Genomic DNA, 57,671 nt, shown 5'->3' with positions numbered 1-57,671 from the left:
GCTCTTCGACATCTGGATAGCCAGGCCAAGCTGGCAGCGCCCGCTGTGCGACCGTGAAATCGGAGCCTTCCGGCCCGGCATCAAAGATCGGCTTGTCCCAACGAAACGGATTGTAGTTACCGTTCTCATCTAGCTTTCCGTTGGTGTAGACACGAATCGCCTGGTGGTCATACGTGAAAGCCAGCATGAACCACTGATCCTTTGTCAGGGTGGTTTTCCCCGTGCCATACGAGAAGCAAAACGGACGCTCGGGCGTTGCACCACCTACATCCGAGACGTAGCCGTGAGGCTGGTTCTTGGCATCAATCCGTAGCAGAGTTGTGTGATCGGTTTGCTTGTGACCGCAGGAAAACAGTGCGTACTGGCGAATCGCGTCGCGTTCGTTCCACATGCCAGCGATGTATTGCCAATTGTTTTCCGATTGACGCTTAATCCAAGCAATCATGGTGACCTCATCTTCACCTCGCAGGTTTAATGCCGGACAGTCTTCTCGCTTGATCCTCAACCATTGCCCCCGCCTGATCCGCAGGGCCGACGGCCCAAAAACGCCCTCGTCGGCACGCTCGATCGGCCCGTTCATTTCAGACAATCCGTATTGATAGGCACCTTTGCTGACGTAGGTTGCTGGATCCGATTCTTGAAAGTCCCAAAACGTGAGCAGATCAGGAATGGACTCCGGCGTAACGCGTGCAACTTTGACCGAAGTCAAATGCTCGGCTCCCGAACGATCCTGCACACCGCCTTCGTTGCGGACAAATCCGTCCGAGGTCATTCCAACGAGACGCCTCGTCGGCGAAACACGCACTACCGTTTCCCCCACCAGCGCGGCCTGCGCCGAAGCCAGCACTCCGTTGGATGTCCCGCCATAAACAACCCCATCAGCATGTTGGTTGCGATCGTCCGCAGAGGCAACCATGGAACAAACAGCCACGAGGGCAACTAGGCAAATTCGCAAGGACATATCTCGGCTCTCTTTTTTTGGCGTACGATGCAGTCGGCAGCAGATGAAGGAAACAACGTCAGTCGGATATCAAAGTCGATTGCAAGCCAATCTTGTCGAACGGAATTGACGCGATGGACGGCAATTCCTTCCGCCACTCGGACTCCGATTCAAAGATGTGTTCGGGCGTCGTTTCGGCAGTAAATCCAGCTGAAAGATAGTCGTCCTGGTCGGCAACCAGACTTTCGAAACCTTCTATGTCATCAGCATGGACAGAGTCCGTGTTTTCCGCCGTTGGGGTGATGACGACGTTGTGCCCGATCTCCATTTTCCCTAGCAGTTTCTTAACGTTGGAGTCAAAGTGGCACACCTCTTTGTTAACGTTGACAAACACATTGCCGCGGATGGGGTTATGCAGCGGCTCCCGCGGCGAGTCCGACATGATCTTCGCGAGCCACGGATACCGGTCGCTCCAAGGTGCAAACCGGTAGTTCACGGCCTCTGCTTTTCGCTCCAACTGCCAACTTGGGTAATCTGGATTATTCCATTGTTTCCAACTCATCCCGCGTGAATCCATATGCAAACCGATGGGGCAGTCGACAACTAAGTTATTGAGAACGGGATTGTCACGACCTCCGCCGATCATGATCGCACGGCCCGCTCGATAGAACACGTTTCCTTCGATCGTGTCACCGCTGTCGCAATCATCCAAATACACCCCCATCGTGTTGTTATGTTCCGAATCACCGTCGCCCAAATGATGAATGTAGTTGTGCCGGATTACATTGCCCTGGCTCGTCCAGTCGCGGCCCGTGTAGAACGCGCCCGAATCGCCGGTTTCCATCACCACATGGTGGATCTCGTTAAGCTCAATCAAATGATCGTTGCCGGCGTATTGGATTGCATTGTGAGGAGCATCATGAATCAAATTATGCCGAGCCACTTGCCCGCAACCTTGAACGCTAATCCCCGGAGCATAGGTCCGCTGGAACTTTCCATAGTGATGAATGTGATTGTTCTCGACCAAGTTGTTCGCTGCCGTTAGCGTGGACCGATCGCCTCCGCTGACTGAGATTCCGGTCGTGCCCAGGTTAAAGACATGACACGACCGAACGACGTTGTCGTTACCGTTTAAGGAAATTGCCGACCGAGCGTGATTCGCGATCGTGCACTCCTTAATCTCAACGTGCTGTACTTTACGAGCGACGATGGCATCGGAGTGGCTGTACTGAAACGTCAAACCTTCCAACGTAACGTGTTGTGTGTCTGTCATCTTGACCAATGGTTCAGCCAAGGTCGCCAACACGATCGATGCTTCGGAAAAGTCGGACGCCGGAATCAGATAAAGCTGCTTCGCTTCACGGTCCAGATACCACTCGCCCGGAGAATCAAGTTCTTCGAAAACGTTGACGGCATAGAATCGGCGTTCCGAACGTCCCCAAGTCCCGCTATTGATTCCATACGAGTGCGGTTTGGCTAGTCCGATCGCTTTTGTTTGCTGGTTGTAGGTGGCGATACGAATGACCTCGTCGGCCCAGTCATGCGTCCAATACCCACGCAGCCAGACGCCCTGGTCAAGATTCCACTTTGCCGGCCGTGGATCGTCGAACTCAAACGCCCCTGGATGCAGCTTCCTAAGTTTTTCATCAGCGGCATCCGGTTGCGGCATGCCGGAGTCAATTGTTTTCGAAAAGCTTGCCCACCCTGCATTGTCGTCGACCGCGTTGGGCCAGCGTGCGAGCTCTTGCGGTTGCCCATCGATGAACAACCATGGTCCCTCCGGAACGCCACGGAACGAAGAAGCAAGTTGGGCAAACTCACCCTTCAACTGCTGCAAGTCACAAACTCGCACCTGATCTCGCACCTCACCCGAAAGCCGGTCCAACACTTTCGAGTCACTCACGCTCGTAAATGCCGATGGATCCAGATTGACGCCACCTTGGATTTGCACCGCCCCTCGATCAGTTGCCCGATAGATCACCGGAGCGTCCGCAGTACCACTGTCGGCAGACGTTAATTCAAAGGCCTGCTCTTGTCGGTAGACTCCCGGAGCGACGTGCACCACAACCGACTGGTCGTCATTCCAGTCAGGCGTTTTTCGAGCATCTCGAATTTTGTTTCGGGCTTCAACAAGAGTCCGCACCGGATTCTGTTCACTGCCATCACCGTTACCGGTCGCCCCAGCATCGACGTAAACATTCCAGTCGGCAGTCGCCACTTGCATCAATGCCAAAGTGGCAACCAGTATCAAACCGTATCGTTTCATTATCACAGGTAAGTTTAGAGTATGAGTTGGGTTGTTGATCGCGGCGTTCACATCTTGAAAGAATGCGATTCTCTCAACACCGACTTTTCGTACGTTTGGGTAGGGAATGCAGTTGCAAGTCCGTTTAACTTACAAATCGCGGAAGGATTTATTGCCTCGTCCAATCCGGTCAAACCCCAAAACAAAGGGAGCTGAAACGCTACCCTAGTGCTTCAGCCAACCATTCGGCAGCGGTTGACGATTCAAGCTCGGCCCCGAGATCTCGACCTGCGGTGCATCACCGGTCCATACGGTTTCGGCCCAAGGATAGTGTCTCCACAAATCGATGCGTTGATTTTGCAGGTCCTTAGCTCGTGCATCGGCGAAGGTGACCTTGAAATCGTGAAGCCCCTTTTCCAAGGGAACCGACCACGTACCGACGCCGTGCCAAGTCTGGCCGAGGTCCCATTCTTGGCCGTCAATGTAGATCCGCAAATCATAGCCGGGCTCGCACGTATTGTTCACGTACTCATCGGGTCCATAGAACGTGTAGGTACCACTTTTGGGAACGTCAATATAACCGCGGTAGCGAACTGCAAAAGGATCATCGGTCTCACGCATACTGACGTCCATCAACGACTGGGTCGTCCCAGACTTCTTGGCCGTTAGCACATCGGCGTAACTCCACAAAGCAAACCAACGTCCTTCCAAATAGTCGTAATTCAATCCCGGTGACAACGAACCGGCAGTGGATTGGATCGCTGGATAAGGCGACACCTTGTTGAAGAACCCGTAGCTGATTGCACTCGCCTCGGTTTCATCGGATGTGAACGGGGCCTCCGCGACACCTTTTCGAAACGCACGAGCCCGAACAAACGTGTCATCGCTAATCTCAAATGGTCCAGTGTATCGCTGCCAATTGTCAGCACGGCTACTGAGTCGGTTCATTCCTGAAACCTTCTTCCCACCACCAATCCAGGGAACCTCTTCAGCGATATAGAAGATATCTGTTCCTGGTGTTTGCGTGGTAATCGTCACTTCAGTCGAACCGGCGAACGTGGGTTCCGGACCAATCGTTGGCGGATCGATCGGACGCAAGATCGCGGTCTGTTGCAACCCGCTATCCAATACGAACCGAAAGTCTTCATTGGCAATCGACTGTTCGGATTGATCCATGCTGACCGACTTAGCTCCCAGCACCAAACCGCTGGGTGCTTGACCGGGTTGTTCTAACAACAGAACCGCTTCCCCATGCACCTCCATTGGACCGACGGTCAAGTTGGAAGCCGCACCCCGGGACACTCGTAGCGTCACCTTCACACCGTTGGTCATCGTAGCACAAACACCCACCGAGTCATCATCTGAAAGATCCTCGATATTTTCGATGGGTGATTCATCCGGATGATGAGCACGTAGCAAAGTCAGCATTACTGTCTCGCCTTGCCCCTCCCAAGTGATGAACACTTCCTTGCCTTTCGTATTGCGAAGCCCATCCAGCGTAATCGTCGGTGTACGTCGGAAACTGCCGTGGCCGATTTCATTCGGGTTCACTTCCAGTTTTGCATCCGGCTGGCCAAACAAGCGAACCAAGACACCCGCATTGTTAGGATTCTTCGTTTCGATTTGTTGTTTATCGGCATCGACGGAAAGCTGATCATCGGAGGCGACGGTTTCGTCATCCGGATCGGTCAAGATCATGATGTCGTTCAGTTTGTTGGTGTGCTTTTCATCGGCATTTGCATATTTCAGCCGATCAAGTTGTAGGAACAATCGAGCAGGCCGTGCTTGAAAGATCTGCCGTGTAGCGGTAACGCCGTTCACTGGGTTAGGGCTAATCTTGTAAACCGGCCGTCGCAACTTGTGATCGAACTCAGCCCCCTCTTTGAGATAGTTGCCTTGGTAAATCGCTTCACCGAAGTCGAGGTCATCGTCGGAGTACCAGCGTGCGGGCTGCGGCTTCTCGGACGCTTGGCTGAAGACATCCTGCTTACTGCCACTCGGTGTCAGGCCTTGCTCTGGACAAGGTGGCAGACCATCGATCGTGACTCCCAGACCGGTCATCAATGGGCTGGCGTAGTCGTGGAATCGGTAACTTGTCACGTTTAGATAACCAGCAGCGTACCGATTGGTGACGGGGTAAAGTGCCGATCCACCGTTGCTGTTGGGACTGGTCGGACTGACCATGTGCAGCAGCGAGTCTTCGTGATCCCAACCACCACGGAAGTACCATAGCCCAGCGTAAGGCATCCAATCCGACACGAAGTTCGGCTTGCCTTGATAGTCGCCATAGAACTCCGATAGCCGCTTTTGGCTTTCGTCACGTTGCTTGATCCCCATCGGTTCACGCCCATTGCCATACACAGTATCGACAATCGCGCGAGGCTGCGTCTCGCTTAGAAACGGTGTGCATAATGTTGGGAAATAGTCGGGATGATCGCTGTTTGTCTTTTTCCAAGACGGGCTTTTCAGTCCTAACTCAAGCTCTACAGTTCCGGCACTGATATCGCTGGTGCTCCAACGCACGTGTGCTCCACTAGGTGAGATATTCTTAGCGTGCGACAACACGTTGGTTCGCAAGTGGTCCAGGAAGTAGGTTTCCATGGCGGGCGTGAACCAATCCGGCCGTCCATACTTTTCAAACAAGCCGTAAAGCCTTGTCGGGGAATGTACCGTCGCCATGAAGTGTCCCTCATCGCCGACCTCCACCATCGATCCATCGCGGTACATGTTGTAGGTATACAGCCGCGCGAACGCTTGCCGCATTTCCCTTTCGAGTCGCTGACCGGCGTGGAAATCCAGAATGGCACGCGACAACAACCATGCACCGGGTACGGCGTTGTAAGTGTGGTTAAATGAAACCGTTCGGCAAACCCGCCAAATTGAAACCGGAAACTCCTCTAGAACCGGCAACAGATAACGTGCCAACGTGGCACCAGATAACTCGTCGACGAACTCTGGTCGATCGTTCGCCGCGTTGACCAAATCCAACAAATTGTCCATCACAGCGCCGCCGGCCAGCACGAAATGGTCACGCAGCTTCTTGGGATCCTTGTCGGCAGCATCTTGGAACCCGATCGCCCAATCGTCGGTCATCGATTCCCACATCCGCAATGCATCCAAGTCGCCGGTGCCAACGTAATTCAGCAATAGCGGACGCATTTGAAATGGGTATTCGAACTTGGCCGGCGGTAGCAGCCCGGGTGTGAACTTCTTTACCGCCAGATCCGCTTTGTCGCCATAAACCTGGTTCTTCAAATCACGAGCTCGCATGCCGGTCCGCGAATTCGGATTAGTTACCCACGAGTATTCAAAATCACCGTGTACAAGTTTCAATACACCAAGCGTTTTGAAGAACGGTGCTTTGAAAGCATCGAGTGCTTCAGCGTAACGTTTGGCCTCCACCAGACGCTTTACTTCACTAAGACCTGGTCGCTCCAGATCCACAACACGGAAAAACTTTTCGCCCAGTTTCTCAATCTCGGCGGGATCATCCCGACGTTGAAAATGCTTCAAACGTTCTCGATCTTCGTCGGTCAAATCAGCATTCAGATCGATCGTGGGCTTACCCAAGAAGTCGCGAATGAACTCAGCCTCACTGAGCCAGGTCAAGCTGCCTTCGGGAACCACTCGGCCAGCTGGTCCGCCGGTCGCAGGTTGTGGTACGAACGTCCAATGCCCAGCGACCTCCTTCCAGTCCTTTGGATAGATATTGAAAACATTCCAAGCGACGATCTGACGGTTTTCATCTAGCACCAGTAGATAACGCCAACCAAGATCTTGAAACAACTTGAAGGGTTTTTCGTCTTGGATATAGCGACTGCGATAGAACTCGATCTTATCGATCGGCATCGATTCGTGCAGATCAACTTCGAACGCACAAAGACTTAGCGCGGCGTCCTTGTAGCCCATCCCTTCGGCGGAACGTTCGAAGGTATGCGGCCAGCGTTGAAGAGTGTTCTTATTGCCGTCGACCAAGTTGCGAAGATGCGGCGGATCCGACTCAGGATCCCGCCCAGTGATGCAGTGCAATGTGAAGTCTTCTCCCTTCTTGAAGACAACGTTTTCGCCCCCTGAATAAACCTCGATTTCCGCCACACCTAAGATGGACGAAAGCCCATTGCCAAAATAGATGTAGCGTCCTTCGACGGCTTTCGACGAAGACGATGCCGAAGTGGCAGAGGTCGCGGCTTGAACCGAGGATGCGCAGAGCAAGAAGGCCAGCGAAAGCAGGCCGAACCTTAGGTGGGACATAGCGAGGACAATCAACGGGGTGGGAAAGGGCAGGAGGCAGGAGAACTCTTGTGAGATCAAATTGAAGTACAAAGGGCGGGGCGTCAATGAAAGACGGTTGGGTGAATCGGAGTCGGCTGACGTCAAAGCAAGACCGATCGCTTCAAACAGCGAAGCAGATCGGCTAATGCAAAGAGCCAGCGCAGGACAGTCAAAGTATTTTCGTGGGCCGCTAGACTCCGTCCCCGCGGATGACTTCAATCGAGGACAACGCCTTTAGCTCATTGGCTTCTAAAGCGCGATCGAAAACAGCAACGCCGCCAATCCAGCCGGTGAACCCGACCGTTCGCGCACTATGAATCACGCGGCCAATCGTGAAGGGGCCACCGCTTTTCGCGTCGGCGGGAGTGTAAATCGGGTGAGGGAACCACCATGGGTTTTTACGAACAGCTTCAAGATCGCGATCGACAACCTTCCATTCACCGCTAGTCTGTTTCTCGAATCGAACCTTCACACGGGTGTATGGGAACTGGTGAAGTTCTTCGCGAATCTCATCCGACTCGCTTAGCACCTTCCGAGACAGCAGTTCATCTTCGGGCGGATTGTAATATTGATCTGCTGGATAGCTAACGTCCTCGCCGGGCTGAACGCCATCGATCCGGCTCAATTCGCCTTGACGCCACGCATTGTAAACCTGCGGAATTCGTTTCTTAATGTTTTCTTGCCAATGATCCGCAGCCTTGCCATCGAGCCAACTCTTCAGCTCGCTACGTTGAGGACTGAACGTCATCGCGAAACAATGCCACGAACGATCAAGTTGGTCATCCGGTGCGTCCGCGGGTACCTGCGGTGCCGTTTCCAGAGAATAGGTTTTGTGCATCGCATATTTAAACTGAAACGACCCAGCCCCATTTTCGGAAACATGGCCACACGACGATCCAGCCCGTTCTAGCCCAGCAAAAATTGCGTACTGTCGCTGACCACGCTCTGTACGCTGAATATTCTGTGTCGCCTTTTCTTTCAGATCGGTGCCCTCATGCCAGATTCCTGCCAATGCGTGATTCCCACTTTCGCGGATTGCCCAAGCGACGATCGAAACCGGACGGTTCGCCCCCTTGATGTCGATCGAAGAATCGTGAAAGCGTTCTCGCGGAACCATCAACAAAGGACGGAATGATGCATCCTTCTCCTTTCGAATCTGAATCGCCTGACCGAACGGACCTCGACCAAGCAATGGAAAATCCTGATAGTTCGCCTGACGACCCTCCCCCCAGTAATCCTTGACGTAGTTATTGGCATCAAGCGGGAAGTCGTTACTTGCTCCATCCGGCACGTGTGCAATGAAGCGTCCCTGTTCCCCCGGTTCTCGCTTCACAAAGTCCCAGAAAGCAACGCAACCAGGAATATTACGCACGCGTTCAACTCGGCGTTGATAATCCCCCTCGTCCGCGACCGCAAAACTGAGACAGGAGAGTAAAACAACAAAAGCAGGAAAGGTTCGAGTCATCAAATTCTGTTTTCTGGGATAGTGATTTGTTTAGATAGTTTTGTCACATTGGGTGCCCGATGGCTGGCAAACGATCGGCCATCGAGTCGCAACGAATAGACAACGACTGCTTCCCCGAAAAAGACTCAACATTTCCGCATAAGTTTTCGAGAGCAGGTATTGGTAAACGCTTTCAACAGTTTTAATTGGTGTTCACCATTCAAGGCGAGATGGCAACACGCCCACCAACGCATAAGCCCATGGTATTTCACGGACCAATCGAAGTGCGAAACAGACACGCTTTCTTCTGCCGGCAGCGATTGATTGTTAGCCCGATCTCATTCCCATGAGGCCTTGGTCATTGCCCTTATTAGGCACAGCGACCAAGGCCGATTATCGCAATGAACTTTCAACCCTAGCGAACGAGAGAAACGGCATTTCCTAGGGCGTCATTGGGTTCCAACCGTACGGTGGTTTCTATTGGCCTGCGACAGAGACGTCTTCATGCAGTCCTTCAGGATGCTCCACTAGAAACGCATCCAGCTCTTCGCGGCTGGAATTCAATTCAGGTTCATTGCCAGCCCCACATCCAATAGAAAAAACGGGAACCAACAAAACCAAAAGCAAAAATACGTATTGCATTAGAAACTCACACGAGCGATCGGAAAAAAGAGAAACGCCAGAACACAAAGCCTTAAAACTCGGCATCGAGGACCTCTTTCGAAGCACGTGTCCCCAGTGCACCCCATAGCCCGTATGGACTTGGCGATCCCGACGGCGACACATCTCCCCCCTTGCCAATCGAACGAGCGTTTTCGTTGCCCGCGTCAATTGAATCGGTCACGAATTTAACTGCTCCATCGGCCATCAAAACGTGGCAACCACCTTGGTGACGGCTTCCCGGAGGAAGAATCCCCTCATCGGTGTATCGCCAATGCAGACAAATTTCGCGGTTGGGTCCGGTGACCGTTGTCATGCTGGTGTGCCAAGGACGTCCCAATGCCCATTTGTAACCGCGACGGTTCTCGGCCGCACCGGTTTCTTCCAAGGTACTTGGGAAGTCGGCGACCGGTCGCCAAAACTGAGGCCGCTCTGGATCCACGGCCGGCTTACAAACCGATGCACCATTGGTGTAAGCAATCGAAGGCGAGTAACTATTCTTCTGGCCAATCCCATGAGTCCGCTTGTCCCGATCACCTAGATCCGTGACGATTTCGCCAGCACAGATGGTATTCGCCAGCCCATCAAGAATGTCACGAAACGCCATTTTGTGGCGAGCCTTAAAGACACCTCGGCAGGCGGCGCGAGCTTGTTCCGTGTGAGTTCCGTTGGTCGAAATCGTACCGTCGGAATTAACTGCACCGGCGACTTGCTGCTGCGTCGAGTCGCCAACACAGCACGCATAGTTGGTCCGCCCTTGGCTGGGCAACCCACGACCTGGATCACTCGGGCAACGGAAGGTAGGAACGTTCGTCATCCATGGCGGGTAACTAGCGCGACCTTCGTCCGTCAAGCTACGCCGAGGCTCGGGCCCCATCGGCGGGAACCTCTTGGCGCCACCAATCGGCTCAAGCAATGGATTGCTGAGCTGCTCCCACAATGCCTGTTGCTCGATAAATGGGGTGAGCCCCACCAACCAACTTAAGGTAAAGGAGTTATGGCAAGTCTCCACCTCATTTTGGTTTGACGCCATCGGATTCGGAGCCCAAGTACTGTCGGCGTCCTTGGTTCCACCACTTTGCATTGGAAGTTGCTTGTACGCAGAGTGGTAATTGTGCAGACCTAAACCGATCTGTTTGAAATTGTTTCCACAACTCATTCGCCTCGCCGCCTCGCGAGCCGCCTGGACCGCCGGCAACAACAAACCTACTAACACGCCGATAATTGCGATGACGACCAACAGCTCTACGAGCGTGAAGGCCAGCCGATCCATTCTTTCCTTACCCATAAAATTTCTCGCTTTACATTTCGAGGCACCCACGACCAGGTAATGACTGGTCACTGACAAATCCATCAAAAACTGAAACGTGACCACTTCCACACGGAGGCACCAAGACACCCTAGAAACCGTTAGCGGCGACTGTGATCACACTGATAAAAGTGCCACCCAGCCAGCAATTGGACGCAAAAAATGAGCGTTTCCAAAAATCAAACCACTTTTCCACGTATTTCCGCAATTTGTTGGGTACAAATGGGATCATCGTGCAGAAGACGCTTTAGAATTGTGCCCCACAAAGAAGCTCTCAAAGGCCGAACTGCAACGAAAACGGGCTCCGCAACTCAGGGTCAGAATCCGGCAGACCTGACCGAGATTACGGCCGGTGAGCCAACTTGATGCATCCAAATGTTTTGCTGCATTGTCTATTCACAGCAGAAATTTCCGGTTAACCAAAGTTTACTCCGTCCAATCCGTACGCTTTTGGCACTTTCTAATTAACAATGCCCAACCACAGCACAAACGCAGACTGGGATTTAACTAGCTCATCAACAGACAACTCATCAACCAACGATTCGACGGAAAGCTTTATTCGTTTGATTGGTCAACACGAACGCATGTTGTCAGCATTCGTGATGACCATGCTTCCGAATCTCAATGATTCCGATGACATCCTCCAAGAGACCAAAATCGCTCTTTGGCAATCGTTCGGTTCCTTCAAACCCGGAACCGATTTTGGTGCTTGGGCACGCCAAGCCGCGATGTACCGCATTCTCGATTTCCGTAAACGGATGGCACGTGAAAAATTGCGATTTGGTGTTTCCGAAGAGTGTTACATCGCCTTGGCCAAACAGTACGACGAGACTTCGGCATCACGAACTGACTCGCTTTCCAAACTAGCCGGTTGCTTAGCCCGACTGCCTGATGAACAGAAAGAAGTTATTCAGATGCGATACATGGAAAAGCTGGAAATTCAAAAGATCGCTGACAAGTGCAAACGCACCCACTCGGCTACTTATCGATTGCTAAGCCGGATCCGTTTGTCGCTGCGGAAATGCATGAGTTACGAAATCAATAGCCCAACGGCTACCTAAGGAACACACACCTGTCCAAATTGACCGCGAACCAATGAAAGCTTCCGACCAAACCAAACTCGCCGAAACGATCGATCGGATGATCGATGGCGATTTGTCAGCAGACGACGCCGACTGGCTTAACCAGTTACTGCTTAACGATGACGAAGCCAAGAACTTATATTTGGACTTAGCAGGTGCGAATGCGCACATGTACCTGCATTGGCCACAACTGGAACAACAGCAACTCGAACCCGCGCCCGTAGCCGTTCGCAAACCCGTTCGTCAATTTTCACGCAGCGCTGTTATGGTGTTGGCAACCTGTGCAAGCGTTTTAGTCGCGACCAGTTTATACACCCTGATGTCCGATCGCCGGGAAAGTGCACTAGCGGAGCAATCCGCTGCGACGGTCACTCAGGTCTCCAACCCGATTGCGACGATTACCAAATGCACTAACGCGCAGTGGGGCGAGTCAACTTTACCGACCATCCTGAACAGCCCTCTAGAACCTGGACGTTTGCGTCTAAAGCAAGGGCAATGCACGATCTACTTTGAATCCGGGGCAGTTGTCTCCTTAAGTGGCGATGTTGATTTTGAACTGACCAATGAAATGACCGCAAAACTGCATTCAGGTGCAGCACTTGTCAAAGTTCCACCGTCCGCCCGCGGCTTTGAAGTTAGCACGCCCAATGCGAGAGCGGTCGATTTTGGCACGGAATTCCTGATCTCATTCAGCCTGCTCGACAACACATCCCAAGTTCAAGTCATCAGCGGCGAAGTGCAGATTTGGCATCCGGCTTCTGGCACAGGGCACAGCATGTCGCGTGGGGAAGCAGTGCGAATCACCCCGGAAAATCCTTTCGAAAGGATGGAATTCACCGGTGCCGAGGAGTACTTCAAACGAGTCGAACAAGAACTCGTTCCCAGCAACACAATGCGGATGACTACCGCAATGGGCCGCGGACGCGACGCCTCGATTGTGCAAAGCAATCTGGAAAGCTTGCTCGATCCCGCGTTAGTTTTGGTCAAGAATTGCCGAACCGATTACCGCCGAAAAGGTTATCTCGCTTTCGATCTGGAACCGCTTACGGGACAACAATTTGAAAACGCGAGATTGATCCTCACACTGCAAGATGCCTATCTGAGCACGATTCGCCTGCCTTACGATGCGGTCTTCAGTGTGTTTGGTATCACCGACGAATCGCTTGACGATTGGTCCGCCGAAGACATTGATTGGGGAAACGCCCCTGCCAACATCGATGACGCGACTGAATTTGCAGCCGACAAGTCGATCAAACTTGGGTCTGTACGCGTGCTGGGCGGTCGATCCGAAGGGCAGGTGATTCTGGACGATCCGCGGCTGACCGAATTCTTAAAAACCGACACCAATGGAGTTGTCACATTGGGACTGGTTCGAGACCTTCCCGAATCAACGCCCTCGTACAACACGGTAAACGGGTTTGCCAGTCGCCGCCATGATTCGCAATTACCACCAACGCTAGAAGTCGAACTGATGCCGACAACGGAACCGGCCGATCTCGAGGATGCCGTTGCAGACCAACCGACGAAATCGGTGATACAAGGCCCAGCAATTTAAAGCGTGGGCAATCTAGGGCCGAGCAATCTAGGGCCGGGAGCTAAGCCTCAAGATTTCGACATCACGCTTGAGATCGAGAACGGGCCAGTTTCCTAGCACCAGATAGCTCTGCAATTCCGCGTTCCATCAACTGGACCAGCGACGCGTCAAGGCTTTGCCTAGGGCCGAAATTGGGCGTTGGCGACTTCTTCGTCGTAGGCGATGACTTGGTTACGCCCTTTCCGCTTAGCCATGTACAGACATCGGTCAGCTTGGGCAATCATTTCTTCCCAAGACTCCGCTTCATGATCGCGATCGGTCGCCCCTACACTGACGGTGACGTGCAACACATCTTCGTCAGGCATCGACGTAATCTCAATCTCCTCAATCGTCCGGCGAACTCGATCGGCAATCCATCGAGCCTCGGCTAAGTTGTGCCCAGGAAGCATGACACAAAATTCTTCGCCGCCGTACCGGTACGCTTGCCCCACACCCGCGAAGGTCGATCGCAGAGCTTGGCCAACCCGACGAAGCACTTCATCGCCGGTTGCGTGACCATGGTCATCGTTGAACTTCTTGAAATGATCAACGTCGAACATCAAACAGGCGAGAGCCTCTCCCGACTCGGCGTGCTTATCCCATAAGGCTTCGGCTTGATGTCCCATCGCTCGACGGTTGCGACAACCGGTTAAGGCATCTTCCACAATCAGCTGCTGCATCTCGGCGTGACTCGCCTGCAGCTCTTCGCGGCTGGCTCGAGCTCGGCCGACCAAGTGCTCAAGCTCGTTCAGATCGAGAACCATAAAACCTTCGCTATAACGATTGCTAGTCTCTGATAGCGAGCGGCGATCATCCAACGGTGATGCCCGGTATGTCAATCGACATAGCAAGAAACCACTGATCAACCAACCGAGCGACGTGATTGCGAATAGTGAAACGTCAGGCAAGTGAATGCATCCCTAAGAACCGGCGTCATCAAACTAATTCAGCATTGGACGCCGTAATTTCGAAACGGGATCCCCGTTCGGGCGTCACCTTAAACATGGGGAACGATGCCTCGGGCGGCAGACAACGCGCAAGAATCTACCAAAAGTTTCCTGGACGCCCCCCGTAAAAAAATCCGGTTATGACGGATGTAACGATCAGTTTGATTAGTCGCCAGACGTATTGGCGTGAGGGTGAATGGGCGATCACTTCGTTTTCGCCTGTCACCAAAGCATGGCCTAGCTTTCGATACGTTCGATTCCGCTTTCGTGGAATGCCACGTTGTCCGCTAAGCCATCCAAGCCATCTGTCCTAACGCCATGCCTCAAACACAACAGCTCCGCATATTGCTTGTCGAACCTGAGTCCGTGTTGGCCGACCTTACGTCGTTTCGACTCGAATTGCTTGGCTATGACATCAACATCGTCAGCGAAGGGGCACAAGCCAAAGACTGGCTCCGGCACGAAAGCATCGACCTACTGATCGTTGACACGAAGCTCCCGGAAGGCGACGGGATCGAATGGCTATCGGAATTAAGACTGGAGTTTAAAGCGGCTGATTCGTTCCCAGTCCTGATGCTGTCACTCGACCCCAGCTTGGAGTCCGTGCGACGAGCTTATTTGGCCGGTGCCCAAGACTACTTAATCACACCATTCGATCCGACGGTGCTTGAAGAAAAGATCCAACATCTAGTAGGCGGAACACTCGTTTCGTAATTAAGACCAACAGCGGCATCACTAGCAACTGACCTTTCCTGCATCTGCAGCCTTCCCACCACTCCCCTTCCCCAGCAATTCCATGCGACGACTCGGCGACATCTTAATCGACCAAAACGTCCTCACGCCCGAGCAAATCGATGCGGCGTTCACGTCCAAGCCTCGCGGCGTGATGTTGGGCGACTGGCTCGTCAACCAATCGCTATTGAGCAACCAACAACTTGGCGAAGCGTTAGCCGAGCAGTTCGGTGTGGCCTACGTCGACATTGACTTTTCCGCGGTCAACCCGCAGGTCGCACGACTAATGCCGGAGGACTTCGCTCGCTCGCGTGAGTGCGGTGCCATTGCCGTTAGCCACCGCACGCTGACCCTGGCGATGGTTGCGCCCGACGATATTGAAACGATCGCGGAAGTGGAACTAATGACGGGCTATCATATTCGTCCCGTCGTTGCACTCAAAGACGATGTGCTTGCGCTGCTAAATCGGGTCTACGACGATCGTGCTTTCGCGCGTCAAACCATTGTCGACATGAAGATGGCGGAAATGGCCGAGGTCGGCGAAACGGAAGAAGAAGACGAATTCGCAGCAGCCAATGTCGGCCAAGAAGACGCGCCCGTGGTCAAACTGGTTCAAGCGATCTTGTCCGGGGCCGTGACCGCCGGCGCGAGCGACATTCACTTGGAACCACACAAACCGGAAATGCGAGTTCGATATCGCGTTGACGGTGAGCTTCAGGTCGCGATGACGATCCCCAATCACATTGAAGATCCCGTGATCAGCCGTATCAAGGTGATGGGCGATATGGACACGACGGAAAACCGACGCCCCCAAGACGGGCATCTAACTGTCTATGAAAACGGTAAGCGAGTCGGTTTTCGGGTCAGTGGGATTCCGACCGTCGATGGCCAAAAGCTTGTGCTACGACTGCTCGATGAAGGCGGCCAAACATTCAACTTGGCCGGCATCGGAATGCCGATACGCGACTACGAAACCATCCGAACCATCCTGGATAAGCCGCACGGCATGTTCGTCGTCACCGGTCCTACCGGTAGTGGAAAAAGCACGACGCTATACGCAGCTTTGGAACATCTTAATGACGACGATCGCAACATCGTGACCGTCGAGGACCCCGTCGAGTACCGCTTGCCTGGGATCAACCAAGTACAAAGCGACAACGAATTCGGAATGGGCTTCGCCAACGCACTGAAGTACATCATGCGGCAAGACCCTGACGTCATCATGCTCGGCGAAATCCGTGATTGCGAAACGGCAACCACTGCTGTCCAAGCGGCATTGACTGGCCACATGGTGATCAGCACTCTGCACACCAACGACGCCGTCGGTGCGGTGCAACGGATGGCTGACCTAGGCGTGGACCACTTTAAGATCGCCGGATCGTTGCTAGGTAGCGTTGCCCAGCGATTGTTGCGGTGCGTTTGCGATAGCTGCAAAAAGGAAGCACCGGCAAACCTTAATCTATTGGAAGCGTTGGACCCCGAAGGCCTGGTACCACGGGACACTCGTTTCTACCGCGGCGAAGGCTGCAAACGATGCCTGGGAAGCGGTTTCGCTGGTCGGATGCCCATCTTTGAGATCATGCCGATCAACTCACAAATCACCGCGGCGATCGAAGCCGGTGTGCCTCACTCGCAACTGGAAGACATGGCACTTGACGCCGGAATGATCCCGCTACGACGCGCCGGACTGGAAGCCGCGATGGCTGGCCGCACTTCGCTGGAAGAAGTTTACTTCAAGACCAGCGGAGACCGACGCAGCACGGTCACGGACAACAAACTCGGCGGTCGCCGTGACTCGGATCCCACCGTGGTCGTTGAATCCGCGGCCGGATAGTTACCGCACGTTATTGCGAAACCTTCTTGCTGTATGAGTGCAATCTAGTACTGCCTGAGCACGAAAGTCAGACAACACATTATTCCCAATCTACGATCTTGATGTACTTGCTAACCCGCTCGCTTTCATGAACATGTCATCCCACGCTCGTCAACGTTCCGCCACGGTATCCACCACCGGTGGGTTCATGTCGTTCTTGCAAAAGCTCAATTCGATCGAAGTGGGCGGACCGTCACGCAAGCTCGGCAAGGGATGCGAATCCAATAAGATCCCAGCGGTTCCGCTCTCGCAATTGTTGCGGATGCTGTTGATGTTGCTGCAAAACGGATTGAGCTTGCCTAAGGCACTCGGATCGTTGGCGATGGACCGATCCAATCGCAAATACCAAACCGTGTTGCTGAAGATGCGAAGCACCATCGTATCGGGCGGCACGATTAGCGACGCGATGGCTCGCTACCCACGCACGTTCTCGTCCATGCAAGTACAACAAATTCGCTTAGGCGAACGCAGTGGTTCACTCGAAACCGCGATGGCGCGAGTGTGTGAACAAATGGAGCGAAAGGTTGCTTTGCGAAAACGGATTATCAAGAAGATCAGCTATCCGATTTTGATTTCAGTCGCTGGATTTGGACTGATGATCTTCATGTGTGTCGTCGTTGTCCCTGAATTCGAAACCGTCTACAGCAGCAGCGGTGTCGACCTGCCACCGGTCACTCGCTTTGTAACGGGAACCAGCCGAACGCTGTTGCAATACGGATGGACCGCGTTCCCCATTCTCGGAGCTCTTGCCACACTTTGGATCGTGGGTCGCAGCAAACCCAAAATAGCGATTCAAATGGACGCCGTCCTACTGAAGTTGCCCATCGTCGGGCCATGGCTTCGCGATGCAGCCGTGTTGCAGTTCGTTGAAGCGACCTCCGCGATGGTCCAATGCGGTTACAAACCAGTCGATGCAATCGAAGTTTCGGCGGCATGCGTCCGCAACCGCTGCGTCCGTCGTGCGATCAACGAAATCAATCAAGGCGTTCGCCGAGGTGAAAAACTCAGCGTCGAACTGGCCCGACATGAAGAATTCTTCCCCGCAACGCTGTGCCAGTTGATTGGCGTGGGCGAGCAATCGGGTGAGTTTTCGCGATCGCTGACCGGAACCTGCGACCACTTGCGGGAACGTCTCGAATATCGCATCGATGCAACCGTCGGGATGCTCGAACCCATTTTGACAATTGGCATGGCGATCATGATCGGCGGCATGGTGCTATCGATCTACACGCCCATGTTCCACATGTTTGAGGTACTGGAATAATGAATCTGACAAAACGAACGCGAGCCGGATTCAGCTTGCTAGAAATTGTCGCAGCCGTTGTCATCACGTCGATGCTGGCCGTCGCGGGCTTCTCGCTTATGGGCGACCGCAGTGAACTTGCCCACACGCGAACATGCGAGGGACACCGGGTTTCGCTGCAATTGCAGGCGGAGCTCTATCGGCAGGAAACCGGTCGCTGGCCCAACACTTCACTTAGCGATATCGCAACATCCAACTACGCAGGCACCAAGCTGCCACACTGCCCAATGGCCCCCGGGGCTAACGGGACCAACTACGTCTTACGCAGCGGCAAGGTGACCTGCCAGTACCATCCTGAAAAGTAGCAGCGATCGCCAATCGCTCGGAAGGACTCGTTACCTCGTCCACTACGACCAGCCTTGTTGCTAGAGCGTTTTAAAAAAGGATGTAGGCGGTGTCACCAGACTCCGGTGCTCTGAATTCTGTCGAATCCAGCTACAAAAACCAGTCCCGTAATGACCCGAAGTAGGCCGGATGAAGGAGGCTTTGCGACGCCCATCCGGCAGTCGCGTGAATGCCGGAACGTCGCTGCGCTTGGTCCGGCCTACGAACCACAAACTGAATTCTGGCGAACCCAACTACCGGGATCGGGCACGTCAAATCTCAAAATGCTCTAGGGCTGGCCCAAAGAAGAGTTTGCGTCTCGCAACTTTAAAGCTAACGGAACGGCACGGGCCGTCCTGCATGGGAACTCGACCAGACGCTAGTACGCCTTCGCGAAGACACCTTTTTGCTCGGTCGGCTTTCCGGTGAAGAAACAGGTCCCCTGTTTACCGTCGTTATCGCACGGCACGCAGCGAATCGTCACCTTCAGTTCTTTCAGAAGTGGTTGCAGCGAAGCTTCATCGGCGAAGTAGCAATGGGCAAAGCCGCCGGCGATTTGCTTTTCATCACTGGATGCAAAGTAGGCTCGGAAGTCAGCCTCGTTGTCGATTTCAACCGTATTGGATTCACGCAACTGAAGTGCTGCTTCGAACAACTCTTGCTGTAGCGTTTCGAGCTTCTCACCGATCGTGGCCACGATTTCTTCGCGGGGAACGCCAACGCTTTTAGGTTTGTTTCGAATGCCGCAGAAGACACTGCCAGCGGCCATGTCCTTGGGGCCCACTTCCAAACGAATCGGCACACCACGTTTGACGTGGTACCACTTCTTTTCGCCACCGCGGATGTCACGGTCGTCGATCACAACACGTACCGGAGCACCTGCATAAGTTTGAGCGGCGAGCTCGTCACGCAAGCTATTCACATAGGCCATCACATCGGCCCGTGAATCTTCTTTGTAAATCGGTTGGATGACGACTTGCGAAGGCGCCAAGCGAGGCGGCAAGACCAGCCCATCATCGTCGCTGTGCGTCATGATGAGTGCACCGACAAGTCGCGTGCTAACGCCCCACGACGTGGTCCAGGCGTGCTCGATCCCACCATGCTCGGTTTGGAATTTGATCTCTTGAGCCTTGGAAAAGTTCTGGCCCAGGAAGTGACTCGTGCCAGCTTGCAACGCCTTGCGGTCTTGCATCATCGCTTCGATCGAGAGCGTTTGGACGGCACCGGGAAAACGCTCCAGCGGAGTCTTGCTACCGACAATGACCGGCATCGCCATCCAATTTTCGGCGAAGTCACGATAGACCTCCACCATTCGTTCCGTTTCTTCGACAGCCTCTTCCGACGTGGCGTGAACGGTGTGACCTTCTTGCCACAAGAACTCCGCCGTTCGCAAGAACATCCGAGTTCGCATTTCCCAGCGAACGACATTGGCCCATTGATTAATCAAAATCGGCAGATCGCGGTAGCTCTGCACCCACTTAGCGTAGGTCGCACCGATGATGGTCTCGCTGGTTGGGCGAACGATCAGCGGTTCTTCGAGCTTGCCGGCGGGACGCAAGCCACCGTCAGGATCTGGTTCCAGTCGGTGGTGCGTGACGACCGCACATTCCTTCGCGAACCCTTCAACATGCTCGGCTTCTTTTTCCAAGAAGCTCATCGGAATGAACAGCGGGAAGTAAGCGTTTTGGTGACCAGTCGCCTTGAACATGTCGTCCAAAGCACGCTGGATGTTTTCCCAAAGCTGGTAACCCCAAGGCTTGATCACCATGCAACCGCGAACCGGTGAGTTCTCGGCAAGATCAGCGGCGCGGATAACCTGTTGATACCACTCCGGATAGTCATCGGCTCGGGTCGGGGTGATAGCGGTCTTGGCAGCCATTGAGGGATTTCGAGTGATAGATTGGGAGGGGATGAGGATGTCCGATTGCGGATCGGATTAACCGGCCGTAGCGGAAGCCATGACGGCGAGTACAACTTTTATCGAACGAATTTATCCAACGAAGCTGCCTGACGCCTTCGGCTGCCAAACACCATCGCTGAACCGAAACGATGCAACGATTGGTTTATTAAGCTTGAATCTTTGGGTTGTCACCGAGGCAACCAGTCCGATTGACTTGAGTTGCTTGCAGGACTTGTTACCTCGCCCCTACGGTCAAACCCAAGATCAGATGAACTGAAAGCACTAAGCCTTCTTGAGCATCGCTTGGAAGCGATCGAACAAGTAGTGACTGTCGTGCGGCCCGGCGGCGGCTTCAGGGTGGTACTGGACCGCAAACGCGTCAGCATCACGGTGACGCACGCCAGCGATCGTATCATCATTAAGGTGGCGGTGAGTCACTTCCAAACAATCCGGCAAGTCCTTGTCATCGACGGCGAACCCATGGTTTTGGGTCGTGATCTCAACACGCTCGGTTTTCAGGTTGATTACCGGTTGGTTGGCACCACGGTGGCCGAACTTCAGCTTGAAGGTCTTTGCGCCGCAAGCAATCGACAACAGTTGATGGCCCAAGCAAATTCCCAGAATCGGCACTTCGCCAATCAACTCCGAAATCGTTTTTTGGGCGTAGGTCAACGGTTCTGGGTCCCCAGGTCCGTTGGACAAGAAGATGCCATCAGGTTGCAGGCCACGGATCTCGTCAGCCGAAGTGTTTCCTGGAACGATCGTGACGCGGTTGCCGCGGGATCGCAAATGGCGTGGGATGTTCCACTTCATACCGAAATCCATGCAGACGACATGCGTGCGTTGCTCGTCATCCATTTCCGGTGAAACGATGATGTCACCGGCACCGTCGCGAGCGCTGCTGCGGTTGACTTCGATCGCGGCCCACTCGTCGAGTTCTTGGGTCCACTTTTCTTGCTGAGCGGGCATCACCTCTTTGACCAAATCGCGGCCAACCAATCCAGGAGCGGCCTTGGCTTTGGCGACCAACGACGCGTCGTCCAAATCTTCAGTCGACAAAATGCCCTGCATCGCACCTTCGACGCGGATTCGACGCACCAAAGCTCGAGTGTCGATTCCCGCCAAGCCGATCACATTTTGCGCTTTCAGGTAATCTCCCAGCGAGCCTTCGGAGCGATAGTTGCTGTGAACGCGGCTTTCGTTGCGAACGATAAAGCCGGAAAGAGCTGTGCCTTTTCGCTCGACATCTTGCGAGTTGACGCCGTAGTTCCCGATTTCGGGATAGGTCATCGTGACGATTTGACCGCAATAACTGGGGTCCGTCAGGATTTCCTGATAGCCCGTCATCGAGGTATTGAAGACAACCTCGCCGGTGACTTCGCCCGTCGCACCGAGCGAATGCCCGGAATAGACGGTTCCATCTTGAAGAGCGAGTTTGGCGGGTTTGGACGCGGTAGCGGAGGCAGGCATCAAAATTCCAGGCATCGTTCAGTCATTGTCGGATTTCTCACGCGCTCGCGAGAATCGAATCCGAAACAAATTATCACACCCAGAACGTGTTTATTGAAGGGTGGGGAAAGCGCTGAAAATGGAAGAAAATCGCAGCCCGATCACTCCCTCTCTGGAGTGACCAATTTGGACAAAATTGGACGGTTCCATGGCTCGTTCTTAGCAAATCAGGCAGCTTTGGCGAACTGCGGCCATTTCTTGGCCATCCGTTTGGCCGCTCGTGCCGACGGCGTCCGCCAGCGACGGTGCAGCCACCAATATTGTTCGGGGGCCAAGTCGATCATGATTTCGAGTTGGCGACAGTACCAATTCGTCAGCGTTTCGACCGACTCACAATTGGGATCAACGTTGCCGTTTTGATCCGGGCGTGGGTCTGCGGTGGCCAACAACGTGGATTCAAACTGCATCGGTCGACCGTTAATCCGGCGTGTGAACACGGCCAGCATGGGAGCGTCATTGGCCAGCGAAAACAGAGCCAACGCCTTGTGGCAGGACGCGGGCACTCCACAAAAATTCACCCACATGCCCTTTTCACCTGCATGTTGGTCAGCCAGCAATGACAACGTGCCGCCGTTTCGCAGATGAGCGTCGACGATCGGGGCACAGCCATTCTTGTCAACAATCTCTTGCCCCTTGGCTCCGCGGAACCGTTCCACCCAGCGATGCAAGAAGCGGTTATCCAACGTGCGGGCAATCGCCAGGGTCCGCAGTCCCATCAGCCCCATCGTGTAGCTGCCGATTTCGAAATGCCCAAAGTGCCCGCTGACCATAACGGCGGGTCGCTCGGAAAAGCTGGCCATCAACATGCCGCGATTCCCTCGAAACGACACGTGGTCTTGCCAATTGCAACGGTGCAATCGACGTTGAGCCCAAGCGACCTCGCACACCATCAACATCAGATGATGCCACATCGTTAGCGTGAGTTGTTGTTTGCGTTGGTCGTCCAAGTCCGGAAAGATCTGGCGAAGCGTGTTTTCAATCACGGACTTGCGAACCGGCAACGGCCCCGCCAAAATTCGCGCAAGTCCACGGCAAAGGTGGTCGCCCATGTCCAGCGGCAGGATCTGGATCACCGCCACGATTCCTCGGACCAGGCAATAGGCGGTGAAGTCGGTAACGGTTTGCAGCCAAGCTTTCATCCCGGCAATTGTGCCAGAATCGTTCCATGTTCGGCCAGTTCGATGTGCTGGATTTTTGACGGGCGATTGAAAATTCCAGTTTGCCTGAATTCAAGCTTGCCAGCACGCACGCTTACATGAACTCGCTCTGGCCAACATCCAGACCGGCCCAACATCCAGACCGGCCCAACATCCAGGCCGGCCCAACATCCAAGCCGGCCCCAGACTTAAGGTGATCGCACCGACGTGAACACAACGGAACCGTCGCGAGCCCAGCGGAAAAGAAGACACCGGCACGCTCATATTACAGCTTTCGACCGGTTAGTAACTTTAGAAATCTATCTCGACTTGCCACCGCACTAAGCATTACTGTATGCACACTGCATTACTGTATGACCCACGTGCAAACGCATACACATGCGGACACATACACGCTGGCACGACAGCCGCATACTCAATGGATTGAATGCACTCGACGTGAAATTCATAGTCAGCCTACTGATCGCCCTCATCGCCAACTGGCTGCTATGGTCAGGGCACTTTGACAACGCCTTCCTGCTGGGATTGGGTGCCGCTTCGTGCATCCTTTCAGTGATGCTTGCGTGGCGAATGCGAATCGTCGACGAAGAAGGCACGCCGGCACAACTCGGCATCATCCGCCCGTTTTTCTGGTACGCACCTTGGCTGGCAAAAGAGATTGTCACGTCCAACATCGCTGTGGCCCGCATCATCCTTTCCCGAGTGATGCCGCTGCGACGCAATCTGGTCCGCGTCCCTAGTAATCAAAAAAGCGAAATTGGGCGAGTGATCTTGGCCAACTCAATCACCCTGACGCCCGGCACGGTGTCGATTCGATTGGAAAAGGACGAAATTCTCGTTCACGGACTATCGGTCTACGGGACTGCGGAAGACATCAGTGGCGAGATGGGTCGCCGAATTTGCAAACTTGAACGCTGTGATTCGGCCGCTCCCGCTTCGCCGTCCCCATCCACCTCTAGCGATGCAGGAAACCAGTCATGAGCACCGGATTCATGACCATCACGACCGGCATTCTGGCGGTCACATCCTTTGCGGTGCTCGTCACGATGACACTCGCACTGATTCGCGCGACGCTGGGGCCGACGGTCTTCGACCGGGTGTTAGCGTTGAACATGTTCGGCACCAAGACGGTGCTACTGGCATCGGTGGTCAGCTTCATGAGCGGCCGACCGGACTTCTTGGATCTTGCTCTGCTTTACAGTTTGATGAACTTCATCGGCATGGTCGCGCTGCTGCGATTCACCGAATACAACAACTTCGGTGGCGAAGAACACGACGAAGTTGGCCAGCATGTCCCTAAGACGAAAGCGGCCTCATGATCGCACTTGAAATTTGCTGTTGGGGCTTTTTAGTTGCCGGATCGGTGTTCTCGATCATCGGCGGGATCGGCTTGGTCCGTCTTCCGGAATTTTATTCACGAATGCACGGCGGTGGCATCACCGACACGATGGGCGCCGGACTGATCGTGATTGGCCTGATGCTATTGGCCGGCCCCACGTTGGCCACCGTGAAGCTTTTTGCCATCCTGTTTTTCCTGACTATTACTAGCCCGAGTTCTTGTCACGCGTTGGCGAGATCGGCGTTGGCTCACGGGCTGGAACCGGAACTGGACGTCGCTTCGAACGAATACACACCGCACGAAGTGCCCAAAGACACTGGCTCCGGCGACGCTACCTTTGGCGATACTGGCCTCGGCAACGACAGCCCAAACAATGAAGGGGCTCAACGCACATGAATTTAATCGTCTTCGCCATCCTGGCTTTGTTGGCGATCACCGCCGTCGCGATTGCCCAACTGCGTGAGCTTTGGGCGGTCATCATGTTCACGGGAATCTACAGCTTCCTTTCGGCAAGCTGGATGCTGATTCTAGATGCTCCCGACGTCGCCTTTACCGAAGCTGCAGTGGGTGCTGGAATCTCCACGGTGCTGATGCTGAGCACGGTTTCCTTGACCGGGAAGGCGGAGGACATACCTCGCCAACAATCCTGGGTACCGTTGTTTGTGGTCATCGTCACCGGAGCCGCACTGGTTTACGGGACGCTCGACATGCCCCACTTCGGTGCACCCGACGCCCCCGTTCAAACGTACCCGAGCCCTTCGTTCGTGGAACGATCCGAACATGACATGCATGGCTTGCCCAACGTCGTGACCGCATTGCTTGCCAGCTATCGTGGCTACGACACGCTGGGCGAAACAACCGTGGTGCTAACCGCAGGTATCGCCGTGCTGCTGATCTTGCGGCGTGAAGACGATGAAGATGCAACTGACTCGGCAAGCAGCGGAGGCAAAGCATCATGATTTCGTTCCCGATCATTCGAGTCATCACCAAGCTGCTGATTCCGTACATTCTGCTGTTTGCGTTCTACGTCCAATTCCATGGCGATTACGGACCAGGCGGTGGGTTTCAAGCCGGTGTGATTTTTGCGTCCGCGTTGATTCTTTACGGCCTGGTCTTTGGGCTCGAAGCAATCAAACGTGTCGCACCACCAATCGTGATTGAAAAATGCATGGCCATCGGCGTGCTGATCTATGCGGGAACTGGCGTGCTAACGATGTCGCTGGGCGGCAAGTTCCTGGACTACAACGTGCTGGAACATCACGTATTGCCGAAGTGGCACGTTCCCTCCGGCCAACACCTTGGCATTTTCCTGGTTGAGCTCGGCGTTGGCATCACCGTCACCGCAGTGATGACCATGATTTTCTACGCTTTTGCGGGAAGGAAGCACCCGTCGTGAATCTCGAGCAAGTCTCTGGGCTCTACAACTACTGGATCGTGATCTTCTTGATGATGACCGGGTTCTACATCGTGCTAGCACGCAAGAACCTGATTAAGTCCGTCATTGGATTGAACGTCTTTCAAACTTCCGTGTTTTTGCTCTACATCACGATGGGAAAAGTTCGTGGCGGGACCGCTCCGATCATCCCACCCGATGTCGCTGCAGCGGCCGCCGCAGCCCACGGCGATTCCGGACATGGCGAAACAACCTCACACGCGGTCGAAACCGCCGCGGCCCATGCTGAACATGCTGCCGATAGCGTCACAACCGGCGCCCAACACGCTGCTGATCATGTTGCCACCGGCGCCGAACACGCCGTCGAAACAATCATCTACTCCAACCCACTACCGAGTGTCTTGATGCTTACGGCCATTGTTGTCGGCATCGCCACGACCGCGCTCGCATTGGCTTTGGTCGTTCGCATCCGCGAGGACTACGGCACGATCGACGAAGAGCAAATCCTTAAACTGGATCGTGGCGAATGATAGATGCGATCCTAACTCACCTGCCCGTCCTGGCGATTGCCTTGCCGATGGTCGCCGCGCCGCTATGCGTGGTTGTCCATCGCCCCAAGCTGGCCTACATCCTGGCCTTAATCGCCGCGACGTTGACGTTTGGCTGTTGTCTCGTCTTGCTTGAACAAGTCGTTGAGCTGAACCGCGCCGGCTTGCCCGCCTTCATCAGCTACGAACTGGGCAACTGGGCACCGCCCTACGGAATTGAATACCGTGTCGACTTGCTGTCCGCGTTCGTCATGTCATTCGTTTCGGGCATGGGCTTCATCGTGCTCGCATACGCTCCACTAAGCGTGAATGACGAGATAGCGAAGTCAAAACACTACCTGTTCTATGCAACCTATTTGCTCTGCTTAACTGGGCTGTTGGGAATGTGCGTGACGGGCGACCTTTTCAACGTGTTCGTCTTCCTGGAAATCTCATCGCTTTCAGCTTATGCACTGATCAGCCTGGGAAGATCTCGTCGTGCCGCACTGGCCGCATTCCAGTACCTGATCCTAGGAAGCATCGGGGCCACGTTTATCCTGATTGGCATCGGCTTGCTTTATCAGATGACTGGCACGCTCAACATGGCGGACCTTGCCGCGAGACTGCCTCACGAACACGGGCCGAGAACGATCTTGGTCGCCTTTTCATTCCTAACCGTTGGACTGTGCATCAAGATGGCAGTGTTCCCACTGCACACTTGGCTGCCCAATGCCTACACCTACGCTCCTTCGACGGTAACGTGCTTCATCGCGTCGACGGCAACGAAAGTGTCGGTGTACGCGTTCATTCGACTGATCTATGGAATTATCACACCAGGGTTCGCGTTCGAAACGCTGCCACTGGATAGCGAGCTGATGTTCTTTTCGCTAGTCGGAATCTTCATCGCTTCGATTGCGGCGATCTATCAAGACAACGTCAAACGCCTGCTAGCCTATTCGAGCGTTGCACAGGTCGGTTACATGCTGTTAGGTGTTTCGCTAGCGACGCCGACAGGATTGTCCGGCGGGATCGTCCACATGTTCAACCACGCCTTGATTAAAGGTGGCTTGTTCATGGTCGTGGGCTGCTTTGCATTACGCCTAGGTAGCGTTCGTCTATCCGACTGGGCGGGTGCCGGACGCACGATGCCAATGACCGCGTTGGCCTGGGTGTTGGGTGGACTAGGACTAATCGGTGTTCCGCTAACAGCCGGATTCATCAGCAAATGGCTGCTACTGACGGGCGCCTTCGAATCCCAACACTGGTCTATTGGCCTAATGATGCTGCTTTCGTCGCTCTTGGCCGTCGTGTATGTCTGGCGGGTTGTTGAAACGCTTTACTTTGCCGAACCAAGTGAGCGAGCGAAAACCGCGACCGAGGCTCCAATGCGGATGCTGGTCCCGACCTACGTACTGATCTTTGCCTCCTTGGTGTTCGGCGTTTGGACGCCGTATTCGGCCGGCATTGCACGACAAGCGGCGATAGCGTTGCTAGGAGGCACACCATGATGTCGCCCGAAAACATGATCTGGATTGCCTTAGGCCTGCCGTTGATCGCAGTCGCCTTAATCGCTCTTTTCAATAAGTCACCTGACACACGCGATGGCAGCTCCGGCACCGTAGCCGGCTTGCTGTTTGTCGTTGTCCTTTCGATGGCCGTGGGCGTTTTCAACGGCGAACGCCCCGAATGGTCACTCGGCGAAATGTTGCCTGGTTTTGAGATCGCGTTCCGAGTGGAACCGCTCGGAATGCTGTTCGCCATCGTGGCCTCGGGACTTTGGATCCTGACGACGGCTTATGCAGTCGGGTACATGCGGGGACATCACGAAAAACACCAAACGCGATTCTTCGCTTGCTTTGCCGTTGCCATTTTTGCGGCTCTCGCAGCGGCGTTTTCAGCGAACCTGTTCACTCTGTTCGTCGCCTACGAGCTGATGACGATCTCGACCTATCCACTGGTCACTCACCATGGCACCGAAGAGGCTCGCCGTGGTGGCCGAATTTATCTGGGGATCCTACTTTCCACTTCCATCGCGTTCTTTATGCTCGCGATCGTTTGGACGTGGTCACTAGCTGGAACGTTGGACTTTCGCCTAGGTGGAATCCTGCGGGAAGCGTACGCGGCAGGCGAGATTTCCGACACCGCTCTCGGAGTCCTGATGGGGCTGTTCGCTTTCGGGATCGGCAAAGCGGCATTGATGCCGTTTCACCGCTGGTTGCCCGCCGCGATGGTGGCACCGACCCCGGTCAGCGCGTTGCTGCACGCGGTTGCCGTGGTCAAGGTTGGCGTTTTTTCAGTCCTGAAAGTTTGCATCTATATCATCGGTATCGATCTTCTGCACGATTCCGGTGCGAGCCTTTACCTGGCTTACGTTGCGGGATTCACACTGGTCGTCGCCTCCTTGGTTGCGATGACGAAAGACAATCTCAAAGCTCGACTGGCTTATTCAACAATCGGACAATTGGCTTACATCACGCTGGGAGCTTTCCTGGCGACCCCGAACAGCATCATCGGCGGCGGAATGCATATTGCGATGCACGCGGTCGGCAAGATCACGCTGTTCTTTTGTGCCGGAGCGATCTACGTTGCCGCGCATAAGAAGAACATCAGCGAATTGGAAGGCCTTGGCCGAAAGATGCCATTTACCTTTGCAGCTTTCTTGATCGCGTCGATCAGCATCATTGGGCTTCCGCCGGGCGGCGGTGCCTGGAGCAAATGGTTGCTTGCCGTGGGAACGGTGGAAACGAATCAGTTGATCCTAACCGCGTCATTGATGGTGAGTTCACTTTTGAACATCGCTTATCTAATTCCGATTCCAATGCGTGCTTTTATGCGGCCCAAGGCGGAACGCGACGCAGCGGCAAGCCAATCAACAACAGAAACCAACGGGCGTTTCGGCTGGATTTCGCAGATCGAAGAAGCACCGATCTTGTGCGTCGTTCCACTTTGCATGACGGCGATTGGCAGCATTGCGTTGTTCTTCGCAGCCGATTGGATTTATCAAGTCTTGCTACCGATCACGGTGACGCCATGAGTGCCCACGATACACATGACACCTCTGGCGATTCAGCTAGCTGGTTTGAACGCCCCGGCAATGTTCGCAAGCTCGTCATTGGGCTGGTCGTTGCTTGCGTGCTGCTAGCTGCGGCGGACTTTTTCTACACCAACCCACATCCCCACTTTGCGATTGAATCGAGCTTTGCCTTCCAGGCTTGGTTTGGGTTCGTCACATTTGTGGTGATCGTGTTCCTGGGACGCCTGCTTCGCTTGTTCGTCTCACGACCGGAGGACTACTATGACGGCGATCGCTGATTTGCCGCCCGGCCTGATCATGATGGTCGGCGCCCTGTTCGTGCCCTTTTTTGCACGTCGTATCCAGCCCTGGGTTGTACTGGCTTTAGCGGCGGTCAGCTTGGTGGTGTTCGTGATGACACCAGCGGGGAACTACGGCAACTTCGAAATATTCGGCAGCCAACTGAACTTGGTTCGCATCGACGGATTGTCTCGTCCGTTCGGAATTGTATTTCACCTCGCGGCGATCATCTCGGCGATCTACGCACTACACGTCCGGGACACCCGACAACACGTATCCGGCGTGCTCTACGCCGGTGCGGCAATCGGCGCGGCGTGCGCCGGTGATCTGCTGTCCCTATTCGTGTTTTGGGAACTAACCGCTGTATCAAGCGTGTTCCTGATCTGGGCTAGCGATGACGAACGGTCCTACCGATCCGGCATGCGTTACCTGATCATACAAGTTGCGTCAGGCGTTTTACTGCTTTCCGGTGCCGTCGTGCAGTACGTCCAAACTGGGTCGCTTGCCTTCGAATCCTTCGTCGGATCTGGCAACGAACTGACGATGGCAGGCAAGCTTGTCCTGGTTGCCTTTGGAATCAAGTGCGCGTTCCCACTGCTGCATAACTGGCTGCAAGACTCCTACCCCAAGGCGACCGTCACCGGAACGGTCTTCCTGAGTGCTTTCACAACCAAGCTGGCAATCTATTCGCTGGCTCGGGGGTTTGCTGGTTTTGAACCGCTGATTTATGTCGGCTGCACGATGACACTATTCCCGATCGTCTTTGCGGTGATTGAAAACGATCTTCGCCGAGTGCTCGCTTATAGCCTGAACAACCAATTGGGGTTCATGGTCGTTGGTATCGGCATTGGTACGGAACTGGCGATCAACGGAACCGTCGCGCACGCGTTTTGCCACATCATCTACAAATCACTTCTGTTCATGTCGATGGGTGCCGTCCTGTATCGGGTCGGAACGACCAAGGCAACTGAACTGGGTGGGCTGCACAAGTCGATGCCTTGGACCACCGCATTTTGCATGATTGGCGCCGGGGCGATTTCGGGGTTCCCGCTACTAAGCGGTTTCGTCAGCAAGTCGATGATTATTTCAGCCGCAGGCGAACAGCACATGCTGGGCGTCTGGATCGTGCTCCTGATCGCTTCAGCTGGGGTAATGGAACATTCGGGAATCAAGATTCCGTTCTTTGCTTTCTTCGCTCACGATAGTGGCAAGCGAGTCAAAGAAGCACCGTGGAACATGTTGATCGCGATGGGAATCGCGTCCTTCGGGTGCATTGCCTTGGGGATCAACTATCCGATGCTTTACGCCCTGCTTCCATACGAGGTGGATTACCATCCTTACACCGTCACCCACGTGGTTACGATGCTGCAACTGCTGTTGTTTGCAACGCTCGCATTTGTGGTGCTGATGAAATCGGGGCTCTACCCGGAAGAGAAAAGAGCAACCGTGTTGGACACGGACTGGTTCTATCGCGTCGCCGGTCCCAAAGTAATCGGCGGCCTGACCGCTGGCATTACAAAAATCGACCACGCCGGACGCGCCGGATCCATTCACGCTCTTACAGCAGTCCTGCAACGATTCCGTGATGGGTTCAACGAGACCGGACTGCTGGGACGAACATGGTCGACCAACACGATGACGTTCTGGGCGTCTGTTATGCTTGCCGCGTCACTACTGGTCTACTATTTCTAATCGACCGACGCACTCTCACTGATGCGGCGTAGTGGACTGGCAAACACGGCTGGCTTCGCCGCCTAGCAACCTCGATAGCAACCAACGCTGACTAGCACTCGACCGGCTAGCCAGCAATCTTCGACCAAGGCAAGCTTAGCCCAAGTCCTCTCGGACCCAACACGCAGCAGCATGTGACTTAGCTGGCAAAACAGGCCTCTCGGTATCGCATTTTTCGATACGAACGGGACAGCGATCTGCGAACGCACAGCCGGGATAAAACTGGTCCGGGGAAGGCACCTCACCTTGCAACACGATCCGGTTCCGGGCAGCCGCGATATCTGGATCCGGCACCGGCACGGCCGACAGTAGAGCTTCGGTGTAAGGATGCTTGGGGTTGGCGTAGAGGTCTTCGCCCTTGGCAAGCTCAACCAATCGCCCCAAGTACATCACCCCCACTCGAGTAGCAATGTGACGAACGACGGCCAAGTCGTGAGCAATGAACAGATAGGCCAGCCCCAGCTTCTGCTGCAGATCCATCAACAGGTTGATGATTTGCGCCTGGATCGAAACGTCCAAAGCTGACACAGGTTCGTCACACAGGATCAGATCCGGCTGAACGGCGAGAGCACGAGCGATACCGATTCGTTGCCGCTGACCGCCACTGAATTCATGCGGATAGCGATTCAAGAAGCGTGGATTCAAACCGACCAATTCCATCAGCCGCATGACTTCCAACTTACGATCACGCCCCTTCGCGAGCGAGTGAACCACCAGCGGCTCACCGATAATGCCCCCCACCGTGATCCGTGGATTCAGCGATGCAAACGGATCCTGGAAAACCATTTGGATTCGGCGACGATGCTCGAGCATGTCTGCGTCGGACAAACCCGCAATCGACTTCCCATTCAGCAAGACATCACCGGATGTGGGATGCACGAGATTGATGATCGAACGCGCGGTGGTCGACTTACCGCATCCGGACTCACCGACCAGTCCTAACGTTTCACCTTTGGCAATATCGAAGGAAATTCCATCAACAGCGCGGATCACGCCTTTTTGTGAATTGAATAACGACCCGCGATGAAACGGAAAATGCACTTTCAGGTCGCGGACCGATAACAACGGCGTGGTGCCAGCAGCAGACGCGTCGCTAGAAACAGGCTGGTTGTCAGAACTCGATGTGATTTCAGAACTCATTGAGGCATCTCCACATGGCACGCGGCGAGATGATCTTGTTTGCCATGCCGGACAGTCAACAACGGATCATCGGTCTGACACTGCTCAATCGCATGCGAACAACGATCACGGAAGGCACACCCCACGACTTCACGCGACATGTCCGGTGGTTGTCCGGGGATTGCCAACAACGGTTCATCGCGATTGGATTCCACGTTGGGAAGCGAGCCCAACAAGCCAATCGTATAGGGATGCTGCGGAGCGGCGAACAAGGGTTTGACATCCGATTTTTCAACGATGCGGCCGGCGTACATCACCATCACGCGATCGGCCACACCGGCCACGACACCAAGGTCGTGAGTAATCAAGACAATCGCGGTGCCCTTGCGATGCTGCAGATCGGCCAACAGCTCCATGATCTGAGCTTGGATGGTCACGTCGAGTGCGGTCGTCGGTTCGTCCGCAATCAAAAGTTCTGGCTCGCAAGATAACGCCATCGCGATCATCACTCGTTGCCGCATCCCGCCACTGAACTGGTGCGGGTAATCACGCAGTCGCTTTTCCGGTGCCGTGATCCCGACCAAGCCCAACATATCGACGGCTTGCTTTCGAGCTTCGTGGCGAGTCAGCCCCAAATGCAGCCGCGTCATTTCGGTCAACTGCTGCTCGACCGTCATCAACGGGTTCAAGGCCGTCATCGGGTCCTGAAAAATCATCGCGATGTGCCGACCACGAATCGTTTGCAATTCGCGATCGCTGAGCTTCAGCAGATCACGCCCGCCGAACATCGCACGCCCTCGTTCGATTCGGCCGGGCGGCTTTGGAACCAGGCCCATCATGGCCAAGTTCGTGACGCTCTTGCCGCTGCCGCTTTCACCCACGATCGCAACGGTTTCTCCACCGTGCACATCGAACGAAACGCCGCGTACTGCACGCACCATTCCTTCGTCGGTCTTAAAGCTAACCGCAAGGTCATCGACGCTTAGGATCGGGCTATTCGGATTGTTTACCGGATCGCTCATTTGTTCTTCATCCTTGGGTCCAGTGCGTCTCGTAGGCCATCACCTAAGAAGTTCAACGCGAACAAAGTCAACGCAAGTGCGGCACCTGGGAATACAACGACCCACCAAAACAACTTAACGATCGACAAGGCTTCCACACCATCGTTCAGCAACAAGCCCAGAGAAACATCTGGCGGAGCCACACCGAGCCCGAGGAACGACAGAAAAGCTTCGAACAACATCACCGAGGGCACTGTCAGCGTTAGATAAACGATCACCACTCCCAGTGTATTGGGGACGAGATGGCGAAACACAATACGCATCGGCGATGCACCGATTGTCCGTGCCGACTCAACAAACTGTTCTTGGCGAAGCGAGAGCACCTGACCTCGAACGACACGCGACATCGTTAGCCAATAGATGGCACCGATGATGATGTAAAAGATCGTGATCTGATCGATGCCATAACTATCAAGGATCTTCTTGACGCTGTCTTCGCCCAAAAACGTGACCAGGAAGATGACGACAAAGATGAACGGGATGGAATACAGCATGTCCACGATCCGCATCATGATCGCGTCGACCGTGCCACCGAAGTATCCCGCGATCGCACCATAGCTGACCCCGATCAACAAACTGACGAAGGTTGCCACGACACCCACGACCAACGAAACCCGAGATCCCCAAAACACGCGAGCGAGCAGGTCGCGTCCTAGCTTGTCGGTCCCAAACAAAGAGGGAACGGCGTAATCACCAAAGATCGCGACGCGGGTTCGAACCATTGCAAACGAAACCGGGCCCAGTTGATTCCATAGCTGATTGAATGGATGTTCGACGGCGATGCGAGATTGCAACTGGGTATACCGGCGTGATCGCTCAGCCGGATCGGAAAGGCCCGCTATTTCCGCCTTCGTTTCAGCAACAACCTTCTCGAAGTCCGTTAGCTGAGCAGTCAAACTGCCATCCTTGAACTTCAACCCTTCCCGGGATCCCATCGTGACCGACTCGACCGACGGCGCCAAAAAACGGCGGTTGTTCAAGTCCTTATCGATCGGACTTTGCAAAGGCAGCAGCGGGGTGAAGATCGTCGCCAACGCGAGCACGACCAAGAAAATCAGCGACCCCATCGCGGAACGGTTGCGACGCAATCGACGCCACGCGTCCTGCCACAAGGACACGCCGCGAATCTTGCGTGACTCTTGCAAGATGCGATCGAGCGTGGCTTGCTCTTCGGTTTGTATTTTGTTCGAAGTCATTCCGATTTGACCCTCATTCCAATTTCACTCTCGGGTCGATGACCGCATACGACAGGTCAACCAGTGTGTTCATCACAAAAAGCAGTACTGTGTAAGTCAGCACCATCCCCATCGCCAGCGTGTAGTCACGCTGCGTTGCGGCATAGATAAAGTGGCTACCGATTCCCGGCAGGGCAAAGATTTTTTCCAGCACAAGCGACCCCGTCAGAACACTGGCGGTCGCCGGTCCCAAATACGAGACCACCGGCAACAGAGCACCGGGCAAAACATGTTTCAAAATTACGGTCCGCTTGGGCAGTCCCTTCGCGAAAGCTGTTCGCACGTGCTCTTTGGAAAGCACTTCCAGCATTCCCGCCCGAGTCAATCGAGCGATGTAGGCGGCCACGGGCGAGCCAAGACACAACGCCGGCAACGCCACCTGCCGCAACGTTCCCCAGCCTGCCGCCGGGAAGATTGGGATCATGAACACAAACGCCAAGATCGCTAGCGAGGCCAATACAAAGTTGGGAATCGCGATCCCCAACACCGCCGTCGCCATCATGGTTAGGTCGGCGAACGAACCACGGTAGACCGCCGATACGACTCCCGCTGTCACGCCAAGGATGATTGCAAACACCAAAGCCAGAATCGCCAGCGAGGCCGACACCGGAAACCCTTCGGCGAGCACTTCGTTGACACTGTAATCTTCCAACCGAATGGAAACACCCAAATCGAAACGGGTGACGATGCCCACCAAGTAATCGGTGTACTGTTCCAGCGGTGGTGCATCCAGGTTGTAGCGAGCTCGAAGCTGCCGCTCGATCGCCGGCGGCACGGAACGCTCGTTGCTAAACGGGTTGCCTGGCACTAATCGCATCAACACGAACGACACCGTGTACACGGCCCAAACGGTGAGCACCATCCAGCCGAATCGACGCAACAGATAGCCGATCAAATCCTTCATGGCGTTTCCTTCAGTCGAAGCAATTGTAAGGGATGGAGATCCTGCGGACTGGGGAAGAAGCCCTCCACGCGTGGCTTGACCATGTTCACCCCGACATAGAAATAGACCGGAATGACAGGCATCTCTTCAATCCAAATGGACTCCGCCCTGGCCAGCAACTTCATCCGTGTTGCCGAGTCCGGCTCGGCTGCCGATTGACGGATCAAACTATCAAACTCGGCGTTCGACCAGCCCGTGCTGTTTTGCGGACCATCGGTTACCCACAAATCGAGAAACGTATTGGGGTCGGCGTAGTCCGCGATCCAGCCTGCCCGTGCGATGTCGTAATCAATTTGGTTGGTCTTATCGAGAAAGCTTCCCCATTCCATGTTCTGAAGTTCGAGTTTGATGTTCAGTGTGTTTTGCAACTGTTGCTGAATCACTTCCGCGATCGCACGATGCCCTTCACTGGTGTTGTAAAGAATCGTGACCTTGGGAATGCCGCGTCCGCCCGGATACCCTGCTTCGGCGAGCAGTCGCTTGGCCTCCGCGATGTTCGGCTCCAACCCAGCCGGTGATTCATAGCCCGCGATACCGGGTGGCACCAGCGACAACGCCGGCACTTGGCCAGCCTTGGCGACTTGGTCGACGATTTGCCGTCGATCAATCGCCATCGAGATCGCACGGCGGATTCGCGGATCATCCAGCGGCTTGCGGGTCGTGTTGATGCGATAAAAGTAAAGCGACAACATCGGTGCCGAATAAAAATCGTCACGCTGGCGAAGGGTTTCCATCAACGCCGTCGGCGGATCCGTGATCCAGTCTAACTGACCAGTCTCGTACATATTCAGAGCGGTGTTTTGCCCCTCGGTTGACAACGCATCAATCGTTTCGATTGCCACGGTATCCGCATCAAACCATTTCGGGTTTTTCACCAAACGTACGCGGTCACGAAGCCGGCGCAGGCCTACTTGATACGGCCCGTTGGAAACGATGTTTTCCGGCTTCGTCCACATCGGCATGCCGTGCTCTTCGATGCAATGTTTGGGCACCGGAAAGAGCGGATAGTACGCCGTCAGCGAAGGAAAGTACGGCAGCGGATCGTTGAGATTAACAACCAGCGTGCGGTCATCCGGCGTTTCCATTGCACCGAGCTTGTTGAACGCCACAAGCACGTTGTGAATGCGTTCAGTTTTTTCATCCGCCAAAGGCGATTCCAAATCAGCACAGAACGACCGCGTTTCGGTTGTCTCGTCCCACCGAACTTCGTCGCCATCCATCGCCGCGATCTCGACGACGTACACCCACTGTTCTTGCCAACGGCCCAACGCGTCCGAGTCAGCTTGTTCGTCGTTGATAGTCGCTGGCTCGGGCGGCTTGCGAATTTCTTTCAAACGACCGTAAAGCATCGTGCCGCGAGGGAAGTTTTGGATATTCGCTTCACCGACCTCGTCTTCGCGACGACCATCGGGATACGGTCGATCCCAAAGTTCCACCTCAACCTTGTCGTCCACTTCCACAACGCCGTTACTGAACGCTTCGGCATGCGGCAGACTAAACAACTGGAAGTTGTATTCACATGCGGTGCCGGGATGAAGCATCCGCGTCCACGACCACACAAAGTCAGCCGACGTGATCGGGGTCCCATCGGACCACACCGCATCTTCGCGAAGATGGAATGTGTAGGTCAGCTTGTCGTCGGAAACCTCATAGCTTTCGGCGACCGCAGGAAACGGCGACATTGGCTGCAAACCGGTTTCGGGATCCGGGTCACCGTCAGGCAGCATCTGCAGCAAGCCTGAAAACGAAGCGAACAAGATTCGACTTTCAGGCGACCCCGTCGCTCGGTGTGGATCAAGCGTCTTGGGATCCGTTCCGTTTTGAAAGCTGAACTGCGCCGGTGGCATCGCGTCAAACCGAGTCGCCCAAACAACTGCAAACGCAATCACAGCGAGTGCAACGATGACAAAGGCTCGACGAAGTTCTAATGGCATGGGCGAAGTCTTCGGCTCTTGTTTTCAGTTGGGCGTTCAACGTTGCTCAGCGAGTCACGCTTGGCTTTCAAGAAAACCAATGATCCGTCGCTTGCATCAAGATATCTAAACTAGCATCGGGATCAGTCGGCGATCACATCCGCAACCGCGTTACACAGCCAGTCCATACGATCCTCACTCATGCCGGCGACGTTAATACGACCGCTGCCGACGATGTAAATACCGTACTTGTTTTTGAGCTCGTCAACTTGCATCGGTGTTAAACCGCTGTAGCTGAACATGCCCTTTTGATTCAACAAGAAAGTAAAATCGGGTGCACCGGCTTGCTTGGACATGCCCGCCACAAATTGCTCACGCAGGTGTGTGATACGAAGCCGCATCGTTTCGAGCTCTTCCTTCCAACTTGCCGTCAATTCAGCATCCGCCAAAACGGTCGCTACAATCGCGGCACCGTGACGTGGTGGGTTGGAGTAGTTCGAACGGACCACTTTCTTAAGCTGGCTGAGCGACGCTTTGGTCGCGTCGGCCGATGCCGCCACCAAACCAACGGCGCCAACCCGCTCGCTATAGAGGCCAAAGTTCTTGCTGTACGACGAACACACAATCGCTTCATCGACATGGCTTAAAATCGTTCGCAAACCTGCAGCGTCCTGATCCAAGCCGTCGCCAAAGCCTTGGTAGGCAAAGTCCAACAGCGGCAACAAGCCTCGCTCGGCAACAACCGCGGCAATTTCTTTCCACTGGGCCACGGTCGGATCAACGCCCGTGGGGTTATGACAGCACGCGTGCAACAAAACCACTTCACCGGGCTTCGGTTTGGTGCGAAGGTCTTCGATCATGGCGTCGAAGTCCAGCGTTCGTCGGTCGGCACCGAGATACGAATAACTTTCGACTAGCAACCCAGCGTCTTGCATGATCGCGTTGTGGTTGGCCCAGGTCGGTGTCGGTACGAAAATCCGCAAAGGACCGCCCGGTCCGCCGGAACACTGCCTAGCCAAAAATCCGCCAGCCACGCTAAGGGCACCGGTACCGCCAGGAGCTTGCACGATTGCAACGCGTTCGCTCGGCACTTGGTCGCCAAACACCATCTCACGCACGGCTTCTCGGTAATCCGGCAGCCCGTCGATCGACAAATAACCCTTGGTCGTCTCGTCCGCGATCAACTTCTGTTCAGCAGCCTTGACGCACTTCATGATTGGGGTGACCCCAGAAGCGTCTTTATAGACCCCAACGGACAAGTTCATTTTGTCAGGTCGAGAATCAGCATTGAAGGCTTCGGTCAGTCCGAGAATCGCATCCGGCGCGGCCATCGCGATGGAATCAAAACGGTTGGGGGCCTTCGCGGCCGAAGTAGAAGCAGTCATGCGGGCGTCAGATCGCAAGCGGAGTGGGTGAAAACTTCCGGAATCTTAGCGAATCAGGAACCGTTTCACCATCGCACCGAATTCAGGAGGAAGGCAAAACGGCATTTCGGGAAAAGCGTGGGCCGGAAGACGTCCACTTCGGCCTTCCGAACGCCCAAATCCGTTTGCATCAACCGCACATCAGTTTCGCTGGCCCCGACAATGCCGCGGCGTTAAACATCAGCATGCCGAGAATATCAACATGCCAAGAATATTTGGCTATCGGATTTCGAAGCGGCATCAACCGGGTTCCTGATACTCCCCCCGGCATTCATACGAAGGTTGGTATCACGCGCACGCGACTCGCCACCGTGGACGACCACCTAAATCGCTTTGGTTAACAACCGGTCGAAGGTGGCTGCAAAGGCCTTCTTGTCTTTTGGGCCATAAGGAGGACTCCCGCCCGTGACCATTCCCGCACCACGCATTTCGTCCATGAAGTTTCGCATCGACAAGCGGGACGCGATCGTCGCCGGCGAATATTCCTCGCCGCGTGGGTCGACCACATAAACGCCTTTCTCGACCAACAATGCAGCCAGCGGCAGATCAGCCGTGATGGCCAAATCGCCGTTTTCAGATTGGTCGACGATGTACTTATCGGCTTGGTCAGCCCCCTGGCCCACCACAATGCTACGCACGGTGGTGGCGTTGGCGGGCGCCGAGACAGGACGATTGGCAACCAAGATTGTCTCAATTTGCAAACGCTTGGCCGCCCGAAAAACCACTTCCTTCACCTCGGTCGGCGCTGCGTCGGCATCAATCCAGATTCTCATGTGTCAATCAAATCTTCAGGCGACAGCAGCGGAAGCTTGTTTTCTTCGGTTTCCTGCTTTTCACGCCATGGCTCGTTCTTGCGATACGACTCGAGCTCTTCCTTAAGTTGCTCGATCTGCTCGTTTTCGTCTTGGGTGCCCAGTTCGACCGCCTTCTCGCTCCATTTGATCGCGTTTTCAAAGTCACCGGCTTCGGCATAACCCGCCGCAAGCGTGCTAAGAATATGAGCTTCGCTTTCTTCGGTCAGCTCAACGGCTCGCTTCCCCATTTCGATCGCCCGCTCGCCATTGCGAACGCCATCTTGGGGTGACGTTGCCAAGACCCAAGCCAGGTTATTCAGGATTCCCGACAGCAAGCGCTTGTTTGCCTCGTCGTCCTTATTCTCGTCACTGTCGTTGGCCGCAAGCGCGGATTCGTAATCCTCGATCGCACTCTTGTGCTCACCCACGGCAAGGTAGGCATCGGCACGCGAACGCAACACCGACACGTTCTTGGGGTCTCCATCGAGCACCTCGGTAAGGGTCTCGATCGCTTTGCGAGGCCGCTCGTCTTGCAGATACAAGTTGGCGAGCTGCAAACGACGAAACGTATCCTTCGGATTTCGCTCAATCAGGGTTTGCATGTCGGTAATCGCATCCGCCATGCGGCCTTCTTCGATCGCGATAAAACACCGAACCACAATCGCTTGATCAATCTGCTCAACTTGTGGAGCGATTCCGATGGCCGTCTTCAGGTCCCGTTTGGCCGACTTCACATCTTCACGGCCTAGCGCAATCTCCGCACGCTGTAGCAAAGCAAGCGGATCCTTGGGCTGCATTGCCAGAGCCTTGTTTAAATCAGCGAACGCTTCATCTTCTTTATCGAGCATCCGGTACAAAATCGCTCGCAAACGATACAGACCTTCACTCGGCTTTGCTTGAATCGTTTTGCTAAGCAATGCGACTGCGTCGTCGGCACGATCCAAGTCAACCAATTGTTGAACCGTCGCCTGAGCAATTTGCTGGTTCGTCGGATCCAGCTCCAGAACTTCTTGAAGATCCGTCACGGCCCCGTCAACATCGCCTTCTTGCAAACGGGCCCCCGCTCGCTCTCGCAAAGCATCGGTGTTCTTGGGGTTCGCCTTAATGGCCTGATTCAAATCCGCCACCTTCAGGTCTTTGTCTTCTTGCGTTACTGCACGAAGCAAATACGCCTTGCTAAGTTCTTGCGGATCGTCCTGATAGAGCTCGATTGCGGCCGTTGTCGCTTTTTGGATTTCCTTGGTGTCACCGTCTGGCAACAAATTGAGCTGTGCGATCAGCATGTGGGCTTCGGCCAATTCCGGATCGTGCTTGACCGCATCGGCAAGTGCCCGCAAGGCCTCGGCCTTGACTTGAATTTGCCGGCGACCGCGAAGGCGGACCATCGCACCGGCCAACCCTTGACCGCGTTGAAGCTGGATACTTCCCAACATCTTCTTAGCGAAACTACTGTTCTCATCGCTGAGACCTTTCGCAAGCGCGGATTCGATCAACGCAGCGACGGACTCCAGATCGGCATTGGTTTGCGCATCGATGCGTTTGAGCACTGCTTCATCCAGGTCCGCTTGGCCGGGATCCACTTCCGCATTGATCGGCGGCGGAGCGAATTCCGGTTCCGCCGGCATGGCGTCCGATTCCGATGCAGCCTCTGGCGGTTCCGCAACCGGCGTTTCCTGTGCCATGACAGAGAAACTTGTCGCGATCGTCATCAACACGGCGACGCCACATCCGATCGCGCCGGCGAACATTTGATTGCCGCGACGGCGACGCTTGGTGAGGCGGTTATCCAATTGCAAGTGACCGTCGGCGAGCTCCGTCATACGTCGATCGGCTGCCGAAAGGTGGGTTGCTGAGAATATATGTAGCTTTGGGAGATTCATCCTGCGTTCTCGTTGCGGTTTCGCATGGCTGTAGAAAGGGCACCCGGTCCGGCAACATCCCGAGCGCGTGCTCAAGTTGTGCTTAGCGGGCAATTCATCGTATCATCTTTTCGATTCGAAAAGCCCCATGTACCGAAAAGCCCTGTGTAACACGAAAAGCTCTGTGTAATCGGGGACGCCCTTTTTCTGGTGAAGTCCAGACTACCGAAAGCGCTAGAAAATGAACGACTCCAATTTGCCGAAAATCTTTGTAACCCGCCAAATGGCAGAAAAGGAACTCGCCCGGCTAAATTCAGTGGCTCAGGTGGAAGTCTGGCCAGGCACGCTGCCGCCGGCGCGTCCCACTTTGCTGAAAAAAGTCGCCGGCTGCGACGCTTTGCTGACCCTGCTGAGCGACCGGGTCGATGCCGAATTGCTGGATGCTGCCGGGCCGAATTTGAAAGTCATCAGCAATTACGCCGTTGGCTACAACAATATCGACGTCGAGCTCGCAAAACAGCGGGGAATTCGGGTGGGCAACACGCCGGACGTCTTGACTGACGCGACCGCCGATTTGGCCGTGACACTTTTGATGGCTGCGGCTCGGCGAGTCAGCGAGGCGTCTGACCAGGTCAAATCCGGGGAATGGAAAACCTGGGAGCCCACCGGTTTGCTGGGCCGGGAAATGGGCGGGCGGACTTTAGGCGTGATTGGCATGGGCCGAATCGGTAAGGCGTTTGCCAAACGCATGGTCGGTGGGTGGGGCATGCGGTTGGTATACACGTCGCGGTCGGAACAGGACGATGTCAACGATTCACTGAACGGAAAACGAGTGGAGCTGGATGAACTGTTGTCGCAAAGTGACTTTATTTCAGTTCACGTGGCCCTGTGCGACGAGACCCGGGAGCTGCTCGATCAGGATGCGTTCGCGAAGATGAAAGATGGTGTAATTGTGGTGAACACAGCCCGCGGTGAAATCATCAACCAGGAAGCGTTGGTGGCCGGGCTAGAGAGCGGGAAGGTCTTTGCTGCTGGGTTGGACGTGACCTCGCCAGAACCGATCGACCACAACCATGCTCTCGTCCGTCACCCACGAACCATCATCTTGCCCCACATCGGCAGCGCAACCGACGTCAGCCGATCGGCAATGGCCGAAATCGCAGTCGACAACGTCCTGGCGGGGCTGGAAGGCAAGCCACTGCGATGCGAAGTCGGCGTGTGACTCCGCCACAGGCTTTCGCCTGGGGCGGGGAGTGGAAAGTGGGGCAGGCTACAGCGGCACAGTGGTGTTGTGGGTGGTAGCTTGAGGGCTGGGCATCAGCACCCGTTGGAGTCCAGGCTTCAGCCTGTCGGGCCGGGGTAGCGGAAAGCAACGCATGCTACAGCGCCGCAGTGCTATTGTGCGTAGCAGCCTGAAGGCTGGACACCAGCGGGACGGGGCTAACCCTTCAAGACTGCGATCAGCGACTCCGGTGCATCGTGCTGATACGAAACGTCCTGGGAGGACTTGTCACCAAGACGCTTCACCTGGACTTCGCCGCGTTCCCATTCGTTGCCGCCGGCAACGATTGCGTACTGGAAGCCGTGCGAGTCGGCGTACTTGAGTTGCTTGGCGAGCTTTTTCGGTTCGGGGTAAAGCTCGGTGCCGATTCCCGCGGCACGTAAGTTGGTTGCCAGCTTCAGGTAGTCATCGCGGAAGTCGGCGTCGAACAGCGGGATGAAGACGGGGCAAGGTTTGCTGGTCGATGATAGCTTTTCAAGCGTTTCCAACGCGGCAAGCAAACGATCGAGGCCTAGCGAGGCACCAATTCCAGGCAGGTGCTGTTTGGTATACAAACCGGCAAGGTTGTCGTAGCGGCCACCGCTGCAAATGCTGCCGATCGACGGCAGGTCGTCGAGAGTGGTTTCAAAAATCACGCCCGTGTAATAGTCCAGGCCACGAGCAATGGACACATCGACCTTGATCCGACCCGGGGAGACACCCGACGCGATCGCACCCTGATAAATTTCCTGCAATCGGTTGACGCCTGCCATCGCGGCTTCGTGGTTGCCGACAATTTCGGGAAGTTGCGAGAAAACTTGTTCAGCGGAACCGGTGCACTCCGTTAACCGCAAAACCTGATCGGCTTGTTCCGCGGTAATGCCAGCCGCGGACACCATTTCAGCCGCCGTTTTCTCCAAACCAATTTTCCCGAGCTTGTCCAGGCTGCGCAAAATGGGCGTGGTTTTGTCACCAAGCCCGAGCGAGTCGAGCAGGCCCGACAAAACAGTCCGATTGTTGATGCTGATCGTGAACGCTTCGATACCAATTGCCCGCAACAGCGAATCGATCACCGTCACCGCTTCGATATCGGCCAGCACAGATTCGGTTCCGATCGTGTCAAAATCGCACTGATAAAATTCACGGTAGCGGCCCGCTTGTGGGTTTTCGCCACGCCAAACGGGAGCGATGTGGTATCGCTTGAAGGGAGTTCCCAGCGTGCCGATGTGTTGGGCGGCAAAACGGGCTAGAGGTACGGTCAGATCAAACCGCATTCCAACGTCGCGACCGCCGTTGTCTTTGAACGAATAAAGCTGGCGGTCGGTCTCGTCGCTGCCTTTCCCCGTCAAAATCTCCAGATGCTCGAGCGTCGGCGTGTCGATGGGGGCAAACCCGAACGAGCGGAACGTTTGCCGCGCTGTTTCCATGATCCGCTCGCGAGGAATCATCACTGCAGGCAAGTAGTCGCGGAAACCCTTAAGCGTACGTGGTTGGATCAAGGCCATTGATTTGCAAGAAAGAGGTGGGGATGGAGGGCCGAAGAAGCGTACCGCTGAAGCGGCTAGCGGAAATGGTACGCGAAGCGAACTGGATGCAGGAAGCGGCGGTTTTACGCATTCCCGCTTCCGCGATCGGCCCTAAGCATAGGGGCGAACGTCGACGAATTGCATCCCTGCTGATTCCGCAGCGGCGAAACCAAGCGGAGAATCTTCGAAGACCAGGCATCGCTCGGGCGCCACACCCAATTGCTTAGCCGCCAACAAGAACGCGTCCGGCTCCGGCTTATGAAGCTCGGTGTCTTCGCTAGTGACGACCGCCCCGAACCAATCTTCAATCTGCAACGTTTGCAATTGCCGCAAAACCGACGGCCGGATGCCGCCGCTCGCCACGGCCATCGCCAACTTGCCTCGGTGGTCGCGAGCTACATCGCAGACAGGCTGAATCGGCTTGACCGTGTCAAGAATTGCCTCGAAAGCATCTTCCTTGGCCAGCGCCGTTTCGTTGATATCGACCTCCACGCCCTGTTCCTGGCTCAACACAGCGATGATCTTATCTGTCGGCATGCCTCCCATGCCGTAGAAGCGATCTTCGGGAAAATCGATTCCCCGGGCCGCCATCGTGTCCCGCCAAGCGATGAAGTGCAGCGGCATCGAATCGGTCAGGGTCCCATCACAGTCGAAAATCAGACCGTCAAACTGGTCAGTCAAATCGTGCTGCCACCAGGCAAGTGTTTTGTTAGCGTTCAAGCCGTCATCTCGGACTGTTTGAGTTTTTCCAGACGCGATTTTTCAATGCTGCGTTGCATATCGGGAAACATTTTCCCGGCGTCCTCGTGAAAGATGCGGCCAATCAGCAGATCCGTCAAGTTGCCTCGATATTGCGGATACTCTTTCATGAAGCGGCCAATGCTGAAATTCTTGTCATAGAACGCGTGCACGAGCTGGCGGAGATGACTGGCGCCTCGTTTGAAATCGGGAGCCCACTTCCCGAGCGATTCACCACTTAGATCGCCACTGGTCAGCCCTGCGGAAATGGCGTCGCCGGCCTGCACGCCCATCTCCAATGCGAAATACACACCTGACGAATACACCGGGTCGATGAACCCGAACGCATCGCCCACCAAAACCCAACCGGGTCCCGAATGCGCACTGGTCATGTACGAGAACTCTTTCGCGGCCAAGTACTTGCTAACCCGAGTCGCGTTTTCCAGTCGCGGCTGCAAACCCGGGCAACGAGCGAGCTCTTCGTTAAAGATCTCTTCGGGTGTCCCGCGACCTTTTAACAGGAACTCATGATCGCCTACGCAACCGATGCTGGTGATACCTCGCGATTGCGGGATGAACCAGAACCATGCGTCCTTGTTTTCAGTATTCAGAATGATGGTGGCACCTTCGTTGTCGCCATCACCACGAACAGCGTCTTTGAAGTAAGTCCAGATGGCCGCCTTCTTCAGATCTTGATTGACTTCCTTCAACCCCAACTTCCCGGCGATGAAACTTTGTTGGCCGGTGGCGTCGACCACAACCTTGCAGTCAATAGTTTGTTCATTGCCCGATGCATCCCGGACGACAACTCCGGTGGCCCGAGGTTGAGACTCACCTTCGATTGGGGTTTTGTCAAAGCGAACGTCCAATAGCCGCGTGCGATCGTGACAATCCGCACCGAGCTCTTCAGCTCGGTCAAAGATCATCTGATCAAACTCACTTCGTTCAACCTGCCACGTTGTTGCACACTCCCGGTCGTCATGCTCTTGGAAAAAGAACGGTGCGGATTCTTTACCGGTGTGCGATACGAACTGAACGCTCTTTTTCTGTTGCCATCCCGACGACTTCATCCGGTCGACCAGCCCAAGTCGCTCGAGTGGCCAATAGGTTTCTGGCATGAGCGATTCGCCAACATGAAATCGCGGCACCGCTTCGCGTTCGATTAGAAGCGTCTTATGCCCAGCCTCGGCAACGATCGCTGCAGTCGTCCCGCCCGCAGGCCCCGCCCCGATAACCACGCAATCATAGAAATTCTTCATTGGGATCTGCTTTGTCGATAGAAATGGGGGAACCGGGTAGGGAAGGGTCAAAGATAACGAAACCGAACGATCAGAGTTGGCTAGCGACACTACCGGCTATCCAAACTGCTTCGATGCTAAGGCTCGCTATCCTAACGCTGCACCAGTTTTCATGATTGGATCTGGTGGAGCGAAGCCGTCTTTTTGTCGCGGTATTATTGCTGCCCTGGCAACTCCTCCAAGGCCAGGCAAATCAGTCGAGAGCAAAACGCTTTACCGAGTATGCTCTTTGCACTGCTAAGTCGCCCACCGATTGCTCGCCCCAGGAAGATTACGCCGGGCCGACACCAAACTGACTAGACAGCGTGGCGCAGAAATTTTCAGTTCGCCCGCTACGCCGACTGGTGCCGATCCTCCTGACAGCGGCCCGCACCCTCCCCCCCAACGTGCGTAATCAGCCTGCTGGTGAATTACGCCGGCGATTTGGCTACGGGGCTGAAGTTGCCGATAGCGAACGCGGATGGCTTATAGAAATCCAAACCTCAAAATCGCTTTAATCCGAAAACTTATAGTGTCCAAAGGACCAATTTCTTCAATCTCAACACAAGCAGCCCGCCTGTGAGCGATTGGTTCAAATCGATCCTTGCGTCCTTGCAAAGGCTATATAAGATAGACCGACCTTGCGGATTAAGAAGGATTTTCCAGCCCGAATTGGGAGTTCGCTAACGCGATCGGTTGCTCCACGAGCGACGGATTTCCCAATGTTTGTTGCCGAAAGCTTGGAGTTGTTGATGCCCGCTTTGCTGGAAAGGCCAGTTGTTCCTGAGATCGATCGGTCAATCAACCAGCGTGAAAACCCTCGTTGGAAACGAATCTTGGACTTAATGGTGGTTGCCATTTTGGTTCCTGTTTTGACGCCACTTTTCTTATTAGTGGCTATTTACATCAAATTTGTTTCACCCGGGCCGGTTTTCTTCCTGCAACGACGCGTTGGTTATGGTGGCAACCCATTTACGATTATCAAGTTCCGCACGATGCATGTCGCGCCGGTCAGTCGAGACCTTGAACATCGTAACTATGTTGCCGCTCACGCGAGCACCGGAACGCCCGTCAAAAAGCCGGAAAACAAGAGCCAACTGATTCCAGGTGGTTCTTTGATCCGCAAATTATCCATCGACGAACTACCACAATTGTGGAACGTCGCCGAAGGCACCATGAGCTTGGTTGGACCTCGCCCCGACCTCTTACAACTTGAGGATTACGAAGCGTGGCAACTAGCACGTTTCGAGGTGCTGCCAGGGATGACGGGACTATGGCAAATCAGTGGGAAGAATCGTCTCACCTTTGAAGAGATGGTTCGCTTAGACATTCAGTACGCGCGAAGCTTATCGCTTCAGCACGACCTGAAAATCATCTTGATGACAGCCCTTGTCATTATCAAAGAACGCAACGAGTGAAACGACACATCTTTCCTTTGGAATCTAATCGCATGTTAAGAGTTGGTATTGTTGGATTGGGCTATTGGGGCCCTAACTTAGTACGTTGTTTTTCTGACTTGGAAGACTGCAAGGTCACCGCGGTGTGTGATCAAAACTACGACCAACTTCTACGCATTAAGGATCGCTTTCCCAGCGTCTATCCAATTGAAAGCTTTGACGCATTACTCGACCGTGACTTGGTTGATGCCGTCGTCATTGCGACACCGACGGAGACTCACTTTGATCTAGCGATGAAGGCGCTCGACAACGACTTGCATGTCTTCGTTGAGAAGCCTTTGGCTAAGACTTCCGATCAATGCCGCCAGTTGGTCGAGAAGGCCAACGAAAGAAACCGCACACTTTTCGTCGGTCACGTGTTCTTGCACTCATCGCCTGTGCTGAAGCTTCGCGAGATGATCGAAACGGGCGAACTCGGCGGGATCAACTACATCAGCAGCCGTCGCTTGAACCTGGGCCCGGTTCGAAAAGACGTCAGTGCTCTGTACGACCTGGCTCCTCACGACATCTCGATGATGCTGTACCTGTTGGGTCAAAAACCAATCTCGGTTACTTGCACCGGTTTCGATCGTCTCAATCCTGGTATCCACGACGTTTGCAACTTGACGATGATGTTTGAAGGCAACCGCATGGGCATGGTCCATGTCAGTTGGCTTGACCCTCGCAAGGAACGCGTCTTGACCGTCGTGGGTGATCGCAAGATGGCGATCTACGATGATCTGGAACAAGAAAAGATCAAAGTCTATGACAAGGGCGTCGACAAACCTCAAGACTCGTCGGGCGATTTCGCTGACTTCCAATTGGCCTACCGCTACGGCGGCAGCTACAGCCCGTACATTCAAGAGCGTGAGCCTTTGAAGGCGGAATGCTCCGAATTCGTCCGCTGCATTGTCGAAGGCGACATCCCTTTGACCGATGGCGTCAACGGTTTGGACGTGGTCGAAGTACTCGAGGCAGCTGACTTGTCGATGCGGCAAGGCGGCCAACTGATCGAGCTTAACGCACCCCAACAGGCGTTGGTTACCGAGTCGTGATCCACGAGAAAGCGCTCGTCGACGATTTGAGCGTGCTGGGGGAGGGCACCGATGTGTGGGCACACGCGCACATCATGAAAGGTGTCGAAATTGGCAAACGCTGTAGCTTTGGCGATCATGCATTTGTGGAATCAGGGGCAAAGATTGGCAACAACGTTACCGTAAAAAACCAGGTGCTTATCTGGGAAGGAATTACAATCGAGGACGACGTGTTCGTCGGTCCACGTGTCACCTTCACCAATGACGTTTTTCCTCGATCGCCACGCGGCAAGTCTGCGGCCGAACGATACGACACAAAATCCTCTTGGTTGGTATCCACCACCGTCGGGCAGGGAGCCTCCATCGGGGCGGGTGCCATTATTTGCCCAGGTGCGAATTTGGGCCGGTACTGCATGGTCGCTGCCGGAAGCGTCGTCACGAAAGACGTGCCTGATTTTGCCCTCGTGATGGGCAATCCCGCTCGTCACGTAGGTGACGTTTGCCGTTGTGGCAGCAAGCTTGATGCGCCTTCAAGCCAATCGACTTGCCAGCACTGTGGGCAAACGCCCGAACAACGAAACCTGTAACCACCCAAAACCTGATACCCCATCGCTTAGCTGAATGTGCTTCTTCAAACACATCCAGCCTCTTCGATAGCGATCAGTTGACTGCCCCCTCTTTTCAACGAAGCCACCATGAGCACTGACATTTCTCTACCAGCGATTCCACTTGTCGATCTGCAAACTCAAAGCCGCGCCATCAAAGAAGACGTGCTAGCACGGATCGGTGACGTGATCGACGGTGCCCGCTACATCCTCGGTAGCGAAGTGGCCGAGTTCGAGCAGCAATTCGCCGCTTATTGCAACGTGGAACACTGCGTCGGCATGGCCAACGGAACCGAAGCCTTGCATATGGCATTGAAGGCGTTGGACATCGGTGCGGGCGACGAAGTTATCACGGCCGGAAACTCATTCGCCGCAACCGCCTTCGCGATCGCTTACGCCGGTGCCGAAGCGGTTTTGGTTGACATCGACCCGTTCGATTTCAACATCGACGTGAAGCTGATCGAACAAGCGATCACGCCTCGGACCAAAGCGATCATGCCGGTTCACTTGTACGGCCAACCGGCACGGATGAACGAAATTCGCGAAATCGCTCGTCGTCATAACTTGCGAATCATCGAAGACTCCGCCCAGGGCCATGGCGGTGAAATTAACGGCGAGCGATGCGGCTCGTTCGGCGACATCGGCTGCTTCAGCTTTTACCCAGGCAAAAACCTGGGTGCCTTCGGGGACGGCGGCGCTGTCACAACGAATGATCCCGAATTGGCCGAAAAGCTAAACCTGCTGCGGAATTACGGCCAGCGTCAAAAAAACAAGCATGACATGCTCGGCTACAACTGCCGGCTCGACACCGTCCAAGCCTGCGTTTTACTGTCCAAAATGCGGTTCATCGAGGAATGGACTGAAAACCGTCGCCAGGTCGCTGACTGGTACCGCGAGGAACTCAAAGATGTCGACATCGCGTTGCCGCAAGCTCATGATGATTGCCGGCACGTCTACCACTTATTTGTCGTTCGCACCCCTCAGCGTGATGCGATGATTGAGGAATTGGCCAAACAGAACATCTTCTGTGGCGTCCATTATCCGCACCCGTTGAACACCGCTGGCCCATTCGTCACAGCCCCTACATTCCCACAGGGGTTGCCCGTTTGCAGCCAATTAGCCAGTGAGATTTGCTCGCTGCCAATGTATCCTGAGATGACTCGTGAGCACGTTGTTCGCGTTGCCGAAGCGGTCGGTAACTTTGTCGCCCAGCAGGAGCCCGCCAGTGGCGTCGTTTGAATCTGATCCTTCCGAATCTTCCCATTCGAATGAGACGCAGGGTGGCCCATTGGCCAATCCACCTGCGGAACATCCGGTGGAGCGTCAGCGCGCCGGGATGAGCCGGCTAGGACAACACAACGGACCGCACCTATCCGCGGAACAATCCCCGTTGTGGGTGGACAATGGCGGCTTAAAGTTTTCCAGCCTCAGCTCGTATTTGGAAATTCCTTTCATCCACAAGTGGCTGATCGGGCTTTGCACGGCACTCGGATTGATGTGCGGTTGGCTTGCGATTATCGCGTGGCCGCGGACGTACGAATCCGAAGCGAAGTTGATGGTCCGCGTGGGACGCGAAAGCGTTTCGCTGGATCCAACCGCGACGACCGGGGCTACCTTGATGCTCCAGAAGACTCAAGAAGAAGAGATCGTTTCGGCGCTCGAAGTTCTTAACAGCCGCCAAGTCGCCGAGACCGTAACCGACGCGATCGGTGCCAACGCCATCTTATCGGGCGAACTGCCTGCCGAAGGTCCCGCGCAAGAGCCCAGCTTGCTTGGGCGAGTGAAGGACACGGTCAAGGATGGACTGTTTCAAGCGATGCTGTTTGCTGGTCTGAAAGACGACATCAGCAACCATGAACTGGCCGTCATGCGGGTCGGCAATTCCCTTTGGACACACTCACCGCGCAAGTCCAACGTCATCATTGTCGAGGCGCAAGCGAAGTCGCCCGAGATGGCTCAAGCGATCGTCGACAAAGCCACGAAAACGTTTTTGGATCTGCACCTCGAAAATGCCCATACCGTTGGCTCGTTTGAGTTCTTTGACCAGCAAGCGAAAGCCGCCGAACAAGAACTAAACGGTTTGGTAGCCCGACGCGCCGACTTCATGCGAGAGAATAAGATCGTGTCGATCGATTCGAACCGTGCGTTATTGCAACAACGGCTGACCGGAATTGACCGCGATTTGGTTTTGGCGACCGGACAACTCGAAGAGGCCGCCTCGTCAGTCGAAGATTTGCGAACCAAGTACGCCGGGACGGAAGACGAAATCGTCGCTTCCAAAATTGCGGGTTCCGATTCCACATGGAGCGGAATGCGTCAACAGGTTTACGAACTGGAAGTCGCTGAGCAAAACTTGGCCGCCAACTACACCGACGATCACCCCAAGTTGAAACGCGTGCGAACGCAATTGGAAGGTGCTCGCGAAATCCTGGCGGAACTGGAAAGCGAGCGAGTCGACGAAAGCCGCACGCCGAATCCAATGAAGTCAAGCTTGCTAGGCGAACTACAGCGTCAAGAAACACGCGTGGTCGGTTTAACTTCGATGATTGCTGAAAAGAAACGCCAGCAACTAGCGATGCAAAAACAAACCGATGATCTACTCGAATATGAGCGGGAACTGACCCAAGTTGATCGCGAGATCCGGATGGCTGAAACCAGCCTCAAGGTTTTGCAACAGAAACTGGAAGAGGCTCGCGTGATCGACGAGTTGCAAACCAACAAAATTTCCAACGTGACGGTCTTTCAACCGGCGACATTGATCGAACGAGCCATTAGCCCCAAGAAGCCTGCATTGGCGGCGGCGTTCCTATTGCTTGGCTTCACCGGCGGTTTAGGCCTTTCAGTACTACGACAAGCGACCTCGTCATCCCTTCGCACCAGCGACGATGTCGAGAACCAACTTGGTTGTCCGGTAGTTGCCTCGTTGCCACGGATCAGCCGCGTGAATTCCCCACGCATGAATGACCAAAAACGTCTTCAGGAAAGTTGCCAAACGCTTGTATCAGACATCCTGCTAGGCCAACGTCGATCCGGAAGCCCACACGGACGCTCGGTCGGAATCATCGGCGTCGATGAAGGTGCCGGTGCTAGCACGCTAGCAATGAAACTCGCCACCGCGAGCGCAACGGAATGTCGTCTGCGAACCGTTCTCGTCGACGGCGACACTCGCCAACGGTCGGTTTCGCGAAGTTTCAAACTCAACGGCAAACCTGGCCTTGTTGAACTGGTTAGCGGCAGTGCTTCGCACGACGAATGCTTGCAGTCGGCGACCGGGGTCCCGATGCGATTGATTTCGTCTGCGGCCGATTCCTGTGACGATTCACTTAACAACAACGCACCTGAGATTGTTGAATCGCTACAGGCATATCTGGAAGATTGCGATCTGTTGATCGTGGATTTGCCCGCGGCCAGCCAACCAGATCAAGCCATCGCCGTTGCCCAGCATCTCGATAGCGTTCTGGTAATTATTGAATCGGAAAAAACACAATCGGCTGCCGCCGATCGATTGTTACGTCGGTTGGCTGAAAGTGACACGGAAGTTGTTGGCGTGGTCTTGAACAAGACTCGCAACTACTTGCCAGTGTGGCTGCGGAGGTTCGTTGGCTCGCAGGCCTAACGTTCCCGTTCATGGAAACGCCACCCGCCAACCTATCGGCCACGCTGAGCGAATCAGCAAAGATTGACGCACACTCACGAAGTGTTGCGGCGACTTCGCATCGCGCTGCCGCGGCGGTGGACCTTTCGTTGCTCGAGCGGTTGGCCTTGTTGGTGGGTATCGTTGAAATCCCGCTACAAATCGACAAGTACTTCATGTACCACCAAGCCGACGCCTCGCTTGGCGCCGTCGGTGGGTTCAATTTGTCGTTCACCACACTCGCGTTGATCTATCTGTACAGCCGATGGTTCGCCGACATGGCATTGCATCGCCGCCGGACGATCCTTCCGCCACTCTTCGGCATCCCGATGGTGTTCTATTTGGGCACGGTGCTGTTGAGTCGCTTGTCGGCATCTGTACCGATGCTGACCTATTTTGATTTCGCCAACTTGATGCACGGCTATCTGCTGTTCTTCTACATTGCCAACCGTGTGCAAACGCATCACGATATGTTGTTCATGCTGCTGGCTCTGGCCACGACCTTGTTCGTCCAGGCATTGCTCATCTTCTTTGCCTCCGCAATCGGAATGAATGCGGAAGAAAGATCCTTCGGACCGCTTTTGTTGACCGTAGAAGAAGGCCGGCGTCACGGTGGAAGTATGCACTCACCGGTACTTGCCGGTAGCACGATGGCGTTGATCTGGTTACCGGTCGCGTCGGCGTTAACGTTCGTTCGCCAACGTTGGTGTTGGACTTATTTAGTGCTGGTCACCGGATCAGGAATGCTGGCGATTCTGTTGACACAAACCCGAGGCGCGTTGCTGACGTCAGCGATCGGCGGTGCCATCATCGGCTGTGGCTTGCTTGCTCGCGGATGGCTACCGAAGTGGACGCTTCCCATGGCCGTGATTATGGCTGTGATCAGTATCTATCCCATGTTCTTGATCTACAAAAAACGGATCGAGCACGGTGACGGCGAGTCCGCGATCGCGAGAAAACACTTATCGCTGATCGCTTTAGAGACAATTGCCGAACGTCCAATTTTGGGACATGGCAGCGGCAACTGTCACATCGCAGCACGAGACATTGCCAACCAAGGTGAATATCGGTCGGAATGGTACTTTACCATCCACTCAAAATACTTGTTGGTCTGGATCGAAACAGGGCTGATCGGACTAGTCGCTTTCTTAACTGTCTTAGGCACGGGATTCCGGTATGGGTTTGCGACTTGGCAAAGTCGTGACCCAGCTCTATCGGTGTTGGGACTGGCGTTGTTCGCTGCGTTAGCCGGACATTCGGTGCACATGATGGTGGACGTGTTTAACTCACGAACCCAAGTTCAAATGTTGTGGTGTCTGTTAGGTTTGAGCGCGGCGGTCTATAAGCTTTCACGCCATTCCGCTGCATCCAATTCCGGCCGAAAACTTGTGACTCGCCGCGCCGCCAACTCGCGGTTTGCTGCCCATCGCTTCACTATGGCGGGAGGCGTGGCCTGATGGCGATCGAAGCAATTCTCCGAACCGGCAAGAACGCTGGCATGCTGCTCGCGGGCACGATGACGCGTATGATCGCGAGCTTCGTGTTTGTGATCTACTGCGCCGACCAACTGGGCGTCGAAGGCTTCGGCCAGTACACCATCGCAGTGCATTACTTCGAGCTGTTCTTGTCATTGACGGCAACGGCGGTGGGCATTTTGCTGACCCGCGACATGGCTCGCTGGCCACGGCACTCTCACCAATTAATGACGTCGGCCATCGTGCTGGCCCTTGGCATGTGCGTCCTTGCGATCATCGCGATGAGCGGCGTGGGGACATTGTTTCAATACTCCAGTGAAACCTGTATCGCTTTGCTAATCGCTTCGCTTGCCTTGATACCCGCGTCAGTATGTGCGGTATTCGAAGCCGTTTTCGTGGCTCGCGAACGAGCCGAGTTCTTGACCGTGGGCGTCGCACTGGAAAGCCTGTTGAAAATCGGCTTGAGCATTTGGATGCTCGCGATGGGATACGGGCTGATCGCATTGATTTGGGTTCTATTCAGCGTGCGTCTTGCGTTGATGCTGGCCTACCTAATCGGACTCCAACGCATTGGTGCGTTGGGTTGGTCATTCCATCGCAAACGCAGTCTGCGGTTTGTTCGTTGCTGGAAGATGTTTGCAGCTGAAAACTGGATGGCGTCGCTGTACACCAACCTGGATGTCATCGTGTTGTCATGGATCACTGGCGAGGCCGCCGTTGGGATCTACAGTGCCGCTTGGAAGATTGTCCGCCTAGGCTCCGTCGCCGCGAAGGCCTACACGACGGCGGTGTTCCCAGTGATGTCGCGACTGCATGCGGAATCCCGCGAATCGTTCACCCGTTTGTACCGCCATACGATCCGAGTCATGTGTGCGATTGCACTGCCCGCGATCGCGATCGTTTCAATCGTACCTGACCGCATGATCGGACTGCTCTTCAGCGAAGAATACGCCGCGGCCGCGCCCGTCCTGCAAGTCTTGATTTGGGTATTGCTAATCGATTTCCTGAACCCTTTCCTCAGCTTCACCTTGTTCGCACAAGGTCGACAGGACAAATCGATGCACGTCGCGGCGATAAGTTTGTTTGTCAATTCCATCGCCACCTACGCGTTGGTCCTGCAATACGGTGCCGTCGGCGCCGCGACAGGGACGGTGATCGGCGGATTGGTTGCAATGGTCTGCTATCTGATGTTCGCAATGCCCAAACCGGAGGTGATCGCAACATTCACCTTAGCTGTTCGAGTTTGTGTCGCCGCGGCCGGTATGGGATGGGTGGTCTTCTATTTCCGAGACAGCAATTGGTTTGCACTGCTGTTGGTAGGTGGCCTGGTTTACATCCCGTTGCTGTTCTTGGTGAAGGCGATTCGCATCGCGGATTTGCGGTTCTTCCAGACAACGTTTTTGGCGAGAGCCTGATGTCCTGATCGTTCTTCACTTCTTATCCAACACTCAATCTACTTTTCGACTTCAGTCACGAATTTCCTTATGTCTGCTACCTCATCCCAAAACGCGGTTCCCTCGATCGGCATGATTGGGTGCGGCGCGATCGCCGAAATCTATCACCTTCCTGCCCTACAAAAGATCGCGGGCGTACCTGATCAACTTTGGCTGGTCGAACCCAATGCGGATCGTCTGGCGGAGATGCGTGACAAGTTTCCGTCGGCGGGCGGCGTCGCCGATTACCGTGAACTGGTTGGCAAAGTCGGTGGCGTTATCATCGCGACCCCGCCATCAAGTCACTACGAAATCTGCAAGTTCTTTTTGGAACGGGGCATCCACGTTCTGTGTGAAAAGCCTCTCACGGAAAACTACGAACAGGCAGCCGAACTGGTCCAGATTGCTGCTGCCAATAACGCCAAGCTTGCTGTTAACCAAACGCGTCGTTTCTTCCCCACCTACCAAAAGATTCGCGAACTAATCGCAAACGGTGCCATCGGTGAACTTCAATCAATCAAGTATCACGACGGTGTCGAGTTCGATTGGCCTGCGTCGTCACCTCACCACTTCGCGCCCGGTGCTCAAGGAGCATGGTCTGACACCGGTGTGCACCTGCTCGACACGGTTTGCTACTGGTTGGGTGCTGACGAACCGAATGCAGAAACGCCCACGTTGGTCGAGTCGCTCAATGACTCCCATGGCGGCCCGGAAGCGATGGCGACGGTTCGGCTGAAGCACCGTCAATGCGATGTGGAAATCAAAGTCAGCCGTTTAGGCCGGTTGATGAATGGCTACAAAATTGTCGGAACGCTTGGCTCGATCGAAGCGAGTGCAGAGGAATTTGCCACCGTCGATGTCCGATTGCATCAAGGCGGCGGCAAGGTACATCGCGTCGGTTCACGCAAACTAAAGTACGTGGATTTCGCGAAGCCTTTGTTGGAAAACTTCGTCCAGGTTGTCGCGGGCAATGCGGAACCGATCGTACCGGGATCGAGTGTTGTCGGAACCGTGAAGTTGCTGGAAGAGGCCTATCAATCACCCCAGCAATATCGAATGGAGTGGAACGACGGAATTGCCGAACTCGCTCAACAATGGCGTCAATCGACCGATGACAATCAAAAGCCGATGCGAGTCCTGGTCACGGGAGCCTCCGGTTTTGTCGGCGGACGAGTCGTCGAATGCCTCTTGCAATCGGGAATCGCAACACCGGTTGCAGCCATCCGAAGTTGGTCGCGGGCTGCGCGAGTAGCCCGGTTCGGTTCGGAACTTGTGATTTGTGACATTTGTGATGCCGAACAAGTAGACGCTGCGGTCGCAAACGTCGACGC

47 protein-coding genes (2 of these 47 only partly in view) are annotated in these 57,671 nt (G+C 54.8%); 26 read left to right on the top strand and 21 right to left on the bottom strand.

The annotated features are described in order from the left end of the window. The 6 genes from ACR3ZL_RS08745 to ACR3ZL_RS08720 all read right to left on the bottom strand — a co-directional run. Nucleotides 1-931: the 5' portion of a LamG-like jellyroll fold domain-containing protein gene (locus tag ACR3ZL_RS08745; protein WP_473648247.1), read on the bottom strand. 128 nt of this gene lie to the left of the window's left edge; 931 of the gene's 1,059 nt are visible here — the first part of the coding sequence; the start codon lies at nucleotides 929-931; the stop codon falls past the left edge of the window. Between the two features lie 88 nt (nucleotides 932-1,019). Then, nucleotides 1,020-3,206, bottom strand: a complete 2,187-nt coding sequence (locus tag ACR3ZL_RS08740) for a right-handed parallel beta-helix repeat-containing protein (RefSeq protein WP_473648304.1) — start codon at nucleotides 3,204-3,206, stop codon at nucleotides 1,020-1,022. 204 nt (nucleotides 3,207-3,410) lie between these two features. After that, on the bottom strand, nucleotides 3,411-7,436 hold the full coding sequence (locus tag ACR3ZL_RS08735) for a lipolytic enzyme, G-D-S-L (RefSeq protein WP_473648248.1): 4,026 nt from the start codon (nucleotides 7,434-7,436) through the stop codon (nucleotides 3,411-3,413). 211 nt (nucleotides 7,437-7,647) lie between these two features. Further along, complete coding sequence (locus ACR3ZL_RS08730) at nucleotides 7,648-8,922, bottom strand: hypothetical protein (protein ID WP_473648249.1); 1,275 nt, start codon at nucleotides 8,920-8,922, stop codon at nucleotides 7,648-7,650. 456 nt (nucleotides 8,923-9,378) lie between these two features. Beyond that, nucleotides 9,379-9,543, bottom strand: a complete 165-nt coding sequence (locus ACR3ZL_RS08725) for a hypothetical protein (protein WP_473648250.1) — start codon at nucleotides 9,541-9,543, stop codon at nucleotides 9,379-9,381. A gap of 52 nt (nucleotides 9,544-9,595) precedes the next feature. Further along, complete coding sequence (locus ACR3ZL_RS08720) at nucleotides 9,596-10,849, bottom strand: DUF1559 family PulG-like putative transporter (RefSeq protein WP_473648251.1); 1,254 nt, start codon at nucleotides 10,847-10,849, stop codon at nucleotides 9,596-9,598. Between the two features lie 491 nt (nucleotides 10,850-11,340). Here ACR3ZL_RS08720 and ACR3ZL_RS08715 point away from each other — a divergent pair, with 491 nt between their 5' ends. Further along, on the top strand, nucleotides 11,341-11,931 hold the full coding sequence (locus tag ACR3ZL_RS08715; protein ID WP_473648252.1) for a sigma-70 family RNA polymerase sigma factor: 591 nt from the start codon (nucleotides 11,341-11,343) through the stop codon (nucleotides 11,929-11,931). A gap of 34 nt (nucleotides 11,932-11,965) precedes the next feature. Further along, nucleotides 11,966-13,507 (top strand): FecR domain-containing protein, encoded by a 1,542-nt coding sequence (locus tag ACR3ZL_RS08710; RefSeq protein WP_486173382.1) that lies wholly within the window; start codon nucleotides 11,966-11,968, stop codon nucleotides 13,505-13,507. A 158-nt stretch (nucleotides 13,508-13,665) separates the two neighbouring features. On the opposite strand, the gene ACR3ZL_RS08705 is transcribed toward ACR3ZL_RS08710, so the two are convergent. Beyond that, the gene (locus ACR3ZL_RS08705) at nucleotides 13,666-14,433 is read right to left on the bottom strand and encodes a GGDEF domain-containing protein (protein ID WP_473648255.1); all 768 of its coding nucleotides are present in this window, start codon (nucleotides 14,431-14,433) and stop codon (nucleotides 13,666-13,668) included. A 357-nt stretch (nucleotides 14,434-14,790) separates the two neighbouring features. Between ACR3ZL_RS08705 and ACR3ZL_RS08700 the strand changes: the two genes are divergently transcribed. The 4 genes from ACR3ZL_RS08700 (at nucleotide 14,791) to ACR3ZL_RS08685 (ending at nucleotide 18,685) form a co-directional block, all read left to right on the top strand. Continuing rightward, a complete protein-coding gene (locus tag ACR3ZL_RS08700) occupies nucleotides 14,791-15,186 on the top strand; it encodes a response regulator transcription factor (RefSeq protein ID WP_473648256.1) in 396 nt (131 codons plus the stop codon). Between the two features lie 82 nt (nucleotides 15,187-15,268). Next, a complete protein-coding gene (locus ACR3ZL_RS08695; protein WP_486173381.1) occupies nucleotides 15,269-17,038 on the top strand; it encodes a GspE/PulE family protein in 1,770 nt (589 codons plus the stop codon). 127 nt (nucleotides 17,039-17,165) lie between these two features. Then, nucleotides 17,166-18,341 (top strand): type II secretion system F family protein, encoded by a 1,176-nt coding sequence (locus tag ACR3ZL_RS08690; RefSeq protein ID WP_473648259.1) that lies wholly within the window; start codon nucleotides 17,166-17,168, stop codon nucleotides 18,339-18,341. Continuing rightward, entirely contained in the window at nucleotides 18,341-18,685 is a 345-nt protein-coding gene (locus ACR3ZL_RS08685; RefSeq protein ID WP_473648260.1) for a competence type IV pilus major pilin ComGC, read from the top strand. Before ACR3ZL_RS08690 ends, ACR3ZL_RS08685 begins: the two co-directional genes overlap by 1 nt. Nucleotides 18,686-19,083: 398 nt before the next feature. On the opposite strand, the gene proS is transcribed toward ACR3ZL_RS08685, so the two are convergent. After that, a complete protein-coding gene (gene proS, locus ACR3ZL_RS08680) occupies nucleotides 19,084-20,583 on the bottom strand; it encodes a proline--tRNA ligase (RefSeq protein ID WP_473648261.1) in 1,500 nt (499 codons plus the stop codon). A 79-nt stretch (nucleotides 20,584-20,662) separates the two neighbouring features. Between proS and ACR3ZL_RS08675 the strand changes: the two genes are divergently transcribed. Beyond that, the gene (locus ACR3ZL_RS08675; RefSeq protein ID WP_473648262.1) at nucleotides 20,663-20,881 is read left to right on the top strand and encodes a hypothetical protein; all 219 of its coding nucleotides are present in this window, start codon (nucleotides 20,663-20,665) and stop codon (nucleotides 20,879-20,881) included. Nucleotides 20,882-20,886: 5 nt separating this feature from the next. On the opposite strand, the gene carA is transcribed toward ACR3ZL_RS08675, so the two are convergent. Together carA and ACR3ZL_RS08665 are read right to left on the bottom strand one after the other, a co-directional pair. Continuing rightward, nucleotides 20,887-22,074, bottom strand: a complete 1,188-nt coding sequence (gene carA, locus ACR3ZL_RS08670; protein WP_486173380.1) for a glutamine-hydrolyzing carbamoyl-phosphate synthase small subunit — start codon at nucleotides 22,072-22,074, stop codon at nucleotides 20,887-20,889. A gap of 206 nt (nucleotides 22,075-22,280) precedes the next feature. Next, nucleotides 22,281-23,252: a lysophospholipid acyltransferase family protein gene (locus ACR3ZL_RS08665; RefSeq protein ID WP_473648264.1), complete on the bottom strand. Its 972-nt coding sequence runs from the start codon at nucleotides 23,250-23,252 to the stop codon at nucleotides 22,281-22,283. 396 nt (nucleotides 23,253-23,648) lie between these two features. On the opposite strand from ACR3ZL_RS08665, the gene ACR3ZL_RS08660 reads away from it, so the two are divergent. Genes ACR3ZL_RS08660 through ACR3ZL_RS08615 form a run of 10 tightly spaced genes read left to right on the top strand, consistent with a single transcriptional unit; the run spans nucleotide 23,649 to nucleotide 31,534 of the window. Next, the gene (locus tag ACR3ZL_RS08660; protein WP_473648265.1) at nucleotides 23,649-24,251 is read left to right on the top strand and encodes a Na+/H+ antiporter subunit E; all 603 of its coding nucleotides are present in this window, start codon (nucleotides 23,649-23,651) and stop codon (nucleotides 24,249-24,251) included. Next, nucleotides 24,248-24,589 carry an MrpF/PhaF family protein gene (locus tag ACR3ZL_RS08655; RefSeq protein WP_473648266.1) on the top strand — a complete coding sequence of 114 codons (342 nt, stop codon included), beginning with the start codon at nucleotides 24,248-24,250 and terminating at the stop codon, nucleotides 24,587-24,589. The genes ACR3ZL_RS08660 and ACR3ZL_RS08655 overlap by 4 nt, the downstream gene beginning before the upstream one ends. After that, the gene (gene mnhG / locus ACR3ZL_RS08650; protein ID WP_473648267.1) at nucleotides 24,586-25,005 is read left to right on the top strand and encodes a monovalent cation/H(+) antiporter subunit G; all 420 of its coding nucleotides are present in this window, start codon (nucleotides 24,586-24,588) and stop codon (nucleotides 25,003-25,005) included. Before ACR3ZL_RS08655 ends, mnhG begins: the two co-directional genes overlap by 4 nt. Then, entirely contained in the window at nucleotides 25,002-25,568 is a 567-nt protein-coding gene (locus ACR3ZL_RS08645) for a DUF4040 domain-containing protein (protein WP_473648268.1), read from the top strand. Before mnhG ends, ACR3ZL_RS08645 begins: the two co-directional genes overlap by 4 nt. Continuing rightward, complete coding sequence (locus ACR3ZL_RS08640; protein ID WP_473648269.1) at nucleotides 25,565-26,005, top strand: Na(+)/H(+) antiporter subunit B; 441 nt, start codon at nucleotides 25,565-25,567, stop codon at nucleotides 26,003-26,005. Before ACR3ZL_RS08645 ends, ACR3ZL_RS08640 begins: the two co-directional genes overlap by 4 nt. Before the next feature lie 50 nt (nucleotides 26,006-26,055). Further along, a complete protein-coding gene (locus tag ACR3ZL_RS08635) occupies nucleotides 26,056-26,532 on the top strand; it encodes a sodium:proton antiporter (RefSeq protein ID WP_473648305.1) in 477 nt (158 codons plus the stop codon). Further along, on the top strand, nucleotides 26,529-28,037 hold the full coding sequence (locus ACR3ZL_RS08630; RefSeq protein WP_473648270.1) for a monovalent cation/H+ antiporter subunit D family protein: 1,509 nt from the start codon (nucleotides 26,529-26,531) through the stop codon (nucleotides 28,035-28,037). Before ACR3ZL_RS08635 ends, ACR3ZL_RS08630 begins: the two co-directional genes overlap by 4 nt. Continuing rightward, the gene (locus tag ACR3ZL_RS08625) at nucleotides 28,037-29,563 is read left to right on the top strand and encodes a proton-conducting transporter transmembrane domain-containing protein (protein ID WP_486173575.1); all 1,527 of its coding nucleotides are present in this window, start codon (nucleotides 28,037-28,039) and stop codon (nucleotides 29,561-29,563) included. Before ACR3ZL_RS08630 ends, ACR3ZL_RS08625 begins: the two co-directional genes overlap by 1 nt. Then, entirely contained in the window at nucleotides 29,560-29,841 is a 282-nt protein-coding gene (locus ACR3ZL_RS08620) for a hypothetical protein (protein WP_473648271.1), read from the top strand. The genes ACR3ZL_RS08625 and ACR3ZL_RS08620 overlap by 4 nt, the downstream gene beginning before the upstream one ends. Next, the gene (locus ACR3ZL_RS08615) at nucleotides 29,825-31,534 is read left to right on the top strand and encodes a Na(+)/H(+) antiporter subunit D (protein ID WP_486173379.1); all 1,710 of its coding nucleotides are present in this window, start codon (nucleotides 29,825-29,827) and stop codon (nucleotides 31,532-31,534) included. Before ACR3ZL_RS08620 ends, ACR3ZL_RS08615 begins: the two co-directional genes overlap by 17 nt. 135 nt (nucleotides 31,535-31,669) lie before the next feature. Here ACR3ZL_RS08615 and ACR3ZL_RS08610 read toward each other — a convergent pair whose 3' ends face one another. From ACR3ZL_RS08610 to ACR3ZL_RS08575, 8 genes are all read right to left on the bottom strand, one after another. Next, nucleotides 31,670-32,713 carry an ABC transporter ATP-binding protein gene (locus ACR3ZL_RS08610; RefSeq protein ID WP_473648272.1) on the bottom strand — a complete coding sequence of 348 codons (1,044 nt, stop codon included), beginning with the start codon at nucleotides 32,711-32,713 and terminating at the stop codon, nucleotides 31,670-31,672. Continuing rightward, nucleotides 32,710-33,714, bottom strand: coding sequence for an ABC transporter ATP-binding protein (locus tag ACR3ZL_RS08605; RefSeq protein WP_473648273.1), 1,005 nt, complete (start codon nucleotides 33,712-33,714; stop codon nucleotides 32,710-32,712). Before ACR3ZL_RS08605 ends, ACR3ZL_RS08610 begins: the two co-directional genes overlap by 4 nt. After that, nucleotides 33,711-34,949: an ABC transporter permease gene (locus ACR3ZL_RS08600; RefSeq protein WP_473648274.1), complete on the bottom strand. Its 1,239-nt coding sequence runs from the start codon at nucleotides 34,947-34,949 to the stop codon at nucleotides 33,711-33,713. The genes ACR3ZL_RS08605 and ACR3ZL_RS08600 overlap by 4 nt, the downstream gene beginning before the upstream one ends. 13 nt (nucleotides 34,950-34,962) lie before the next feature. Continuing rightward, nucleotides 34,963-35,892, bottom strand: a complete 930-nt coding sequence (locus ACR3ZL_RS08595) for an ABC transporter permease (protein ID WP_473648275.1) — start codon at nucleotides 35,890-35,892, stop codon at nucleotides 34,963-34,965. Then, a complete protein-coding gene (locus ACR3ZL_RS08590; protein ID WP_473648276.1) occupies nucleotides 35,889-37,865 on the bottom strand; it encodes a peptide ABC transporter substrate-binding protein in 1,977 nt (658 codons plus the stop codon). Before ACR3ZL_RS08590 ends, ACR3ZL_RS08595 begins: the two co-directional genes overlap by 4 nt. A gap of 122 nt (nucleotides 37,866-37,987) precedes the next feature. After that, a complete protein-coding gene (locus ACR3ZL_RS08585) occupies nucleotides 37,988-39,229 on the bottom strand; it encodes an amino acid aminotransferase (protein WP_473648277.1) in 1,242 nt (413 codons plus the stop codon). Between the two features lie 362 nt (nucleotides 39,230-39,591). Continuing rightward, complete coding sequence (locus ACR3ZL_RS08580) at nucleotides 39,592-40,041, bottom strand: YaiI/YqxD family protein (protein WP_473648278.1); 450 nt, start codon at nucleotides 40,039-40,041, stop codon at nucleotides 39,592-39,594. Next, nucleotides 40,038-41,942, bottom strand: coding sequence for a tetratricopeptide repeat protein (locus tag ACR3ZL_RS08575; RefSeq protein WP_486173378.1), 1,905 nt, complete (start codon nucleotides 41,940-41,942; stop codon nucleotides 40,038-40,040). The genes ACR3ZL_RS08580 and ACR3ZL_RS08575 overlap by 4 nt, the downstream gene beginning before the upstream one ends. A 220-nt stretch (nucleotides 41,943-42,162) precedes the next feature. Between ACR3ZL_RS08575 and ACR3ZL_RS08570 the strand changes: the two genes are divergently transcribed. Continuing rightward, nucleotides 42,163-43,143 carry a 2-hydroxyacid dehydrogenase gene (locus tag ACR3ZL_RS08570; RefSeq protein ID WP_473648280.1) on the top strand — a complete coding sequence of 327 codons (981 nt, stop codon included), beginning with the start codon at nucleotides 42,163-42,165 and terminating at the stop codon, nucleotides 43,141-43,143. 218 nt (nucleotides 43,144-43,361) lie between these two features. Here ACR3ZL_RS08570 and hisS read toward each other — a convergent pair whose 3' ends face one another. The 3 genes from hisS to ACR3ZL_RS08555 form a co-directional block, all read right to left on the bottom strand. Further along, nucleotides 43,362-44,681: a histidine--tRNA ligase gene (gene hisS / locus ACR3ZL_RS08565; RefSeq protein WP_473648281.1), complete on the bottom strand. Its 1,320-nt coding sequence runs from the start codon at nucleotides 44,679-44,681 to the stop codon at nucleotides 43,362-43,364. Nucleotides 44,682-44,819: 138 nt separating this feature from the next. After that, nucleotides 44,820-45,428 (bottom strand): HAD family hydrolase, encoded by a 609-nt coding sequence (locus tag ACR3ZL_RS08560; protein ID WP_473648282.1) that lies wholly within the window; start codon nucleotides 45,426-45,428, stop codon nucleotides 44,820-44,822. Continuing rightward, a complete protein-coding gene (locus ACR3ZL_RS08555; protein ID WP_473648283.1) occupies nucleotides 45,425-46,705 on the bottom strand; it encodes an NAD(P)/FAD-dependent oxidoreductase in 1,281 nt (426 codons plus the stop codon). Before ACR3ZL_RS08555 ends, ACR3ZL_RS08560 begins: the two co-directional genes overlap by 4 nt. Before the next feature lie 740 nt (nucleotides 46,706-47,445). Here ACR3ZL_RS08555 and ACR3ZL_RS08550 point away from each other — a divergent pair. The 8 genes from ACR3ZL_RS08550 to ACR3ZL_RS08515 all read left to right on the top strand — a co-directional run. Continuing rightward, the gene (locus ACR3ZL_RS08550; RefSeq protein ID WP_473648284.1) at nucleotides 47,446-48,141 is read left to right on the top strand and encodes a sugar transferase; all 696 of its coding nucleotides are present in this window, start codon (nucleotides 47,446-47,448) and stop codon (nucleotides 48,139-48,141) included. Between the two features lie 32 nt (nucleotides 48,142-48,173). After that, nucleotides 48,174-49,214 carry a Gfo/Idh/MocA family protein gene (locus ACR3ZL_RS08545; protein ID WP_473648285.1) on the top strand — a complete coding sequence of 347 codons (1,041 nt, stop codon included), beginning with the start codon at nucleotides 48,174-48,176 and terminating at the stop codon, nucleotides 49,212-49,214. Beyond that, nucleotides 49,211-49,780, top strand: a complete 570-nt coding sequence (locus tag ACR3ZL_RS08540) for an acyltransferase (protein ID WP_473648286.1) — start codon at nucleotides 49,211-49,213, stop codon at nucleotides 49,778-49,780. The genes ACR3ZL_RS08545 and ACR3ZL_RS08540 overlap by 4 nt, the downstream gene beginning before the upstream one ends. A 108-nt stretch (nucleotides 49,781-49,888) precedes the next feature. Continuing rightward, nucleotides 49,889-51,037, top strand: a complete 1,149-nt coding sequence (locus ACR3ZL_RS08535; protein WP_473648287.1) for a DegT/DnrJ/EryC1/StrS family aminotransferase — start codon at nucleotides 49,889-49,891, stop codon at nucleotides 51,035-51,037. 49 nt (nucleotides 51,038-51,086) lie between these two features. After that, nucleotides 51,087-53,414 carry a GumC family protein gene (locus ACR3ZL_RS08530; RefSeq protein WP_486173377.1) on the top strand — a complete coding sequence of 776 codons (2,328 nt, stop codon included), beginning with the start codon at nucleotides 51,087-51,089 and terminating at the stop codon, nucleotides 53,412-53,414. 11 nt (nucleotides 53,415-53,425) lie between these two features. After that, the gene (locus ACR3ZL_RS08525) at nucleotides 53,426-54,889 is read left to right on the top strand and encodes an O-antigen ligase family protein (protein WP_473648290.1); all 1,464 of its coding nucleotides are present in this window, start codon (nucleotides 53,426-53,428) and stop codon (nucleotides 54,887-54,889) included. Then, nucleotides 54,889-56,322, top strand: coding sequence for a flippase (locus ACR3ZL_RS08520; protein WP_473648291.1), 1,434 nt, complete (start codon nucleotides 54,889-54,891; stop codon nucleotides 56,320-56,322). The genes ACR3ZL_RS08525 and ACR3ZL_RS08520 overlap by 1 nt, the downstream gene beginning before the upstream one ends. 69 nt (nucleotides 56,323-56,391) lie before the next feature. Then, a protein-coding gene (locus ACR3ZL_RS08515) for an NAD-dependent epimerase/dehydratase family protein (RefSeq protein ID WP_486173376.1) crosses the window boundary here: on the top strand, nucleotides 56,392-57,671 show its 5' portion. Its footprint extends 937 nt past the window's final position; only the first 1,280 of its 2,217 coding nucleotides appear in the window; its start codon is at nucleotides 56,392-56,394; its stop codon lies off the right edge, out of view.

This window comes from Rhodopirellula sp. J20-39, from assembly GCF_057365095.1.
This window is presented reverse-complemented; position numbering and strand designations above follow the sequence as displayed.

Excerpts from the sequence above, each read along its gene's own strand:
- ACR3ZL_RS08610 (WP_473648272.1), bottom strand. The coding sequence starts at position 32,713 with ATGAGTTCTGAAATCACATCGAGTTCTGACAACCAGCCTGTTTCTAGC.
- ACR3ZL_RS08715 (WP_473648252.1), top strand. The coding sequence starts at position 11,341 with ATGCCCAACCACAGCACAAACGCAGACTGGGATTTAACTAGCTCATCA.
- ACR3ZL_RS08635 (WP_473648305.1), top strand. The coding sequence starts at position 26,056 with ATGATGACCGGGTTCTACATCGTGCTAGCACGCAAGAACCTGATTAAG.
- ACR3ZL_RS08720 (WP_473648251.1), bottom strand. The coding sequence starts at position 10,849 with ATGGGTAAGGAAAGAATGGATCGGCTGGCCTTCACGCTCGTAGAGCTG.
- ACR3ZL_RS08630 (WP_473648270.1), top strand. The coding sequence starts at position 26,529 with ATGATAGATGCGATCCTAACTCACCTGCCCGTCCTGGCGATTGCCTTG.
- ACR3ZL_RS08640 (WP_473648269.1), top strand. The coding sequence starts at position 25,565 with ATGATTTCGTTCCCGATCATTCGAGTCATCACCAAGCTGCTGATTCCG.
- ACR3ZL_RS08710 (WP_486173382.1), top strand. The coding sequence starts at position 11,966 with ATGAAAGCTTCCGACCAAACCAAACTCGCCGAAACGATCGATCGGATG.
- ACR3ZL_RS08740 (WP_473648304.1), bottom strand. The coding sequence starts at position 3,206 with ATGAAACGATACGGTTTGATACTGGTTGCCACTTTGGCATTGATGCAA.
- ACR3ZL_RS08545 (WP_473648285.1), top strand. The coding sequence starts at position 48,174 with ATGTTAAGAGTTGGTATTGTTGGATTGGGCTATTGGGGCCCTAACTTA.
- ACR3ZL_RS08575 (WP_486173378.1), bottom strand. The coding sequence starts at position 41,942 with ATGAATCTCCCAAAGCTACATATATTCTCAGCAACCCACCTTTCGGCA.
- ACR3ZL_RS08590 (WP_473648276.1), bottom strand. The coding sequence starts at position 37,865 with ATGCCATTAGAACTTCGTCGAGCCTTTGTCATCGTTGCACTCGCTGTG.
- ACR3ZL_RS08695 (WP_486173381.1), top strand. The coding sequence starts at position 15,269 with ATGCGACGACTCGGCGACATCTTAATCGACCAAAACGTCCTCACGCCC.
- carA (WP_486173380.1), bottom strand. The coding sequence starts at position 22,074 with ATGCCTGCCTCCGCTACCGCGTCCAAACCCGCCAAACTCGCTCTTCAA.
- ACR3ZL_RS08735 (WP_473648248.1), bottom strand. The coding sequence starts at position 7,436 with ATGTCCCACCTAAGGTTCGGCCTGCTTTCGCTGGCCTTCTTGCTCTGC.
- ACR3ZL_RS08555 (WP_473648283.1), bottom strand. The coding sequence starts at position 46,705 with ATGAAGAATTTCTATGATTGCGTGGTTATCGGGGCGGGGCCTGCGGGC.
- ACR3ZL_RS08595 (WP_473648275.1), bottom strand. The coding sequence starts at position 35,892 with ATGAAGGATTTGATCGGCTATCTGTTGCGTCGATTCGGCTGGATGGTG.
- ACR3ZL_RS08620 (WP_473648271.1), top strand. The coding sequence starts at position 29,560 with ATGAGTGCCCACGATACACATGACACCTCTGGCGATTCAGCTAGCTGG.
- ACR3ZL_RS08585 (WP_473648277.1), bottom strand. The coding sequence starts at position 39,229 with ATGACTGCTTCTACTTCGGCCGCGAAGGCCCCCAACCGTTTTGATTCC.
- ACR3ZL_RS08605 (WP_473648273.1), bottom strand. The coding sequence starts at position 33,714 with ATGAGCGATCCGGTAAACAATCCGAATAGCCCGATCCTAAGCGTCGAT.
- ACR3ZL_RS08615 (WP_486173379.1), top strand. The coding sequence starts at position 29,825 with ATGACGGCGATCGCTGATTTGCCGCCCGGCCTGATCATGATGGTCGGC.
- ACR3ZL_RS08685 (WP_473648260.1), top strand. The coding sequence starts at position 18,341 with ATGAATCTGACAAAACGAACGCGAGCCGGATTCAGCTTGCTAGAAATT.
- ACR3ZL_RS08725 (WP_473648250.1), bottom strand. The coding sequence starts at position 9,543 with ATGCAATACGTATTTTTGCTTTTGGTTTTGTTGGTTCCCGTTTTTTCT.
- ACR3ZL_RS08690 (WP_473648259.1), top strand. The coding sequence starts at position 17,166 with ATGAACATGTCATCCCACGCTCGTCAACGTTCCGCCACGGTATCCACC.
- ACR3ZL_RS08665 (WP_473648264.1), bottom strand. The coding sequence starts at position 23,252 with ATGAAAGCTTGGCTGCAAACCGTTACCGACTTCACCGCCTATTGCCTG.
- ACR3ZL_RS08550 (WP_473648284.1), top strand. The coding sequence starts at position 47,446 with ATGTTTGTTGCCGAAAGCTTGGAGTTGTTGATGCCCGCTTTGCTGGAA.
- ACR3ZL_RS08660 (WP_473648265.1), top strand. The coding sequence starts at position 23,649 with ATGCGGACACATACACGCTGGCACGACAGCCGCATACTCAATGGATTG.
- ACR3ZL_RS08700 (WP_473648256.1), top strand. The coding sequence starts at position 14,791 with ATGCCTCAAACACAACAGCTCCGCATATTGCTTGTCGAACCTGAGTCC.
- ACR3ZL_RS08730 (WP_473648249.1), bottom strand. The coding sequence starts at position 8,922 with ATGACTCGAACCTTTCCTGCTTTTGTTGTTTTACTCTCCTGTCTCAGT.
- ACR3ZL_RS08570 (WP_473648280.1), top strand. The coding sequence starts at position 42,163 with ATGAACGACTCCAATTTGCCGAAAATCTTTGTAACCCGCCAAATGGCA.
- ACR3ZL_RS08600 (WP_473648274.1), bottom strand. The coding sequence starts at position 34,949 with ATGACTTCGAACAAAATACAAACCGAAGAGCAAGCCACGCTCGATCGC.
- ACR3ZL_RS08580 (WP_473648278.1), bottom strand. The coding sequence starts at position 40,041 with ATGAGAATCTGGATTGATGCCGACGCAGCGCCGACCGAGGTGAAGGAA.
- ACR3ZL_RS08645 (WP_473648268.1), top strand. The coding sequence starts at position 25,002 with ATGAATTTAATCGTCTTCGCCATCCTGGCTTTGTTGGCGATCACCGCC.
- ACR3ZL_RS08625 (WP_486173575.1), top strand. The coding sequence starts at position 28,037 with ATGTCGCCCGAAAACATGATCTGGATTGCCTTAGGCCTGCCGTTGATC.
- mnhG (WP_473648267.1), top strand. The coding sequence starts at position 24,586 with ATGATCGCACTTGAAATTTGCTGTTGGGGCTTTTTAGTTGCCGGATCG.
- ACR3ZL_RS08655 (WP_473648266.1), top strand. The coding sequence starts at position 24,248 with ATGAGCACCGGATTCATGACCATCACGACCGGCATTCTGGCGGTCACA.
- ACR3ZL_RS08520 (WP_473648291.1), top strand. The coding sequence starts at position 54,889 with ATGGCGATCGAAGCAATTCTCCGAACCGGCAAGAACGCTGGCATGCTG.
- ACR3ZL_RS08675 (WP_473648262.1), top strand. The coding sequence starts at position 20,663 with ATGACGGCGAGTACAACTTTTATCGAACGAATTTATCCAACGAAGCTG.
- proS (WP_473648261.1), bottom strand. The coding sequence starts at position 20,583 with ATGGCTGCCAAGACCGCTATCACCCCGACCCGAGCCGATGACTATCCG.
- ACR3ZL_RS08535 (WP_473648287.1), top strand. The coding sequence starts at position 49,889 with ATGAGCACTGACATTTCTCTACCAGCGATTCCACTTGTCGATCTGCAA.
- ACR3ZL_RS08525 (WP_473648290.1), top strand. The coding sequence starts at position 53,426 with ATGGAAACGCCACCCGCCAACCTATCGGCCACGCTGAGCGAATCAGCA.